General features: G+C 53.6%; 49 protein-coding genes and 3 pseudogenes (1 of these 52 running past the window's edge). 43 read left to right on the top strand and 9 right to left on the bottom strand.

Going from position 1 to position 57,671, the window contains the following annotated elements; translation table 11 throughout:
• The 13 genes and pseudogenes from KO492_RS00640 to KO492_RS18905 all read left to right on the top strand — a co-directional run.
• Positions 1-771, top strand: partial view of a LysR family transcriptional regulator gene (locus KO492_RS00640; protein ID WP_216043199.1) — the 3' portion only. Its footprint begins 165 nt before the window's first position; 771 of the gene's 936 nt are visible here — the last part of the coding sequence; the start codon falls outside the window, past its left edge; its stop codon occupies positions 769-771.
• A 101-nt stretch (positions 772-872) separates the two neighbouring features.
• Positions 873-1,373, top strand: coding sequence for a thiamine pyrophosphate-binding protein (locus KO492_RS00635; RefSeq protein WP_216043198.1), 501 nt, complete (start codon positions 873-875; stop codon positions 1,371-1,373).
• Positions 1,370-1,978 (top strand): thiamine pyrophosphate-dependent enzyme, encoded by a 609-nt coding sequence (locus tag KO492_RS00630; protein ID WP_216043197.1) that lies wholly within the window; start codon positions 1,370-1,372, stop codon positions 1,976-1,978. Before KO492_RS00635 ends, KO492_RS00630 begins: the two co-directional genes overlap by 4 nt.
• A gap of 7 nt (positions 1,979-1,985) precedes the next feature.
• On the top strand, positions 1,986-3,509 hold the full coding sequence (locus tag KO492_RS00625; RefSeq protein WP_216043196.1) for a GMC family oxidoreductase: 1,524 nt from the start codon (positions 1,986-1,988) through the stop codon (positions 3,507-3,509).
• A complete protein-coding gene (locus KO492_RS00620) occupies positions 3,506-4,876 on the top strand; it encodes an amidohydrolase family protein (RefSeq protein WP_216043195.1) in 1,371 nt (456 codons plus the stop codon). The genes KO492_RS00625 and KO492_RS00620 overlap by 4 nt, the downstream gene beginning before the upstream one ends.
• Before the next feature lie 11 nt (positions 4,877-4,887).
• A complete protein-coding gene (locus KO492_RS00615) occupies positions 4,888-5,727 on the top strand; it encodes an aromatic ring-hydroxylating oxygenase subunit alpha (RefSeq protein ID WP_216043194.1) in 840 nt (279 codons plus the stop codon).
• Positions 5,724-8,804 (top strand): molybdopterin cofactor-binding domain-containing protein, encoded by a 3,081-nt coding sequence (locus KO492_RS00610; protein WP_216043193.1) that lies wholly within the window; start codon positions 5,724-5,726, stop codon positions 8,802-8,804. Before KO492_RS00615 ends, KO492_RS00610 begins: the two co-directional genes overlap by 4 nt.
• Positions 8,801-9,265 (top strand): (2Fe-2S)-binding protein, encoded by a 465-nt coding sequence (locus KO492_RS00605; protein ID WP_216043192.1) that lies wholly within the window; start codon positions 8,801-8,803, stop codon positions 9,263-9,265. The genes KO492_RS00610 and KO492_RS00605 overlap by 4 nt, the downstream gene beginning before the upstream one ends.
• Positions 9,262-10,770 carry an aldehyde dehydrogenase family protein gene (locus KO492_RS00600; RefSeq protein WP_216043191.1) on the top strand — a complete coding sequence of 503 codons (1,509 nt, stop codon included), beginning with the start codon at positions 9,262-9,264 and terminating at the stop codon, positions 10,768-10,770. Before KO492_RS00605 ends, KO492_RS00600 begins: the two co-directional genes overlap by 4 nt.
• Positions 10,771-10,869: 99 nt before the next feature.
• The gene (locus KO492_RS00595) at positions 10,870-12,198 is read left to right on the top strand and encodes an amidohydrolase family protein (protein WP_216043190.1); all 1,329 of its coding nucleotides are present in this window, start codon (positions 10,870-10,872) and stop codon (positions 12,196-12,198) included.
• A gap of 145 nt (positions 12,199-12,343) precedes the next feature.
• A pseudogene (locus KO492_RS00590) lies at positions 12,344-12,637 on the top strand (integrase core domain-containing protein); the annotation flags it as partial.
• A 50-nt stretch (positions 12,638-12,687) separates the two neighbouring features.
• Positions 12,688-13,115 (top strand): annotated as a pseudogene (locus KO492_RS18575) (transposase); the annotation flags it as partial.
• Positions 13,098-13,279 (top strand): annotated as a pseudogene (locus KO492_RS18905) (IS3 family transposase); the annotation flags it as partial. The pseudogenes KO492_RS18575 and KO492_RS18905, both read left to right, overlap by 18 nt.
• A 187-nt stretch (positions 13,280-13,466) precedes the next feature.
• Here the strand turns inward: KO492_RS18905 and KO492_RS00575 are convergent.
• On the bottom strand, positions 13,467-14,378 hold the full coding sequence (locus KO492_RS00575) for a LysR family transcriptional regulator (protein ID WP_216043188.1): 912 nt from the start codon (positions 14,376-14,378) through the stop codon (positions 13,467-13,469).
• Between the two features lie 157 nt (positions 14,379-14,535).
• Here KO492_RS00575 and KO492_RS00570 point away from each other — a divergent pair, with 157 nt between their 5' ends.
• The 10 genes from KO492_RS00570 to KO492_RS00525 are packed head-to-tail and all read left to right on the top strand — an operon-like array spanning position 14,536 to position 24,537.
• The gene (locus KO492_RS00570; RefSeq protein ID WP_216043187.1) at positions 14,536-15,504 is read left to right on the top strand and encodes an isopenicillin N synthase family dioxygenase; all 969 of its coding nucleotides are present in this window, start codon (positions 14,536-14,538) and stop codon (positions 15,502-15,504) included.
• A complete protein-coding gene (locus KO492_RS00565; RefSeq protein WP_216043186.1) occupies positions 15,504-16,472 on the top strand; it encodes an ABC transporter substrate-binding protein in 969 nt (322 codons plus the stop codon). The genes KO492_RS00570 and KO492_RS00565 overlap by 1 nt, the downstream gene beginning before the upstream one ends.
• Before the next feature lie 20 nt (positions 16,473-16,492).
• Positions 16,493-17,485: an ABC transporter substrate-binding protein gene (locus tag KO492_RS00560; protein ID WP_216043185.1), complete on the top strand. Its 993-nt coding sequence runs from the start codon at positions 16,493-16,495 to the stop codon at positions 17,483-17,485.
• Positions 17,469-18,281, top strand: coding sequence for an ABC transporter ATP-binding protein (locus KO492_RS00555; protein ID WP_436835689.1), 813 nt, complete (start codon positions 17,469-17,471; stop codon positions 18,279-18,281). Before KO492_RS00560 ends, KO492_RS00555 begins: the two co-directional genes overlap by 17 nt.
• Entirely contained in the window at positions 18,278-19,873 is a 1,596-nt protein-coding gene (locus KO492_RS00550) for an ABC transporter permease (protein WP_252735159.1), read from the top strand. Before KO492_RS00555 ends, KO492_RS00550 begins: the two co-directional genes overlap by 4 nt.
• Positions 19,873-20,451 (top strand): aromatic-ring-hydroxylating dioxygenase subunit beta, encoded by a 579-nt coding sequence (locus KO492_RS00545; protein ID WP_216043184.1) that lies wholly within the window; start codon positions 19,873-19,875, stop codon positions 20,449-20,451. Before KO492_RS00550 ends, KO492_RS00545 begins: the two co-directional genes overlap by 1 nt.
• A 10-nt stretch (positions 20,452-20,461) precedes the next feature.
• Positions 20,462-21,868 carry an aromatic ring-hydroxylating oxygenase subunit alpha gene (locus KO492_RS00540; RefSeq protein ID WP_216043183.1) on the top strand — a complete coding sequence of 469 codons (1,407 nt, stop codon included), beginning with the start codon at positions 20,462-20,464 and terminating at the stop codon, positions 21,866-21,868.
• Entirely contained in the window at positions 21,865-22,290 is a 426-nt protein-coding gene (locus tag KO492_RS00535; RefSeq protein WP_216043182.1) for an ester cyclase, read from the top strand. The genes KO492_RS00540 and KO492_RS00535 overlap by 4 nt, the downstream gene beginning before the upstream one ends.
• 3 nt (positions 22,291-22,293) lie before the next feature.
• Positions 22,294-23,112 carry a phytanoyl-CoA dioxygenase family protein gene (locus tag KO492_RS00530; protein WP_216043181.1) on the top strand — a complete coding sequence of 273 codons (819 nt, stop codon included), beginning with the start codon at positions 22,294-22,296 and terminating at the stop codon, positions 23,110-23,112.
• A 12-nt stretch (positions 23,113-23,124) separates the two neighbouring features.
• The gene (locus KO492_RS00525; RefSeq protein ID WP_066605383.1) at positions 23,125-24,537 is read left to right on the top strand and encodes an FAD-binding oxidoreductase; all 1,413 of its coding nucleotides are present in this window, start codon (positions 23,125-23,127) and stop codon (positions 24,535-24,537) included.
• Between the two features lie 189 nt (positions 24,538-24,726).
• Here KO492_RS00525 and KO492_RS00520 read toward each other — a convergent pair whose 3' ends face one another.
• Positions 24,727-25,608 carry a LysR family transcriptional regulator gene (locus KO492_RS00520; protein ID WP_231730549.1) on the bottom strand — a complete coding sequence of 294 codons (882 nt, stop codon included), beginning with the start codon at positions 25,606-25,608 and terminating at the stop codon, positions 24,727-24,729.
• A gap of 110 nt (positions 25,609-25,718) precedes the next feature.
• On the opposite strand from KO492_RS00520, the gene KO492_RS00515 reads away from it, so the two are divergent.
• The 12 genes from KO492_RS00515 to KO492_RS00460 all read left to right on the top strand — a co-directional run bounded on the left by KO492_RS00515 (position 25,719) and on the right by KO492_RS00460 (position 39,627).
• The gene (locus KO492_RS00515; RefSeq protein ID WP_066605428.1) at positions 25,719-27,167 is read left to right on the top strand and encodes an aldehyde dehydrogenase family protein; all 1,449 of its coding nucleotides are present in this window, start codon (positions 25,719-25,721) and stop codon (positions 27,165-27,167) included.
• Positions 27,167-28,153 (top strand): membrane dipeptidase, encoded by a 987-nt coding sequence (locus KO492_RS00510; RefSeq protein ID WP_216043180.1) that lies wholly within the window; start codon positions 27,167-27,169, stop codon positions 28,151-28,153. Before KO492_RS00515 ends, KO492_RS00510 begins: the two co-directional genes overlap by 1 nt.
• 73 nt (positions 28,154-28,226) lie before the next feature.
• Positions 28,227-29,771: a BCCT family transporter gene (locus tag KO492_RS00505; RefSeq protein WP_066605385.1), complete on the top strand. Its 1,545-nt coding sequence runs from the start codon at positions 28,227-28,229 to the stop codon at positions 29,769-29,771.
• Positions 29,772-29,875: 104 nt separating this feature from the next.
• Entirely contained in the window at positions 29,876-31,567 is a 1,692-nt protein-coding gene (locus KO492_RS00500) for a hypothetical protein (protein ID WP_216043179.1), read from the top strand.
• Positions 31,564-32,214 carry a DUF3726 domain-containing protein gene (locus KO492_RS00495; RefSeq protein ID WP_216043178.1) on the top strand — a complete coding sequence of 217 codons (651 nt, stop codon included), beginning with the start codon at positions 31,564-31,566 and terminating at the stop codon, positions 32,212-32,214. Before KO492_RS00500 ends, KO492_RS00495 begins: the two co-directional genes overlap by 4 nt.
• Before the next feature lie 94 nt (positions 32,215-32,308).
• A complete protein-coding gene (locus tag KO492_RS00490) occupies positions 32,309-33,316 on the top strand; it encodes an Ldh family oxidoreductase (RefSeq protein WP_216043223.1) in 1,008 nt (335 codons plus the stop codon).
• A 574-nt stretch (positions 33,317-33,890) separates the two neighbouring features.
• Positions 33,891-34,556: an ABC transporter permease gene (locus KO492_RS00485; protein ID WP_066605389.1), complete on the top strand. Its 666-nt coding sequence runs from the start codon at positions 33,891-33,893 to the stop codon at positions 34,554-34,556.
• Positions 34,557-34,571: 15 nt separating this feature from the next.
• Entirely contained in the window at positions 34,572-35,711 is a 1,140-nt protein-coding gene (locus tag KO492_RS00480; RefSeq protein WP_066605390.1) for an ABC transporter ATP-binding protein, read from the top strand.
• A complete protein-coding gene (locus KO492_RS00475) occupies positions 35,708-36,463 on the top strand; it encodes an ABC transporter permease (protein ID WP_303495015.1) in 756 nt (251 codons plus the stop codon). The genes KO492_RS00480 and KO492_RS00475 overlap by 4 nt, the downstream gene beginning before the upstream one ends.
• A gap of 35 nt (positions 36,464-36,498) precedes the next feature.
• Complete coding sequence (locus KO492_RS00470; protein ID WP_066605392.1) at positions 36,499-37,386, top strand: glycine betaine ABC transporter substrate-binding protein; 888 nt, start codon at positions 36,499-36,501, stop codon at positions 37,384-37,386.
• Between the two features lie 51 nt (positions 37,387-37,437).
• Positions 37,438-38,286, top strand: coding sequence for a nitrilase-related carbon-nitrogen hydrolase (locus KO492_RS00465; protein WP_066605404.1), 849 nt, complete (start codon positions 37,438-37,440; stop codon positions 38,284-38,286).
• Between the two features lie 3 nt (positions 38,287-38,289).
• Positions 38,290-39,627: an MmgE/PrpD family protein gene (locus KO492_RS00460; RefSeq protein WP_216043177.1), complete on the top strand. Its 1,338-nt coding sequence runs from the start codon at positions 38,290-38,292 to the stop codon at positions 39,625-39,627.
• A gap of 71 nt (positions 39,628-39,698) precedes the next feature.
• On the opposite strand, the gene KO492_RS00455 is transcribed toward KO492_RS00460, so the two are convergent.
• Entirely contained in the window at positions 39,699-41,045 is a 1,347-nt protein-coding gene (locus tag KO492_RS00455) for an NAD(P)/FAD-dependent oxidoreductase (RefSeq protein WP_216043176.1), read from the bottom strand.
• A 272-nt stretch (positions 41,046-41,317) separates the two neighbouring features.
• Here KO492_RS00455 and KO492_RS00450 point away from each other — a divergent pair, with 272 nt between their 5' ends.
• The 3 genes from KO492_RS00450 (at position 41,318) to KO492_RS00440 (ending at position 44,757) form a co-directional block, all read left to right on the top strand.
• Positions 41,318-42,586: an aromatic ring-hydroxylating oxygenase subunit alpha gene (locus KO492_RS00450; RefSeq protein ID WP_252735158.1), complete on the top strand. Its 1,269-nt coding sequence runs from the start codon at positions 41,318-41,320 to the stop codon at positions 42,584-42,586.
• A complete protein-coding gene (locus tag KO492_RS00445) occupies positions 42,544-43,659 on the top strand; it encodes a flavin reductase family protein (RefSeq protein WP_216043175.1) in 1,116 nt (371 codons plus the stop codon). Before KO492_RS00450 ends, KO492_RS00445 begins: the two co-directional genes overlap by 43 nt.
• Positions 43,660-43,770: 111 nt before the next feature.
• Positions 43,771-44,757, top strand: a complete 987-nt coding sequence (locus tag KO492_RS00440; protein ID WP_216043174.1) for a GlxA family transcriptional regulator — start codon at positions 43,771-43,773, stop codon at positions 44,755-44,757.
• Positions 44,758-45,452: 695 nt separating this feature from the next.
• Here the strand turns inward: KO492_RS00440 and KO492_RS00435 are convergent.
• The 6 genes from KO492_RS00435 to dctP all read right to left on the bottom strand — a co-directional run bounded on the left by KO492_RS00435 (position 45,453) and on the right by dctP (position 52,464).
• Positions 45,453-45,887 (bottom strand): GlcG/HbpS family heme-binding protein, encoded by a 435-nt coding sequence (locus KO492_RS00435; RefSeq protein ID WP_216043173.1) that lies wholly within the window; start codon positions 45,885-45,887, stop codon positions 45,453-45,455.
• Positions 45,888-45,896: 9 nt separating this feature from the next.
• Positions 45,897-48,038, bottom strand: coding sequence for a malate synthase G (locus KO492_RS00430; protein WP_216043172.1), 2,142 nt, complete (start codon positions 48,036-48,038; stop codon positions 45,897-45,899).
• A gap of 69 nt (positions 48,039-48,107) precedes the next feature.
• Positions 48,108-49,358 (bottom strand): NAD(P)/FAD-dependent oxidoreductase, encoded by a 1,251-nt coding sequence (locus tag KO492_RS00425; RefSeq protein WP_252735157.1) that lies wholly within the window; start codon positions 49,356-49,358, stop codon positions 48,108-48,110.
• Between the two features lie 130 nt (positions 49,359-49,488).
• The gene (locus KO492_RS00420; RefSeq protein ID WP_216043170.1) at positions 49,489-50,796 is read right to left on the bottom strand and encodes a TRAP transporter large permease; all 1,308 of its coding nucleotides are present in this window, start codon (positions 50,794-50,796) and stop codon (positions 49,489-49,491) included.
• Positions 50,793-51,389, bottom strand: a complete 597-nt coding sequence (locus tag KO492_RS00415) for a TRAP transporter small permease (protein WP_216043169.1) — start codon at positions 51,387-51,389, stop codon at positions 50,793-50,795. The genes KO492_RS00420 and KO492_RS00415 overlap by 4 nt, the downstream gene beginning before the upstream one ends.
• Positions 51,390-51,456: 67 nt before the next feature.
• A complete protein-coding gene (gene dctP / locus KO492_RS00410; RefSeq protein ID WP_216043168.1) occupies positions 51,457-52,464 on the bottom strand; it encodes a TRAP transporter substrate-binding protein DctP in 1,008 nt (335 codons plus the stop codon).
• Positions 52,465-52,656: 192 nt separating this feature from the next.
• Here dctP and KO492_RS00405 point away from each other — a divergent pair, with 192 nt between their 5' ends.
• The 5 genes from KO492_RS00405 (at position 52,657) to KO492_RS00385 (ending at position 57,256) form a co-directional block, all read left to right on the top strand.
• The gene (locus KO492_RS00405; protein WP_216043167.1) at positions 52,657-54,060 is read left to right on the top strand and encodes a PLP-dependent aminotransferase family protein; all 1,404 of its coding nucleotides are present in this window, start codon (positions 52,657-52,659) and stop codon (positions 54,058-54,060) included.
• Between the two features lie 71 nt (positions 54,061-54,131).
• Positions 54,132-55,520 (top strand): ethanolamine ammonia-lyase subunit EutB, encoded by a 1,389-nt coding sequence (locus KO492_RS00400; protein WP_216043166.1) that lies wholly within the window; start codon positions 54,132-54,134, stop codon positions 55,518-55,520.
• Positions 55,520-56,239, top strand: a complete 720-nt coding sequence (eutC, locus tag KO492_RS00395; RefSeq protein ID WP_216043165.1) for an ethanolamine ammonia-lyase subunit EutC — start codon at positions 55,520-55,522, stop codon at positions 56,237-56,239. Before KO492_RS00400 ends, eutC begins: the two co-directional genes overlap by 1 nt.
• A gap of 404 nt (positions 56,240-56,643) precedes the next feature.
• Positions 56,644-56,919 carry a ribbon-helix-helix domain-containing protein gene (locus KO492_RS00390; RefSeq protein WP_216043164.1) on the top strand — a complete coding sequence of 92 codons (276 nt, stop codon included), beginning with the start codon at positions 56,644-56,646 and terminating at the stop codon, positions 56,917-56,919.
• Complete coding sequence (locus KO492_RS00385) at positions 56,906-57,256, top strand: type II toxin-antitoxin system RelE/ParE family toxin (protein WP_216043163.1); 351 nt, start codon at positions 56,906-56,908, stop codon at positions 57,254-57,256. The genes KO492_RS00390 and KO492_RS00385 overlap by 14 nt, the downstream gene beginning before the upstream one ends.
• Positions 57,257-57,671 lie beyond the last annotated feature (415 nt).

Raw genomic sequence — 57,671 nt, 5'->3', positions numbered from 1 at the left:
GACCGTACGAAGCAACGATTGCGACTTACCTCTGCTGGGGAATTGCTTGAACACCACATCAAGCAATCGACGGGGGAAATGAACCGTGCGGTGACGGAAATTGGCGACCTGCAGGGGCTGCGTCGCGGAACTGTCACTTTGGCCGTTATTGAAAGTGCGTCTCGGGGGATTCTGACAGATGTGCTTGCCGGTTTTTGGGTGCGCCATCCGGAAATCAGTGTCGATATCCAGGTTGTAGGCTCACAAGATGCGGTTGATTTGGTGCATCAGGGCGAGGCTGATCTCGCGCTAGCATTCGATGTGCGCGTGCCGCGTAATGCCCGTAGGCTGACGTCAATTTCTCTGCCGCTTGGAGTTTTGGTTTCCCCCGGAAGTCCGCTCACGAAGCTGCGCAGAAAGCTGAAAAGTTATGATCTTGCAGGCGAACGGGTCATCCTGTCGGATGGGTCTTTGACGCTAGGCAGTTCAGTAGAGCAAATGTTTTCTGGGGCTTTTGTTGAGTTTTCGCGCCGGACAAAAACCAACTCTATCGGTCTGATGATTGATCTCGCGACACGTGGTTTAGGTATTATTTTGCAGACCCAAATGGGGGTGCAGACCGAGATTTCGCGCGGGCAACTGACTTTTATTCCTTTGTCTGATCCTGGGTTAAGCTTAAGGCGATTGACACTTGTATCGCGCCCGAAAGGAGAAGTGTCCGAAGCGGCTCAGGCGCTGGCGGATGTTTTGACGTCCACTCTTGAAGCGATGCGAGAAGGCGCGCGGGATTAGTGTTGCGTATAGTTGAACAACTCGTTCTGTAATTGGCGCCTTTTAGGAACAGTTTTTTCCTGACAGGTTGATAGCAATAGAGCTATCAACCGGAGATAATAATGAAACAAAGTGCCGTCGATGCGGTGATCCGCGGACTGAAACGGGCTGGGGTGACGGTTGTGTGCTATCTCCCCGATAGCTTGTTCAAAGAACTTTACCCCGCACTTGATGCTGACCCGGATATCCGCACGATTCAGGTGACAAATGAGGGCGAAGGGGCTGCAATTTGCGGTGGCATATTTTTGTCCGGTCAACGCGCGGCATTGGTCATGGAAAATTCCGGCCTGCGGGCGTCTGTCGAACCTTTGGCGCGAATGGGTCTTGGTGCTGGCATTCCGGTTGTAATGCTTTTGAGCTACCGCGGCGATATGGGCGAAAACAATTGGTGGGCAGTGCCGCACGGGACCACAATGGAACCGGTTCTTAAAGCGTTGCGTATTCCCTATGTGGTCGAGCATGAAGAGGAGCGCATCGAACAATCGATCGTCGATGCATATGAACTGGCCTATGCCTCTTATTACCACACAGCTGTGGCTCTATCTGGGAGTATCGTGCGATGAAACGATTTGATTGTATGACCAAATTGGCGGCGCGTCTGTCTGATGAACTGGTGATTTTGTCGCTCGGCGCGTCCGTTGATGAATGGTACAATGCTGCGCCGCATATGCGCGAAGCGTCACTCTTTCAACAACAGCTTGGCTGTGTGACACCTGAAGCTTTCGGTTTGGCCGCAGGTCTGCCAGACCGTCAAATTGTATCGCTCGACACCGATGGCGGGCTTTTGTTTAACTTGGGTATTCTCGCAACATTAGGCAACGAGCAGCCGAAAAATCTGTTTGTCGTTGTTTGGGATAACGAGCAATATCAATCGATTGGTGGACCCAAGACGCACACCGCGTCGGGGCGTGTCGATCTTGCCGGAATTGCTCGCGCTTCAGGTGTCGATCAGGCGTATACCGCAACCACTGTAGAAGAGTTTGACGCACATTGTGAGGCGGGTCTGAAGGCGGATGTTCCTTATGTCGTCGTCGCCAAGGTTTCGGGCACTGTTCAGCCTGAAATCAAGCGTAAACATTCTGATGGGCGCGAAGACAAATATATCTTTGTACGCCATGTCGAGAAAACGGAAAGGATCACGATTATGGGCCCTTCCGAGCACAATTGAGCAGGACATGAAAACCAGCTTTGACTATATCATCATCGGGTCTGGTTCTGGGGGCTCTGCGGTTGCGCGGCGCCTTCATGATGCGGGCGCGGATGTTGCGGTGGTTGAAGCTGGACGGCCGAGCTTCGGTATTTCAGATATTGAAAATCCGTCAAAATGGTTCTCACTTCAAAGTGGTGCATGGGATTGGGGGCACCACTATACCCCGACCGACCGTATCCTTGGACGCGAGATTGCGATCCCGCGCGGCAAGGCCTTGGGGGGATCATCTGCTACGAATGCGATGATGTGGTATCGAGGCGTGCCTGCTGATTATGAACGTTGGAATGCGTGCGCGGCAGGTTGGAGCTGGCAAGACTGTTTGCCTGCGTTTAAGGCCAGTGAAAGCTGGTCCGAGGGAGCAAGCGATTTACGTGGTGGCGAAGGCCCGCTTAAAATCACCCGCCCAAACCCAGACCATCCGCTAACTCAAGCAATGCTTAAAGGCGGCGCGGCGATGGGATTGCCGCTGATTGATGATCCGAATGGTCCTGAACCCTTGGGCGTGGGGTTGGCAAATTGCAATATTGATGGCGCGGGCCGACGGCATACTTCGGCTGAGGGCTATCTGTTGCCGATTATTACTTCTGATCGTTTGACCGTGTTGACCGAAACCCTTGCGTTGCATCTCACGTTTGAGGGTGATCGTGCATCTGGTGTCGTGGTGAGTGGCCCCGACGGCGAGGCGCATCTCACAGCGCAGTGTGGCGTGATCTTAGCTGCAGGCGCCTTGGAAACGCCGTGCCTTTTGATGTTGTCCGGGATTGGACCAGAGACGGAATTGGCGCGTTTGGGACTGCCGATCAAAGTGAAAGCCGAGGCCATTGGGCAAAACCTTCAAGATCACCCATTGCTGCGCGCATTGAACTTTCGTGCCTCAGCGCCGCTTGGAGACATGGTGGGCAACGGCGGGGGGACCTTGACGATTTGGAAATCTGATGACGGGCTTCCTCAAGCTGACCTTTTGGCATTTCCTGTCCAAGGGCGCTCTGCGACGCCAGCGCTATGGGATGAGTATAACTTGGATGGGGATGACGTTTTTGCCATCGGACTTGGTGTGATGCGTTCGCATTCCAAAGGACAGATACGCCTAAACGCCGCGTCTCCCACCGCGCCGTTAGACATTCAACCCAATTTACTTGGCGACCCGCGTGATTTGGCGGCCCTGTTAAATGGCGTAGAATTTCTTATGGATATGGTCGCGTCACAGGGCTTTGCCCTCTTTTTCAAAGACTACGTCGCGCCACTGAGATCTGATGACTTTGAGACCTTTGTGCGACGGTCCTGTTCCACCTTTTTCCACTGTTGCGGAACAGCTCAAATGGGCTCTCATAATGATGCCCCCGTTTCCCCTCGGTTGGGCGTTAAAGGCGTCCGCGGTCTCTGGGTCGCGGACGCTTCTGTCATTCCCGAAATCCCTGCGTGCCACACCCACGCACCTGTCACGATGATCGGTGAACGTGCCGCAACATTTATATTGGAGGACGCATGAGCGACCTGATTTTGACCGCCGATGCCATCGTAACAATGAATACAACGCGCGAAACGCTGACAGACGCGGCGATTTTTGTGAAGGGCGATGAGATTGCCGCCATTGGCCCACAGGCTGAAGTGATCGCGGCCAACCCGAACGTGCCTGTCAAAAATCTGGGCAAAGCTGTGTTGATGCCAGGGTTGATCAATGCACATGCGCATTCTGGATTCCTGCGCGGCACAGCAGAACATTTGCCCGTCTGGGATTGGTTGGCGCAGCATATCAACCCCATGCACCGTGTCCTTTTACCCGAAGAAGCCGAAGCGGCAAGTTACCTTGCTTACGCCGAAAGCCTGTTGGGCGGCACGACGACCATCGTCGATATGTGGCGTTATATGGATGGGTCTGCGCGGGCTTGCGAGGTTCTTGGAAACCGTTTGATTGCAGTGCCTTATGTGGGGGAGCATCCCGATTACAACTACTTCGACACTCTTGATATGAACGAAGGGTTGATTGACCGCTGGAATGGCAAAGCACAGGGGCGTGTGAATGTTTGGGTCGGTTTAGAACATCTTTTCTACGCAGATGAGCCCGCCCAACAGCGCGCCATTGATATGTCGAAAAAATACAACGTACCGTTTCACACGCATTGCTCTGAAGCTGAAATTGAACTTGCGGAATACCAGTCACGGTATGGGAAAAAACCGATGGAGGTGTTCCGTGATCTTGGGTTCTTTGAGACCCCCTTGGCGATGTTCGCCCATGCTGTTTGGTTCTCGCAAGACGAGATCGAGATGGTTGCAGACTATAATGTCTCTGTGGCGCATAACCCCATATCGAATATGAAATTGGCCTCAGGAATCGCCCCCATCAAAGAGATGTTGGCCGCTGGTGTGCCTGTCGGGATCGGTACGGATGGCGAAAAGGAAAATAACAATTTCGACATGTTCGAAGAGATGAAAACAGCCTCTCTCAAAGGCAAACTGCGTGAACTGGATGCGGCTGCGATGGACAGTTGGTCTGTGTTGGAAATGGCGACCTGTTTGGGAGCCAAGGCGGTGGGGTTGGACACGATCACGGGCTCTCTCGAAGTGGGTAAAAAAGCCGATATTATAGCCGTAGATGGTCAATCGCTACGCATGACGCCGTTTTTCCCGGATGGGCGTTGGTTCAATTTGCAACACAACCTTGTCCATGCGGCCAAAGGCGGCGATGTCAAAATGACCATGGTAAATGGTGAGATCTGTGTCGACGAAGGGCGCCTTGTGTCTGGCGATATGACTGAAATTATTGATCGTGTTTCCCGTCTGGCTCCCGGGCATTTTCAGCGTCGCCAAACATGGTTGGATGCCAATGGTGGCGGGACGACGCAATGGACGGACTAAAGGATAAAAAGATGGCTGGCACCCAAGATCCCGTGGCGCTGAATGATTGGTATGCTGTTGCAACTGTGACCGATTTGGATCGCGCAGAAGACACCAGATTACTTGGCCACCCCATCACCGTTGGTCCGGGCCACAAGGTGGTTCACGATGGTCGGGACTTGCCGGTCCGTGAAAAGTTTGGCGTGCTTTGGACCACATTGGGCACACCGAACAAAGAAATTTTTGAGATTGCAGAAAGCCAAGAAAAAGGCCGCCGTTTTGTGCCATGTGGTTGGGTCAAAATGCGGGCCTCCGGGTTGCGGGTTGTGGAAAACTTTCTGGACATGGCGCATTTCCCATTTGTTCATGCGGATATTTTGGGCACCGAGCCACATACAGAAGTGCTTAGCTATAAATCTGAAATCCGCCATGACGTGGATGAGGTCTGGGCAACCAATTGCAAATTTTTCCAACCCCAGATGACGACCACCCGTCCGGATGGCGAGTTCGCACAGCTTACCTATCGGGTTCCGTCGCCGTTTGTTGTGATGCTTTACCGTGTGGTGCCGGACAGTGGTGGAGTTGAAGATGCCATCGCGCTGTTTATTCACCCGATAGACGAAGACGAAGTGCGTGCGATCCCTGTGATGTATCTTACGGATCAAGAGGCCAGTCATACCCAACTGTTGCGGTTTGAGCAGGTGATCTTTTTGCAAGACAGGATCATCGTCGAAAACCAGCGCCCACTGCTTTTACCGCTTGAAGCGCGCGCTGAAATCCCGACGCGTGCCGACAGTTCTTCGGTCGCTTATCGGCGGTGGTTGAAACAAAAAGGCTTAACCTTCGGCACGACAACGCCGGAGGCAGCATGAAAATCACGCGGCCTGATAGTTTAACAGAAGCAGCCAAGCTGATTTCGGCAGGGGGTGTTGCTGTTGCGGGGGGCTCTGGTTTTCAATTGGAGTTCTCTCAAGGTCAAACACCACCCGCACAATATGTACCGATCGGCCATTTGATCCCCAAAGGAATTCAAGGGTTCACAATCGGCGCAGGCACGCCTCTTGAAGACATTCGACACGCCAATATCCCGCTTTTGTCCAAAGCTTGCGCTGATGTGGCCGCGCCGAACATTCGGCGCTTGGCCACTTTGGGTGGCAATCTGGCGTGGGGCAAAGGGTGTCTTATTCCGGCGCTGATTGCTTTGGACGCTGTTGTTGAAACGACCGAGGGCGCCATGAGCGTCTTGGAGTATTTGTCAGCGCCTGTTGGCATTGTTTTGTCGCTCACTTTGAAGCCGCTTGAAGAGAATGCATCTAAAAGTACATGGCACAAAATCGGTTTGAGACAGGCTTTTACCGCATCAATTATCGCATCAGCTGGGATAATGTCGGTGCAGGATAGTAAAATATCAGACCTGCGGTTGGCTGTGGGCGGCGGTGTGACCCCGCCGCAAAGATTGCATGGTGCGGAGGCGTGGCTGTTGGGTCAAACGCCAGAAGATGTTGACCTGAATGATTTGCGACACCGCATAGAAACAGAAATTTCTGCCCCCGATTGTTCTTTTCGAACGGCAAACTACCGCAAACGTGTGGCGGCTGCGGGGCTTGCTGCGGGGCTGTTTGGTTTATCAGATGTCAAGCTGCATAAAACAACGCGCCGACCTACAAAGATGCCTCCACCCGAGTTGACGGAATTATCGCGCAGCACGGGGCAGGAGCGCTGGCAAACGCGCCCTGATATGCCCTCGAAAGTGCGTGGTAAACTGTCCTATCTTACGGATACACGCGATGCCCAGATGCTGGTTGGTCGCATTCTGCGCGCTGGGCGACCGCATGCGCGCATCTTGGCGATTGATACATCAAAAGCCGAGGCTTTGCCGGGCGTAAAGGCGGTGGTGACGCATCGTGATATCAAAGGGCTGAACGGGTTCGGTATCGTGTTTCAAGACCAGCCAGCCTTATGCGCTGATAAAGTGCGCTACACGGGTGATCCTATCGCGGCTGTCGCTGCTATCGATGGGCCAACGGCATCCAAAGCTTTGTCTCTTATCAAAGTTACCTATGAAGATTTACCTGTCGTCACAGAGGCACGTGCCGCTTTGGCGCCTGATACGTCCTTGGTCCATGAGACGGGCAATCTGGTAACTGAGGTGGCCCATGGTCGCGGCGATACGGGGCTTGAGTGGGATGAAGTATGGGCAAGCGCCGCACATATCGTCGAAGAGACCTATGTAACACCGCGTCAGATACATGGTTTTATGGAAACCGAAGGTGGCTGGGCGGCGCCTGACGGTGCGGGTTTGTTAATCTGTGCCGGCGGGCAGCATGGCGCGCGTGATCAAATGCAACTCGCACGTATTCTGGATATGCCAGCAGAAAATGTGCGCGTGATCACGTCACCCACGGGTGGGGCTTTTGGCGGCAAAGATGAATTGACGGTTCAGCCAGCGCTAGCGCTTTTGGCATTGAAATCGAGGCAAGCTGTGCGGTTGCATTTGTCACGGGCCGAAAGTGTACAGGCCGGAACCAAGCGCAATCCTATGTGGATAAAAATGAAAACCGGTTGCGATGCACAGGGAAAAGTCATTGTGCAAGACGTCGATGTGCTCTCCGAATGTGGAGCTTATGCATCCTTGTCACCCGGCGTTCTGGAAACGGCGATGGAGCATGTGGTTGGGCCGTACGCGATTCCGCATTACCGCGCGCGTGGACGGTTGGCTTATACCAATAACGGAACTTGTGGTGCGTTTCGGGGCTTTGGTGCCAATCAGATGACCTATGCCATTGAGTGCCAAATGGACCGTCTGGCAGCATTATGCGCACTCGATCCGGTTGAAATTCGCCGCCGTAATCTTCGCGCGCTGGGCAGTCCTGGTGTGCTTGGTCAAAAAGTGGCTCCGACAGAGCGGTTGCCCGAAATGCTTGCCGCGGCTTCAGCCTCGCGCATGTGGCAGCCATTTGCCATCAAAGAGGATGAATGGGCCGGTGTCGGGATGGCCTTGAATTATCAAGGCAACGGATTGGGGACAATTCCAGAAGACGAAGCTGATTTTGGACTAGCGCTTAAAGATGGAAAAATCCAAGCCTTGTGTGGGTTGGATGAAATGGGGCAGGGGCTTGTTGCCTCTTTACATGCCGCTGTTTCAGATAAACTGGGCTGTGACCGTGCCGATGTGTGCGCTGTGTTTGGCGATACAAAACGCGCGCCCGACAGCGGATCCACTACAGCGGCCCGTGGTGGTTATGTGGTTTGGCGTGGTGTCGAAGAAACGGCGCCAGAGTTTCAGACGGCTCTTTTGGCGCGCGCAGCGGAGATATTGAACTGTTCCAGCGACACACTGGCAATCGTGCCTGGCGGGATCACAAAAGTGGATTTGAATACGCGGGCACCTTGTTTGACATTCGCCGACTTGGGGGATGTCGCACCGGTTCAAGCACATTACCTTTATCCAAAGACGAACTATACCAAGGGCAATGCGCGCTTCATTTTTGCCTTTGGCGTAACTCTGGCACGCATTGCTGTGAACCGGATCACAGGCATGGTGCGTGTCGTTGATTTTGAAATGCATACGGCGGCGGGCCCCGTGATGGATATGGCATCTTATCTGGGTCAAATGGAGGGCGGTCTGGTGCAAGGGCTTGGCAGCACTTTGACGGAAGACATGCTCTTTCATGCGGGGCATCCTGTTACGCGGAATTTCGACAGCTACATGATGCCGAACGTCAAGGATGCACCTGAACGTATGCGGGTAACGGCACATGAAAGTCTAGATCCCGAAGACCCGTTTGGGCCCCGCGGTGCAGGGGAACTTGGAGTGGGTGCCGTGGCGCCCGCGATTGCCAATGCTGTTGCTGATGCGATTGGGTATTGGCCCGCGATAACGCCGGTTTCGCCCGAGACACTTCTTACGGTGATGGACAGCCTTACGATGATGGAGGGGCGGGCATGATACAGTTTAAGCTTAACGGCGCGCCTGCACAGATTGCCGCTGATGCAATGCTCTTGACGTACCTGCGCGAAGATATCGGAGCGACGGCTACGAAAAACGGCTGTGACATCGGACGCTGTGGCGCTTGTACGGTACTGCGCGACGGCGCGCCGATCAACGCGTGCCTTGTGATGGGATGGCAAATTGAAGGCGCCGAGATCACCACGATCACGGGACTTGAAACGCAACCTGCGGGCAGGGTGCTAATTGAAGCGATGGAGATCGAGAACGGGTTCCAATGCGGGTATTGCGCACCTGGTGTGATGATGAGTCTCACGGGGCTTTTGTCTGTCGAAAACCTTCCAGACGACGCGATGATCGAAGAGGCGCTTGAAGGCAATATTTGCCGCTGTACTGGATACCATTCCATTCTGCGTGGGGCGCGTTTGGCGCGAGATATGATTAAGGACACGAGACGATGACATTCACGGTAAAACCCTGCGCGCCTAAAACTGTCGGAGCTAAAGCAGTACTGTCCCGGCCTGTTCAACCGGTTTGGATCGGAGGTGAATGGCGCATTTTATCTGACACTTTTGACAGCCATGATCCCGCCACTGGGGAGCTGCTTACGCGCTTGTCTCGCGCGGGTCAGGCTGAAGCAGATCAAGCTGTTGAGGCCGCCAATCGTTCGCTGATAAGGGCCGATTGGGCGGGGATGTTGCCGGCCACGCGTCAGGCGATTTTGTGGAAAATCGCTGATTTGATTGAGGCGCATGCGGATGAATTGGCCGAGCTTGAATGTCTGGATCAAGGCAAAACATATGCTACAGCCCGATTGGGTGAACTAAATGGAGCGATTGCGCAGTTTCGCTATTACGCGGGCTATGCGACCAAATTATCGGGCCAGACCATCACGCCGTCCATCGGATACGCTCCAGCCGGCAAACAGGTCATGGCCTACACACGGCGCGAACCCGTCGGCGTGGTCGCGGCGATTGTGCCGTGGAATTCGCCTTTGTTGATGGCTGCGATGAAACTTGCCCCCGCACTTTGCACGGGCTGTACGGTGATTTTGAAACCCGCCGAAGAGACCTCTCTCACGGCGGTGCGTTTGTGCGAATTGATTGAACAAGCGGGTGCGCCCGCTGGTGTGGTGAACCTTTTGACTGGCTTTGGTCATGAGGTGGGAGAAGCCCTTGGAACTCACCCTGATGTGGCCAAGGTCGCTTTTACCGGATCGACGGAAGTCGGGCGTCGTTTGTTGGGATCAGCGCAGGGTAATTTGAAAAAACTAACGCTTGAGCTTGGTGGTAAATCTCCGGCCATTGTCATGAATGATGCCGACCTCGACCTGACTGTGTCGGGGGTTGCGCGGGGTATTTTTGCCAATTCGGGACAGGTCTGTGTGGCGGCTTCGCGCATCTATGTTCAACGGGGGGTTTATGATCATTTTGCACACAAGTTTGCCGAGACAGCGCAGTCTCTACGACTTGGGCACGGGCTTGATCCTGATAGCGAACTTGGTCCTTTGGTCAACGCAGGCCATGCCAAACATGTGGCTGACATTGTTGACGCTGGCCGCGCTTCTGGCGCTGAGGTTTTGACGGGGGGCAAGAGGGAGGCGGATCATCCGTCGTTCTACCACCCAACGGTTTTGACGAACGTGCGCCCTGATATGGCGGTGATGCGCGAAGAGATATTTGGTCCGGTGGCCACACTTACCCCGTTTGATGATGCAGATGAGGTGATCGCCATGGCGAATGACACGCAATACGGTTTGGCCGCCTCTGTGTGGACCGAGAACCTGTCGACGGCGCATCGTCTAGGCGCACAGGTGCGTGCGGGCACAGTTTGGGTTAACTGCCACAGTTACTTTTCGCCAGAGCTACCAAAAGGCGGCATGAAAGCGTCTGGCTGGGGGGTTGAGAATGGGGCCTTCGGGTTGGACAACTATCTGGAAAACAAGACGGTTTGCATGTTGGTTTAAGCCTCTTCTGAGCGCGCCTCTGAGATATGAAATGCCGGGCCCAATATGGAGTGGGGTCTTACCATAAAATCTCCATACTAATCTGAAAGGGCTAAGACATTGACCATCGATCTTGCAATTACCAATGGCACTGTGATGCCGATGGGCGGCGCCGAAGTCATCGAACGTGGCACGGTGACCATCAAGGGAACCAAGATTGCCGAGGTCGGTCCGGCAGATGCGATAGATATATCCGGTGCGAGCAAGGTGATTGACGCCAACAATTGTGTGATCATGTCAGGCTTTTGCAACAGTCACACCCATGTCGCGTCCAACATGTTGCTGCGTGGACTATTGGAAGATGTACGTTTGTTCGAATGGCTCAGCACCATGTGGACATTGAAGAAAAACTTCGATCCAGACACGCTTTATTGGGCCAGCATGAATGGCCTCGTGGAAATGGTGAAGTCTGGCATCACATCCTTCAACGAACATTTCGACGCCTATGCCGTGGAACCACAGATCGAAGCGCTCAAAGTGATCCCGCTGCGGGCGACTTTGGGGTACGGGTTTGCGGATCGTGGCATCTATAAATCGATCACCGATTGGTCGTGGAAAACGCTGCACGGCTACGGTGATCTTGTGACTCAGCATCATCATAGCAATGGCGGGCTTTTACAGATTGGCCTCTCGCCTCATGCGACCTATTCCTGTGGTTCTGAAATGTATCAACTGGTGCGCGAAGTGGCCGATGCGCATGGGGTGCCGATCCACACTCACCTTGCCGAAGGACCGCAAGAAAACGCCTATGTCCAGGAAACTTACGGCACGTCGCCAGTGCGTTGGTTACATTCTTTAGGCTTTTTGAAACCCGACGTGACGGCTGCGCATTGTACCCAGTTGGACGATGAAGACGCGCGTATTTTGGCCGAAACCGGCACTAAGATTGCCCATTGTCCCGTTTGCAATGCCAAGCTGTCCTCGGGCACGCTGCATTTGAAATGCGTACAACATCACGGCGTGACGGTGGGCTTGGCGACGGATGGTCCTGCCAGTCACAATTCGCTCGATATGTTCCAAGAGATGAAATTCGCCAGCATCATTCACAAAGACAAAACCGGTGACGCAGAGTTCTTGCCGACGCATCAAGTTTTGGAAATGGCAACGGCTGAAGGAGCAAAGGCGATGAATAGGCCCGAAACGGGTCAGTTGGCGCGTGGAATGGCGGCGGATGTGATCGTGGTTAATCTGGACACGGCGCACACGATGCCCGTCTATGACCCCGTCGCGACGCTGGTCTATTCCAGTCGCGCGGATGATGTGGTGCATACGATTGTTGCGGGGCGTGTTCTTATGGAAAACCGTGTGGTTGCAGGCATCGACGAAGCAGAGGTTCGTGCAAACTTTCGTGCCAAGGCCCACGCGCTTCGGACGCGAAGTCTCGGCTGAGGTTCGGGTGGGCGATGGATTTTGTTCATGATCAGTTGGCTACAGGTCGCAAGATCCGCATTCTCACGGCTATGACCACCTGCTTCGTTACACGAAGACTACGCAGGCGATCAAAGCCTCTCAATCAATGACATTCCGAAGGTGTTATGGCAGCGAATTTGTCTCTCGCGACATGGATTTGTGGGCATATCAACGAAACGTTACGCTCGACTTCTCTCGTCCCGGAAAGCCGACTGACAATGCCTACATCGAAGCGTTCAACGGCAAGTTCCGCCAGGAATGTCTTAACGCTCACTGGTTCATGGGGCTTGAAGATACCGCCGAAAAGTTGGAGGCTTGGCGTAGAGACTACAACGAAGAACGACCGCACAGTGCGATTGGGAATAACGTCCTTGCATCGCTGATGAAATTGCCAGACGCATCCAGCCCGTCTGTGTGATCAATATGCGGAAAATCTAGCCCTAACTGGGGACACTTTGGGTAGCACAGCAGGTTGCTGAACGACTGGGGATCAGCACCAAATCTCCGTACACTTGGAAGGCGCAATTTTCCAAGGCGCCCCAGACCAGATCAGAGGTTGCTGAACAAGCGGCAGAGACCAGGCGGCTGAAGCGTGAGTTGGCACGGGTTGCTGAGGAGCGGACAATCCTAAAAAAGGCAACCGCGTACATCGCGCGAGAGTCTCAGTGAGGTACGCGTTTATTAAGGCTCACCGTGCGGAGTTTTCTGTGCGGTCAATGTGTCGTGTGCTGATGGTCCACTTCAGCGGTTTCTATGCATGGCTTATAGAACCGTTAAGTCAGCGTGCGCAGGAAGATATGCGTCAGACCGAGCTGATCAAGCAGGCATGTACGGACAGCGGGAAGATCTATGGCTATCGGAAACTGGCCGATGATCTGCGCGATGCTGGCGAAACCAGACGCCAAGCAGAAGGAGCGATATTCCAGTATATCAATGGCTTCTATAACCCGCGCGTCGCCACTCATCGCTGGGCGGCATAAGCCCCTTGGCTTTCGAGCGAAAGGCCGCATCTCTGAGTTCAGAGACCGGAACGTACACGAGGCAAGACCAATGTCTTTGACGGTCTTCTCGCCGGGGCTCTTCGTTGCCTTTCTCATCCTCAACTCTTCAGTGGTTACGATGAGCTAGAAACACTCTATTAGCAAATATCGCTATTTGGACCCATAAGCCTGACATCAGACAGTTTGTCCCATTTGCGCATAAAATCGACACCTACTTTGAAAGACTTGTTTGTTGTTAGGGAGGCTCTAAACCCACGGTGTTTCGATCAGGGAAATGTGGGCGCGCAGGAATTCCTCGAACAGGGTCACGGGGGTTGCCAGCGCGCTGTTCTGCCGATGACCGAGGCGTAGTTCGTGGTTTTTCAATTCGCGCCCTAGCACGGGCACATAGGCGAGTTGACTGGCGCGCAGGTCTTCGTCCACATCAATCCGGCTGAGAAAGGTGATCGCTTCTCCTGCGCGGACCATGGATTTCAGCAGTTCGACAGAATTGGATTTATAGGTCGGTTGCAGGTCAATGCCTGCTGCGGAAAATGCGTCGCTGATCAGGTGGTTGATGGTCATGGTCTCGTCGGCGATAGCCAAGGGAAAGGCAGTGACTTCCATCAGGCGGAGATCGGAGCGCTTGGCAAGGCGGTGATTGGCGGCGACCACAACCCCGAGACGGGTGGGGAATATCGCGGTGGCAGGAATGGATTGCCCGCTTGGATAGGCGTAGGACAGGCCCAGATCGGCCACCCCCATAGCGAGATCGGCTTCGACGCCGGTTGTGGTCTGGGCGCGCACCGTGATCAGGATTTCAGGGTGATCCTCACGAAACTTCCGGATCAGTCGGGGCAAAATGCCCGAGGCCAGACCATGCATGGCCGAGATGCGCACCTGTGTCTCCCGTGTGCCGCGCAGTTCCTTGAGCCGGTGATGCATCCGTTCGTGGTCGCGCAGGGTCTCGCGAATATGGGCCACCACAATTTCTCCCGCTGCGGTCAGAGCCATGCCTTGTCGGTGGCGGTGAAACAAGGGCATCCCGAATTCTTCTTCGAGTTGGATGAGACGGCGGTTTATCGAAGACGCTGAAACATTAAGCACCTCTGCCGCTGATCTAATCGATCCGCTTCGCGCGATTTCATCAATCTGTTTCAGAAGACTGGAGTGCAGCACGATGACGCCCTTTGTTTTCCGGTGTTTCTGGCTGGTTTCGCAAAGAGCGTGCGCTTTTTGAGCGCGCCAAGCTAGCAAAAAGACGCTCGTCGCCGCCGGTTTTGTGCTCCTAGCTTTGGACAAGACCAAGTTTTGAGCAATAGCGGAGCACTACAAGATGAGTGAATTCAATCTGCCGATCGTCGACATTGCGCCTTTTCTGGGGGGAGACCCCGAGGCGAAAAAACGGGTCGCGCGTGAATTCGGAGATGCGTTTGAAAACACCGGTTTTGCCATCATCACCGGACATGGTGTTCCGCTTGAATTGGCAGAGACGCTTTACAAGACGATGACGGATTTTTTCGACCAGCCGATGGAGAAAAAGACCGTCTACACTCCGCCGGAACAGGCCAAGGGGCGGGGCTACCTTCCTATCGGGATCGAGAGCGTTGCGAAAACGCTGAGCGGAGAAACCCCGCCGGATCTGTGCGAGGCGCTGGTCTATGCTGCACCGCATCGCTCCGAGAGCGAGAGCAAGAACTTCTGGCCGGACTATCCCGCGCCTTTGGCGGGTCTCGTGAGGGAATGGACCGGAGAAATCAATGCGCTGAGCCGCCACCTCGCGCGTCTTTCGGCGCTGGCGTTGGACCTTCCCGAGGAGTTTTTCGAGGATGACTACAGTGATCCATCGTTGACCTTGCGTTTCGTGAACTATCCGGACCAACCCGTTCCGCCGAAACCCGGCCAGCTGCGCTACGGCGAACACCATGACTACGGGGCGTTGACGATCCTGCGTCAGGATTCCGCACCGGGCGGACTGGAAGTGCGCGATGACACAGGTGTCTGGCGCGAAGCTCCGGTGGTGCCTGACAGTTTCGTGATCAATGTCGGCGATTTGCTGGCGCGCTGGACGAACAACCGCTGGCGGTCGACCTTGCATCGCGTGTCCAATCCCCCGCGCGATCTGACCGGTTCGACCCGACGTTTGTCGATGGTGGCCTTTACGGGGCCGAACGAGCACACGGAAATCGCCTGCCTGCCGAGCTGCCAAAGCGCCGATAATCCGGCAATGTATCAGCCAGTGACATGCGGTGACTACATCATGTCGAAAATTAAAGCTTCACACGAACTTTCGGAGACCGAATAATGCGCTATTTTGCACGACCGCTCTTGCTGGTCTCTACGGTGCTGGCGACACCAGCGCTGGCCGCTGATCTCACGCCGCTGACCTATAACCTCAACTGGTTACCACAGGCGGAACATTGCGGCTTTTTCCAAGCCAAAGCCACAGGGCTTTACGAAGAGGCCGGGCTTGATGTGACGCTGGTCTCTGGCGGGCCGGAAACCAATGTGCCGATCCTTGTGGCCGGCGGTGCGGTCGATCTGGGGATGGGGTCGTCTTTCACCACCATGAACATGGCGGCAGAAGGCATTGATGGCGTCACCATAGCAGCGTTTTTGCAGAAATCTCCGCAAAGCCTCGTGGCGCATCCGGGCCAGGGAGTGGAGACGCTCGCTGACCTGATAGACCGCGAGATCATGGTGGCGAATTTCTCGCGCACTGAATTCTGGCAATTCCTCAAGGCAGAACATGGGTTCCGCGACGAGCAGTTACGTCCCTATGCCTATTCCTCGGCTCCGTTTCTGGCGGATAAACGCGCGGTTCAGCAGGGGTATGTGACCGAAGATGTCTTCTTGCTCGGCGCGGAAATGGATGAGCCGCCCGTGTCGATCCTTTTGGCGGACTATGGCTATCAGGATTACGCCTCGACGGTCTTCGGCATGTCCAAATGGCTGAACGAGAAGCGCGAAGCGGTCGAAGCTTTTCTTGGGGCTTCCGCAGAAGGCTGGCGCGCCTGCATTGACGGAGACTACGAACCGGCCAAGCAGGCGGTGATGGCAGCCAATCCTGACCATTCCGCGGCTCTGTTTGATTTCAAAATGTCCCAGATGATTGCGCTCGATATGGTGACGGGTGAAAGCGACCTGCCCATTGGCAGCATGGATGCGGCCCGTTGGAACAGTTTTGCCGAGACGATGAAAACGGCCGGTGTCTATGCGGAGACGCTCGACCCGACCAAAGCCTATGATTTGACGTTCCTCCCCAGCAAATGATCTCACAAGGAGACAAGCCAATGACGCACTTCGCACTCCCAAGACGCCGTTTTCTTCAAGGTGCCGCCGCCTTTGGCGGGCTGGCTCTTGCTGGCCCCCTGCGGGCCCAGGCCGCTGTGAATTTTCAACTTTCGTGGCTGCCTTCAGTCCAGTTCGGCGGCAGTTATATCGCCCTCGACAAAGGCTATTGGAGTGAAGAAGGGTTGGAGGTTGCTTTGCAATCCGGTGGCCCGAACGCACCTGTGGAGCCTCCGGTTGTCTCCGGCACGGCGTTGATGGGGATTTCTGCTGCCGACTATACGGCGGCGGCGGTCGAGCAGGGCGCGCCCTTCAAAATCATTGCCGTGGCGATGCAGAAGAACCCGTTTGCTATTGCCTCTCTCTCGGCTAATCCGGTGAACGAGCCGAAAGACCTTGAAGGAAAATCCATCGGTATGGCGACCTCGAACATGCCAGTGTTGCAAGCGTTGTGTGAAATCAACGGGGTGGACGTCGACAAGATCGAAGTGGTGCCGACCCAATATGACGCGGCCCCTCTGGTCAGCGGTCAGGTCGATTGTTTGCTCTGTTGGAAAACCGATCTTCCGGTGGCCATGACGGTTGCTGGTGTGGAGAACACCGTGATGCTTCTGGCTGATTTCGGATATGCGGTGCATTCGCAGACTTACATCGCCACAGAGGACGCGATCAAGAATGATCGCGCGACATTGCTTTCACTTCTCAAAGGCGAGGTGCGTGGCTGGCAGGACTATGAAAAGGACACCGATGCGGCAGCGGCGTTGACGGTCGAGATGTTCCCTGACAGCGGTCTTGATTTGGAGACCCAGAAAATTCAGGCCGCAGCACAGGTCGGGCTGATGTATTCCGAACTGACGGAAAGCAAAGGCTTCGGCTGGTTTACCGACGAGACGGTGGCGGCGAATATCGAGACGCTTGGCTTGCTCGGGCGGACTGTGTCAGCGGAGCTCTGGGACCGGTCGCTGCTTGAAGAGGTTCATGGAAATGCCCTCTGAGCTTCCTAAGCCGCCGGATGTCGTGTGCAATGGCCTACGAAAGGTCTTTGGACATGGCGCACAACAGGTCGAGGCGCTTGCCTCGACCGATGTGACCTTTGCCTCAGGCACGACGACCGCGCTTGTCGGCCCGTCGGGTTGTGGCAAGTCGACCCTGTTGCGCATGGTGGCTGGACTGGAAACCCCGACAGAGGGCTCTGTTCTCATTGCGGGGGAGAGCCCGCGTATGACCAGTAAGAAAGGGACTCTATCCGTCGCCTTTCAAGATCCGTCGCTTTTGCCGTGGCGCACTGTTCGGAGCAATGTGGCTTTGGCGCGCAAGCTGGCCGGACAGCCTGCAGACAAGATCGCCGTGGACGATCTGATTGCCCGCGTGGGTCTTGCCGGATTTGAAGACAAACGCCCCGCAGCCCTATCAGGCGGGATGCGTCAACGAGCGGCGATTGCACGGTGTCTGGCGACACGGCCCAATCTTTTGCTGCTGGATGAACCCTTCGGCGCGGTGGATGAATTGACGCGGCGCAGGCTCAATCTGGAATTGCCGAGACTTTGGGAAAAGCCGGGTGCAACAACCGTGCTTGTGACCCATTCGGTGAGCGAGGCGGTGCTGTTGTCGGATCGTATTCTGGTCCTTTCTGCACGGCCCGCCACGATTGTTGCGGATATCGATGTGGCTCTGGAGCGTCCACGCACCGCCCGCATGATCGACAGCGCAGCCTTTCGCCAGATCGAGCATGAGGTCTCCGAGATCCTGTTTGACAACAAAGGCGCGGGAAAGAGGGTTGCCGCAGAATGACCCAGACCCTTCGCGCCCCTCTCATGACTGTTGCGCCGCGAGCGACCATGGCGGTTCTCTCCCTGATCAGTGTGCTGGTGGGGTGGGAAATTCTGGCCCGCGCTTTGGCAAGCACATATCTTCTGGCGGGACCTGTCGATGTGACCCGCTATTTGATCGAGAACAGTGGATTGATGCTCCGCGCCCTATCCGTCACACTATACGAGGCGATGTGGGGCTTTGTCTGGGGCAATCTGGCCGGTATCGCTCTGGCGGCGCTGGTCGTTCTGGTGCCGCGTTTTGAAAATCTTGTGCAGTCCCTGGCGTTGGTTGTCTTCTGTCTGCCTTTGGTGGCGACGGGGCCGATTTTGCGGGTTCTCTATGGACCCGGACTTGGTCCGCAAGTGACTCTGGCTGCACTGGCCGTTTATTATACGACTTTTGTGCCGACGGTTGTCGGGCTGCGGGCAACGCCTTCCACATGGCTTGATCTGGTGGCAAGTTTCGGACACGGGCGCTGGAAAGAACTGACCGTTGTGCGTGCGATGGCCGCATTGCCCTATCTCGTGGTGGGTCTGCAGATTGCTGCCCCAGCCGCCTTTCTGGGCGCGATGGTGGGTGAGTTTACCGGTGCCGAACGGGGCATGGGCGTTCTGGCGATTCAGGCCATGCGCAGTCTGGATGTGCAAGCCACTTGGGCCTTGGCAACGGTGGCGTCGCTTGTGTCCATTCTGGCCTATCTGGCGGTGGGCGGGATTGGCAAATATCTCTGGCCTGATCGCCCGAGCATCATTATGGCCAGCCCTGCACAAAATAATGGATCAGGACGTTGGGCGAAATGGCTCAAAACCTGTGGGCTCGGGCTTGCGACATTGGTCGCTGTGCTGATCCTGTGGTGGGGGCTGTTCGAGTTTTTCGACGTCAACAGCTTTTTCGCCAAGCGCCCGATGGATGTCTGGTCCTATCTCGTGACCTCGCCCAAGGCTCTGGAACATCGCCTCGTTCTCTGGGAGGCGATGGGGGAAACCATGGCCTTTGCTGTGCCGGGCTATCTGGCGGGATTGCTCATGGGCGCGGTTCTGGCAGGAGTCTTTGTCCTGATGCCGAACCTTGCCGGTCTTGTCCTTCCGGTGTCGATCGCTTTGCGCTCAATCCCGATTGTGACCACTGCGCCTCTGATCGTGCTGTGCCTCGGTCGTGGTGCGGCGGGCACAATCACCATCGTGGCTGTGATGATCTTTTTCCCGACCTTGATTGCCTGCTTGCAGGGGCTCAGACAGGCGCCGGGGCAAATTCTGGATGTGTTCAACAGCTTTGCCACGTCGCCGCTGCGCACACTGTTCTTGGCGCGGGTGCCCGCCATGTTGCCCGCTTTTTTCGCTTCGGCCCGTATGGCCGTTCCCGCAGCCATCCTCGCCGTGACCGTGGCCGAATGGCTTTCGACCGGCACAGGGATCGGAAATCTCATGGCTTTGACAACCTCAACTTCGGATTACAACATGCTTTACTCTTCTATTGCAGCCGTCACTGGACTGTCTGCTCTGGCCTATGCGGCCGTGGGTGCGCTCGAACGGGTGGTTCTGACAATCTACGCTCCGGAACAGGTGCGCTGATGACTGTGACCGCTTTTTCCGAGAAAACCGCTGCTGTTCAACGGGTCCATGACCGCTATGACGCGATGGTGCGGCGATTGACCTACACCCGAACGGCTTCTCTGTCTGAACGCGAATTGAATGCAGAAATTGCACCAGTTCTGGCGGCTGAAGCCCGGCTTCTGGATGCACGGGCTTTCGATCAATGGCAGGCTCTGTTGTCGGACGAGATGCAATTCTGGGTGCCTGTTCATCCCGATGACCATCCAGCAAAGGATCAGGCTCTGATCTATGACGACCGGCGCAGGCTGTCTGAACGCGTGGCGCATTTTTTCGATCCGCAGGCTTGGGCTGTGGTGGCACCTGCCCCTTTGACGGTCCGCCAGATCGGTGCGGTCGAAGCATGGGATGCGGGCTCGGAGATTGTCGCTACGGCTCCGATCGAGTTGCTGCATGTGCGCCGTGGTGCGCCGGTCAAACTCGCGGGGCGCGAAATCCTGTCTCTGGAGCGCAACGGGGCAGGTTTCCTCATCACCTCCAAAACACTCATTCTGCCAGAGCTTGCGCTGTCAACGCCGCATCTTGGCTGGATTATATAAAGGACTTCCCATGACCACACCTCTTTCAAAGGCGCCCGATGATCCGACCCGTCCAGATGCCGTGATTGCACGTGGGCCGGATATGACAGACCGCATGAACCATCTGGTGCGGGATGAATTGCTTCATCGCTCGGTCTATACGGATCAGGAACTGTTCGATCTGGAGATGCAGCGGGTCTTTGGCGGCACATGGGTCTTTCTGGCGCATGAAAGCGAAATTCCCGAGGCCGGAGACTACGTCCGTCGGCAGATGGGTAAACGTCAGATCCTGATCGTGCGCACGGAACATGGTGAGATCAAAGGCCTGATTAACCGCTGCACCCACCGTGGTACGACGCTTGTGCCGGGCGAGGCGGGCTGTGCGAAACGCTTTGTCTGCCCATATCATGGCTGGGCCTTTGATCTGGACGGGCGGATTGCCAACCTCCCGGTGCCTGACAGTTATGACAAGCTCTACGAGCGCCCCTTTGATCTTGGTCAGGTCGCCATCGGAGAACGGGCAGGCTTTATCTTCGGCACCTTGGCCGCTGATCCGATCCCGGTGGATGACTGGCTGGGCGCGGCGGGGCCGTGGCTTGATCTGCATGTGGCACGCTATTCTAAGGGCAAGATGAAAGTGCAGCGGCGCAAGGTGGTGCAGGAGTTTGCAGGAAACTGGAAAATGTCTTGGGACAACGCAGCAGACGGTATCCACGCGACATTTGCCCATGCCTCCTACAACACATTGGGGAAATCGGCAGATACGGATACGGTTCTGGCCCGCAATCCTGCGGCCACGCCGATGGTGTCCAAAACGCTGGGACATGGCCATTGTGTGGTCGATCAGCGTCCGGGTATTCCCGATGGGCCGTGGTCCACGATGCGCCCCTTGCCGACGCGTGACGATCTGGAAGAGAGCCTGCGCGAAAAAGGCCATGAAGCGCAGGAGATGTTCGATCTCATGACGGGGGATATGATCAACCTGTCGATCTTCCCGAATCTGATTTTCGTTGGCAACCAGATCATGGTGCCCGAACCAGTGGCACCGGACCGGACCAAGGTGAATTTTTACCTCTCTATGGCTCCCGAAGCCGAAGAGGAAGTCGATCTCATGCGCCTGCGTGTGGATGAAGACTTCCTGTCCTTTGGCACGCCGGATGACTTCGAGATGTTCGAGCGCGTTCAGGAAGGGCTGCGTGTCGATGAGGAGGAGTGGATCGACATTTCCCGCGGTGCAGGGGCCGGCGACGTAGTGGACGAAGACGGGCTGGTCACAGGCACTGTCGCGTCCGAAGCGCCCATGCGCGCCTATCTGGCCGAGTGGAAACGCCTCATGTCCAAACCTATCCCGACCAAAGTCCGTCGGGCGCGGCTGGAGGACAGCCGGTTCATGCAAATCATCAAGAAACGTCAAATGAAAAAGGAAAAACCATCATGACGCTCTCTCTCGAAGAAACAAACAAAGAGATTGTTCGTACCTATCATGAAACCCTGTGGGGCAAGGGGGACAAATCCGCGATCGAAACCTATTGGTCGCCCGAGGCCGAAGTGCATATGACCGATTTCGATGGCACGGCCATTGATGTGGTGCGTGAAGACGTGGACCGCTATTTCGGGGCCTTTACCGATCAGAAAACGACCATTCACCATCTTGTCGCTGAAGGCGATCAGGTTGTCCTGAACTGGTCCACAACCGGCAAGCATATCGGAGCTTACGGCGATGTCGCGGCCACGGGCAAAGACATCACCATGGCGGGTATGGACCTGTTGCGTCTCAAAGACGGTAAGATCCTGGAATGCTGGTCCATGTGGGACGGTCTGTCGGTCTATGATCAGCTTGGCGTATTGAAGATCGGATAAGTCATGGCTGTCACAGAACGCGCCTCCTCAAAAATAGATATTGCCGCAGCATTGGGGGATGATGGTTATGCATTTGTTCCAAATGTGTTGGATGGCGCGGCTTGCGACGCGTTGAATGTGGCGATCGAAACCTGTCGGGCCATGCCGGGCCCGACATTTCGCACCCTGTCGCCCGAGGGCGCGCCGTTGGTTCAATCGGAATTGTTTCGCTGGCCAGATAATGCCGCTATCCATGATCTGACCCACAAAGGCGTTTTACCGCGTTTGGCAGCTCAGGCATTTGGCACCAAAGACGTGATTTTGATGGAAGACCAATGGTTCTATTCCGAACGCGGTGCAGGGACGATTTCGCCTTGGCATCAGGATCACCCCTATCACCCGTTGGAACCGTGGTTTTTGACCATCTGGATCGCACTCGACACACCGCCGGGGCCAGTGGGTCTCAAGGTCGCGGCAGGAAGCCATAGCGAAGTCATGTATGGTCCGGTGGAGTTTTCCGCGGGGAATGCCACTTTGGCAGGGCAAAAACAGGTGTTGCAACCTGTGCCTGATATTGAGGCCGATCCTGATACATGGCGCGTCATCACACCGCCAGCAAAGCGTGGCGATGCGATCCTGATGGACAGTCGCACTTTGCACGCGGCGGGTGGCCAATGCGCAGATACATTCCGTCGCATTTCGATCCGCTACGCTCATCCTGATACAGTGTTTTCGCCACGCAACTGGCCCGTGGCACAATTTTGGGACCATCACCCGATTGCGACCCGGACTGGCGCATCCCTCATCAGAGACGCATTCCCTCTCATCACCTCCAACACTTGAACTGAGATTCATATGACGCATTCGAATATTGCCGCTGCGTGCCAAGCGCTCTCCCATCTCGACCTCGATACCAACCCGAATGTTTTGCGTCAGAAAAGCCGCGATTTCTTTTGGTATTCACCGGTTCTGAAAGCTCGGCTCGATGAGGTCTGTGGTGATTTTGTCGTTTCTCCGCGCAATGAGGCAGAGGTGATCGAGGTGCTCAGGACGTGTTACGCCCATGACGTAGCTGTGACGGTGCGCGGGGCTGGGACCGGCAATTACGGGCAGGCGATGCCCTTGGCGGGGGGCTGTGTGATGCATATGCAGAACATGGCGCAGATTAAGGAAATCTCTACGGGCCGTGTCGTGGTGGAGCCGGGTTGCCTGCTCAAAGACATTGATCTGGCGTGTCGCGAAGAGAGCGGGCAGGAATTGCGGATGATTTCCTCAACATGGTCCACCGCCACCATCGGCGGCTATATCGCAGGCGGCTCGGGCGGGATCGGATCGGTGCATTGGGGGTCTTTGCGGGACTTCGGAAATATTCTTCGCATCCGTGTGATCACGATGGAAAAAGAGCCGCGTGTCATGGATATTACCGGTGCGGATATGGCGCGGGTGAGCCATGCCTATGGAACCAACGGGATCATCACCGAAATTGAAATGCCGTTGGCGCCTGCCTATGAGTGGTGCGATGTATTTCTGGCTTTCGATACGTTCGAAGATGCCATGGCCTGTGCCGATGATGTTGCCCATGAAGACGGTATCCTTCTGAAACTGGCCTCTGTGTTCGAGGCACCCACGGCACATGCCTATTTTAAACGGGTGCAGCCCTATGTCTCGGCAGGCACCCATTTGGTCGGCCTTATGGTCGCTCCGCAGAGCATGGACGGGTTTCTGGCCTTTCTGGAAGCCAACGCGCCGTCCGCACGTTTGATTTATCGCTCTGACCAGTCCGATTGGGCGCGCAGCCCCGGCCATGTGTTTGAGTATAGCTGGAACCATACCACCCTGCGGGCGTTGAAGGTGGACCCGTCGATCACCTACCTGCAAATCCGATTTGCTGGTGACGAAAAACGCGCACAGGTCGAGACCATGCGCAGGAAATTCGAAGGTGAGGTCATCACGCATCTCGAAGTCACCCGTGAGCATGGGCGCCCGATTTTCACAGGACTTTCTATGGTGAAGTTTACTTCTGAAGCTCGGCTCGACGAGATCGTCGCTGCTCATGAAGAGATCGGCGCGATGATCTTCAACCCACACCGCTACACGCTGGAAGAGGGCGGGCGCCAATCCACAGATGAGCGCCAGTTGAAATTCAAAGCTGAAGCCGACCCCAAAGGGCTCCTTAATCCGGGCAAGATGATTTCATGGCATGATCCCGATTGGACCTATGACGAAATGTACAGCTTTCCTGACATGCAACAGCGGAGAAGCTCATAGAAAAACATCTGAAATTCAGGGTTCTGGCGTTAATTTCGTGAGGCAGTGCATTTCCGGATCGGACATAGCGGCGACTTCGGGGACAAAATTAACCTGTCTGCCTGTGTATCAGTCTGTGTTTCTGCATCCTCCGGCTCTCTGCATGGGAAGTTGGATTGCCAACCAAGTTCAAGGTCAGTGTGATTTTGCTCAAGCCTGAAGCGATGCGACCGTTTCAAGGATTTGCTGTTCCATCAAGCGGGCTGCAGGAGAGAGCGTCGCGTCTGCTTTTCGCAAGAGGTGTAACTCTCGGCGGGCTGATTCGTCGGCGAGAGGTCGAAATGCCAACTCGCCCGGTCGAAACGCCATAAGTGTCATTCTGGGAAGTAGGGTTACGCCAATATTGGCCCGCACCATCCCAAGAATGGAGACTACATTATGGGCCTTTAGGCGAGCTGCTGTGTGAAGCTGACGTGAAGCCGGGGCTTCGATATGCTCTGACAGACTGTTCGCAATAATGCTTTCTTCTGCCAAGGCCTCCCATTCAATCGGGTCGGCAGATCGGGCGAGGCGATGGTCGGGGGCGCATATGACTCCAAAAGCATCTGACATGAGCACTTGACTGTGCAAGCCCGAGATATGTTTTGTGAGCGTTGCGATCCCGAGATCAATCCTGTTGCGGGACAGCTCATGTACGATGGATTGGGAGTCAATGTCTCGCAGTTCTATGTCCACTTGGTTGAAAGAATTGAAATATCGCGAAAAAACCTGAGGCATGATGGTCCCCGCAACAGAGGGAACAGTGGCTATACGAACAGATCCGAAGACTGCATTCGCATAGCCTTCAATGGCGCGTACCGTTGTATTGAAATGCTGTAACTCACGCTCGGCCTGATCCAAGACAAAAATGCCAAACGGGGTTAGTCGGTTCTTGCGGTCTGTTTCGAATAATGGTTCGCCGAGATGCTCCTCCATTTGCTTGAGCATCATGGAGACCGCTGACGGTGTTCGTCCAAGCTCAGCCGCGGCATCGCTCAGGTTCCCGTTTCGTGCCACCGCAACAAAGCCGCGTAGCATCTCGATTTTTAGCATAGGGAACTCCATTTCAGAAAAATTGAAATATATTTAAGAAGTTTAAATTTGCCTGAATGAAACGACTATGTCCATAAGGAGTAAATCAGATGTTTTGCGAGGCGAAAACCATGACCGAGATTCACAAAAACCTCATCGCCGGAGAGTGGCAGATAGGCGAAAGCGAAATAGAAAATCGCAACCCGTCTGATCTGTCCGATCTCATTGGACTTTTTGCACAGGCCAGCAGCGAACAACTTGATGCGACTTTGGCGCAGGCGCGGATCGCACAGGTTGAATGGGCGGCTTATGGAATGGAGCGCAAGCAAGCTGTGCTCATGGCTATTGGCAATGAGCTTATGGCCCGAGCTGAAGAGCTTGGTACATTGTTGTCGCGCGAAGAGGGTAAGCCTTTGGCGGAGGGCAAAGGTGAAGTCTATCGCGCGGGGCAATTTTTCACATACTACGCTGGGGAATGCCTGCGCCAATTGGGTGAAAATGCCGACTCCGTTCGTGCGGGGGTTGAAATCGATGTGCGCCGTGAACCCGTCGGGACGGTAGCGATCATCAGCCCATGGAATTTCCCCACTGCAACAGCATCATGGAAAATTGCGCCGGCGCTGTGCTACGGCAATGCTGTGGTGTGGAAACCCGCAAACATCACGCCAGCTTCGGCGGTAGCGCTTGCGGAGATTATCAACCGTCAGGATATCCCCAAAGGCCTGTTCAGCCTCGTAATGGGAGCCGGCCGCAGCGTGGGGCAACGTCTGGTCGAAAGCGCTGAAATTGATGCAGTTTCCTTCACAGGTTCTGTACCTGTCGGGAAAAGTATTGCAGCGGCCGCCATTCAGAACCTGACCAAAGTTCAAATGGAAATGGGCTCCAAGAATGCGTTGGCCGTTATGGATGACGCCGATCTTGACCTTGCGGTGACTTTAGCTCTTGGCGGTGCTTTTGGCGGCACAGGGCAGAAATGCACAGCCTCTTCCCGCCTTGTTGTCCATGAAGGTATTCACGACGCTTTTGTGGAAAAGCTGGTCGCTGGTGCACAAGCCATGAAAGTCGGGCACGCGCTTGAAGCGGGCACGCAAATGGGTCCCGTCGTCAGCGAACAACAACTGGATGAAAATCTTTCCTATGTCGCGCTCGGGCAGTCGGAAGGTGCTGAACTGGCCTGTGGTGGGCAACGGCTGAATATGCCGACAGAAGGCTATTACATGTCGCCGGGTGTGTTCTTGAATACCTCCAATGATATGCGCATCAACCGCGAGGAAATGTTCGCTCCGCTCACTTCGGTCATCAAGGTTGGCAGCTATGACGAAGCTCTGGCCGTCGTGAATGACACAAATTTCGGCCTAACTTCCGGTATTGTGACCAAATCTTTGGCTCGTGCGACGCATTTCCGTCGCAACGCGCGCACAGGTGTTGTGACCATTAACCTGCCGACTGCGGGTACGGACTATCACGTGCCCTTCGGTGGCCGCGGCGACAGCTCTTATGGTTCACGCGAGCAAGGTAAAGCGGCTGCGGAATTCTACACGACGGTCAAAACCGCCTACATCAGCGCAGGGCCAGTCTGATGCGGATCGATGGACTTCAATATGCCAACTGGTCTGAAAAAATATTTCGCCAGCTGCGCGAAGGTGATGTGGATGCCATTCACGTCACCATCGCATACCACGAAAACTTCCGTGAAACCGTGCTCAATTTTGAGAAATGGAACCGTTGGTTCGAACAATATCCAGACCTGATTGTCAAAGGTCTGACCGCTGCCGATATCGACCTTGCTCGCGCGACTGGGCGCACGGCAGTGTTTTTCGGCTTTCAGAACCCGAGCCCGATCGAGGACGATATCGGTCTGGTAGAAATTGTACATACGCTTGGCGCACGCTTCATGCAGCTCACCTATAACAATCAGTCCCTTTTGGCGACCGGATGTTATGAAGCCGAAGATGGTGGCCTCACCCGCATGGGTAAACAAGTTATCCGCGAAATGAATCGAGTGGGCCTTGTGGTTGATATGAGCCACTCTGGAGACCGATCAACGATTGAGGCTGCAGAGTATTCTGAACGCCCTATCGCCATCACTCACGCCAATCCTTATGAGTGGGCACCAGCGCTGCGCAACAAACGCGATAATGTGATCCGCGCAGTTACGCAAAACGGCGGTATGTTGGGGTTTTCCACCTATCCGCACCACCTGAAAGACAAATCTGACTGTAGCCTGACAGAGTTCTGCGAGATGATCGCGCGTAGCGCTGAACGTTATGGCGCTGAATATTTGGGTATCGGTACGGATCTTTGCCAAGATCAACCTGATAGCGTTGTCGAATGGATGCGTGTCGGTCGTTGGACCAAAGAAATCGACTATGGCGAAGGTTCAAAGTCCGCACCGGGCTTTCCACCTATGCCCTATTGGTTCGCCGACAACCGTGATTTTGCGAATATTGAACAGGGCCTGCGTGCCACCGGCCTAAGTGAGGCCGAGGTGCAGGGTATCATGGGCGGCAACTGGTATCGTTTTTTCAAAGACAACTTCGGTCCTGCTCCAGGTTCGGCAACATAACTTGAACACTGAATCCAAAACAAGAACGGACGCACAAAAAACCGCGTCCACCTCCCCCCAACAGGAGACCCAAATGACTGAAACATCGCAAACCAACACAACTCAGGGAAAGCGAATAAATATCCCTGTGTTTGTAATTTCCGGCGGTTTTATCGCCCTTTTCTGCCTGGCTGCTCTAATTAATCTCGACGCCCTTTCCAGGGCGGTCGATTGGAGCTTTAACATCGCAGCGACCTATTTTGGTCTCTATTGGCAATTTCTGCTGCTGGCGACCTTTCTGATCGGCTTGTTGCTCTGCGTTCTGCCTGGCGGGCGCGCTATCATGGGTAATATTGCAAAACCAGAATTCACCACGTTCCAGTGGGGCTCGATGATTATGTGCACGCTTCTGGCGGGAGGTGGTGTGTTTTGGGCAGCAGGTGAGCCGATTGCGCATTTTCTCTCGTCGCCGCCGCTCTTTGGGGCCGAATCCGGGACGCCCGAAGCCGTGACCCCTGCTATTGCTCAGAGTTTTATGCATTGGGGCTTTCTGGCTTGGGCCATTCTCGGCTCTCTGACCACGATCATGCTGATGCATTACCATTATGAAAAAGGCCTGCCACTCGCGCCGCGTACGCTGTTGTATCCGGTCTTTGGCGACAAAGCCATTCACGGCCCTATCGGCATCATTGCGGATGCTGCCTCCATCATCGCTGTTGTGGCGGGGACCGTGGGGCCGATCGGCTTTCTCGGACTACAGGTGAGCTATGGGCTTGCGGAGCTTTTCGGTATCCCGAATGTCTTTGCCACACAATTCGCCGTCATCGGGGGCCTTGTGGCAATCTATACGATCTCGGCCATGACCGGCCTTTCTCGCGGTATTCAATTCCTGTCCAAGCTTAACGTCATTCTGGCTTCAGTGCTGCTTGTCTTTGTGCTTCTTGCCGGGCCGACAGGTTTTATCTTCAGCACGTTCTTCACAGGGTTTACGAGCTACATTGCCCATTTCTTTGATATGGCGCTTTATCGCGGGGATGCTGGTGTCTTTGGTGCGCCGGGCTGGCTCGGCTGGTGGACGGTCTTCTTTTGGGGATGGTTCATGGGATATGGCCCGCTAATGGCAATGTTCATCGCACGTGTATCGCGAGGACGTTCTATACGCTCGATCATTATCATGCTTTCGATCATTGCACCGATTGTAACTAACTTCTGGTTCACAATTGTGGGTGGAACGGGCATTGCGATGGAATTGGCCGAGCCGGGCGTTGTTTCATCAGCGTTTGAAGGCTTCAATCTTCCGGCAGCGCTTTTGGCAATCACTTCGAACCTGCCGATGGGCTTTCTTGTGTCCTTGTTGTTCCTGATCCTAACCACGATTTTCGTGGCAACGACAGGCGACTCGATGAGCTATATGATCGCTTCGGTCATGAGCCGCGATGAAACGCCTTCCGTGCCGGTTCGGGTGTTTTGGGGCATTGCGATGGGGGTGATGGCGATTATCCTGATCTCTGTGGGCTCTGGCGGCGTGTCCAAGCTGCAAAGCTTTATCGTTGTGACAGCCGTTCCTGTGTCTCTCCTTTTGCTTCCTTCCTTGTGGGATGCCCTGCGCATCACGCTTGCCAAAGGGAAAAAGGACTAAGTTTTTCCGGGCGCGTTTAGCGCCCGGGCTTCCTATTCGGCTTGTTGCGCCACCCCCAAAACATGGAAATTCACTACGCTTCCACACTGCAAAGGTCTGACCAAATGATGAATGTTCCTCTGCGTGATCCCGATACTGTTATGCGCCTTGTTCGCCTCGGTTCACTTCACCAGTCACGCCTGTCCTTCATGCGCATTTTAACTCGTCGTATGGCCCGTGAAAAATGGCGTTTTGCACAGACGGAATTTCATATAAATGACCGAGGTGAGGGCCATGCAGTCTATACCGCCTACGCACCGGACCATGCCTATTCTCTGATTGCCTTTGCCCATAATCTGCCAAATGAAAAACGGTCGGATCGGGTTATCGCAGAAGCGTGGGACGCAACATTCACACTCTTTGATGGCATTCCGACGCCCAAAGATATCGCTCGATTGGCGCAAAATATTCCACTTCAAGAGGCCGGGCGTGTGACCAGTACAGAGCTTTCTGTATCGCGCGCCAACAGATCTGTCCGGCTTTGGGATCATGTGGTGAGTGCTTTGGCCGCGGGTCATCAGCCTTCGCAGGACCAAATTGACAGGGTTGGCTATTTGATGCGGACAACTGCGGTTTACGGTTCAGGCAAACTCGGTGCAGCAGACCGTGAAATGATTGCGGACCGGCCGGAATTCGCTGTTCCGTTTCAAGTTGAGATGCTGTCGGTCTATCTGACACGCTGGTTTGTCAGGGATCTCGTACAGCACATGGCGGATTGCCAAGCGGCAGAAGCAGGCAACACTGCCGCGAATCTTGACAGTGCGATCGCCCGCTCTATCGGGATAGGCAACTCAACAGGGCTTGGTATGGCGCCCTTTCTCTTGAATCACCCCGTATTGTTCAACAATTGGATTGCAGCGCGGGAAGCCGCTCTCAGCCGTGTGCGTTCGGTCGAAAATGCAACGCCCGAAGCTATTGCCCTGTTCCGTGCACTTTTTGCACGCAACCTGCAGTTATTGGGGAATTGGCGATCCGAGCACCCTGTTCAGGTGACCAAGCTCGAAGCGCTACGTGACGACACTACTCGTTTGCAAAACTATTTATCGGAAATGGATTTAGCGGCCCCATATGCTTGGGATGCCCTATATCGCTGGGCCGAGGCTCACCTGAGCACGGAAGGACAGGAATGGATCGTATCTTTGCTCTTGGAACCCTACGGGGAGATTGTCGACTCTCTGGCTGAGACTATGGCTGCTGACAATACCGCAACTTTCCGAATTGCAGGTAAGATGAGCCTTGGAGAATTGCGTTCTCTTTTGGAAAATATTTATGGCTGGGCCATTGAGACCGACTGGGCTGAGCCGGCGAACAAGGCGCGTGCCTGGTATGTGTCTGAAGAAAAACTGGAACCAAGACTTGGAGAGCGATTCAAAGAACCTATTGAAGCGTTTGAACAACCCCTTGCGCCCGGTCGAGATGCTGCAGAGCTTTATGCTTGCCTTGCGCATTGGCCGAGCGATGCCACAGTGGCTAATTTTCTGCTGCGTCATCCGGAACATCGCCATTCGGTGCGCCGCAGTCAGATTGTCGGACGCGCTCCCTATGCAGAAATCCGCGACAATACGATTTCCGACCAGATTATGCCGATCGACATGCTGCGCTGTAAACTCGCCTTTTTTGGAGCGACCAAGTTCGATCCGCGTTCTGATCGCTGGGTGAGAATCTGCCTCTATGGCAATGCACCTATGCCACCTGAACTTACGCAGGAAAACTGTGATTATTGGGTCTATCCTGATTTAGACGAGGTGAGCGCATGAGCCATTCTTTGAACGAAATCGAAGCCATGAGTAAACGCGCTGCGCGTGGGTCCGGGCTTTCCTGGGGGCTTGCTGAGGAGGCGGCAAAAGGCACGCGCTGGCTGTCGGCTTTCAATTTGCCCGGAGCCGCACTTCTTGCCCAGCTTTTGGAAATGAATGATCGTTTGCCTTTGGTGGATGTATCGCCGGTCTCCTTGCGTGCAACCTCCTGGCGCGCACCTTCAGGGCGCTTGAGCCCTTTGATCGCGGGCGCATCGCTTAGCGATTGTGCGGTACAACTTATGGAACGCGGCTCGATCACAATGGAGCATCTGTGTGTGCCGCTTCTCGCTGTTCCTTTCATGGGGGGAGCTGCTTTGCGACTTCAAAATCCTGTAGCCGTTGCTTGGGACGGGCTAAAACTAACCACAGACGGGCATCATCTCTCCTTGGAAGGAGACACCGAGAAATTGACGATCAACCTTGCCGAGCGCGTGACGTTCTATGCGCCTGCCGAGATGATCGGGCACCGTAAACCCGTTATTCGTGCCAATGTCAGCCCCGAAGACTGGGACCGCCTCGCCATATTCGCGCATCGCACATTCGCGCCAGCGACAGAGGAAAGCCGTCTGAGGGGGGCAGGAGCAGGACTGAATGACAACGATTAATACTGTTCTCTTCACGCCTTACGTCAAAGATTATGGACCGTTTTACATAGCGGAGCCAGCAAATACCAACATATCCACTCCGAAAGATACCACAATGGCCACTACAGAAATCCTTTCGCTTACTGAAATTGAAGACCTTGCATATCGGGCGCTCGTCAATGCGGGCACTTCAGAAGCAAATGCGCGCCCTCTGGCCGTAGCAACCGCGATAACAGAAGCCGATGGCATTTCTTCTCATGGTCTGGCTTATATTCCCATCTACGCAGAACATGTGAAATGTGGGAAGGTAGATGGGCAGGCTCAGCCGGAGCTGCGACAGCCGAAGCCTGCGGTTATCACAGTAGATGCGGGCACAGGTTTTGCACATTCTGCCATTGAAGTGGGTTTCGAAGCCCTTGTGCCACTTGCTCGCGAGATGGGCGTGGCCGTTTTGGCAATCAATAATTCCTACAACTGCGGGGTTCTGGGCGTACACACTCGCCGCCTGGCAGAAGCTGGGCTGTTGGGCATCGGGTTTACCAATGCGCCGGCCTCGATTGCGCCCTCTGGCGGCAAAACACCGGTTGTCGGAACCAATCCGTTTTCCATTGCCGCTCCTGATCCTGATGGCAACGCTGCTGTGTTGATTGACCAATCGGCCAGCACCATCGCGAAAAGCGAAGTGATGAAACATGCTCGCGAAGGCAAATCTGTACCGGAAGGTTGGGTGTTAGACGCAGACGGGCAACCCACAACTGATCCTCATGCTGGTCTTAAAGGTTCGATGGTTCCTTCGGGCGGATATAAAGGGGTAGGGATCGCGTTGATGGTTGAGTTGATGGCGGCTGCTATGACTGGGGCAACCCTTGGCACATCCGCAAGCCCGTTCTCCGGAACTGCGGGAGGCCCTCCACGTACAGGACAGTTCTTCATTGCTATTGATCCTGTATCAACTTCAGGTGACGAGTTCCAAGGCCGCTTGCGGGACTTGATTTCTTCCATCCGCACACAAGATGGTGCTCGTTTGCCCGGGGATGGACGCCAGAGCAACCGCGAAAAAGCTTCAAAAGATGGTGTTGCGGTCGATACCTTGCTTTTAAAGAAGGTTCGGGCGCTGCTCTAAAGATGACAGTGTATTCGGTGTATGAGTGGCTGTTGGTTGCGTGGGTTGCAACTTAATTTTTGTCACTCTCGCCCACTGTCTCCTCTGACATGTGACGAGGCCCCTGACGCACCGGTGGCGGTCTCTGTGCTCGAGGTTGAAATAATCTTGGGGAAATGGCCGCCGGTTGCGCTGTGCACATGATTTATCAACGGACAGTCTTCATCATCATATTCGAACGGTGGAGAACAGACCGCTATCGTGACAAGCATACAGACGTCGCTGAGTGGTTAGAAAACAACATAGCTAAGCGTCTGCCGAGTTCACGTTGCCAGGCTGACCTGCATAGGAACGTTAGATGTCATTGGTGGAAATTGCGCGAAAACCACTCACTTTCCTAAATTACTTTGAATTGCCCAAATATTGATCGTAAAATATATAATACAACTAATTGTTTTTAAACATAAAATTTCCATTGTCGTTTATTTGACAGTTTGTGTCGCTTTTGCGAAAGCGCCCCGACCAGTGTGTAACAATCAATTGTGACACAACAGAGCGCAACTACATCGCGCCACGCCATCAGGGGAGCTTTTATATGGAGACGTTGGTTTTCATCAGTCAAAACCTCGATCTTATTTTCGAGAGAACTGTCCAACACATGTCGATTGTTTGTGTGGCAATCGGGCTGGCCATTGTGACCGGGGTCCCTGTTGGCATCCTGATCACGCTCAACCAAAAAGCAGCGGATATCGTGCTCTATATTGCTGCGATCATCATCACGATTCCGTCAATCGCGCTTTTTGGTCTGATGATACCGGTGCTCTCGCTGATTGGTCAAGGCGTGGGATATATGCCCGCCGTGATTGCCGTGTTGCTCTACTCGCAACTGCCGATTATTCGCAATACTTACACGGCGATCACAAATGTGGATCCGGCGTTGCGCGAAGCTGCGCGGGGATTGGGCATGACCCCCATACAACGCCTACGTCGTGTTGAAATCCCTTTGGCGATCCCTGTTGTCATGGCCGGCGTGCGGATCGCGGTTGTCATGAATATAGGTATTACGGCAATCGCTACATACATCGGGGCAGGTGGTCTGGGCGCCTTTATTTCGCGCGGCATTTCTCAATCCGACCCTCGGCAGCTCATCACCGGCGCTTTAATGGTGTCTCTTTTGGCCATCGTCAGCGATTACTTCCTTCTTTGGCTGCAAAAACGCCTTACACCTGCCTCTTCCTCCGCACCTGCGGGTGGCCATTAAATATCTGGATACGCTATGATCAAACTGGAAAAACTCTCCAAAATTTTTGAAACACCAAATGGCGGGACCGTCATGGCGGCCGACAAAGTGTCGCTTGAAGTGGCCAAAGGTGAAATTTGTGTTCTGCTTGGCCCCTCTGGGTGCGGCAAGACAACGACACTTAAAATGATCAACGGGTTGATCCCGAAAACCAGTGGTAAAATACATGTTGCGGGGCGGGATACGGACACGATTGATCCGGTCGAATTGCGTCGATCCATCGGCTATGTGATCCAACAAATAGGTCTTTTCCCTAACATGACAATCGAGGACAATATTTGCATTGTTCCTGATCTGCTGGGTTGGGAACGGAGCAAAGCGCGTAAGCGCGCCGCCGAGCTTCTTGATCTGGTGAACCTTGATCCCAGTATTTTTCTCAAACGTTTCCCAAAAGAACTATCTGGTGGCCAACAACAACGTGTAGGCGTGATCCGTGCATTGGCGGCGGACCCGCCCGTATTGCTTATGGATGAACCCTTTGGTGCGATTGACCCCATCAACCGGGCGGTCATCCAGGACGAGTTTTTGAGAATGCAAACGGAACTGCGCAAAACTATCGCTTTTGTCAGCCACGACATCGACGAAGCGATTAAAATGGCCGATAAGATTGCGATTTTTAGAGACGGTAAACTCGAACAATTCGACAGCCCTGACGACCTTTTGGCGCGTCCGGCCAACGATTTTATCGCAAGCTTTTTGGGCTCTGACCGCACGCTCAAACGCCTCAGCCTGTTAAAAGTGTCTGATGTCATGCTCAGTGGCCGTATCCGTGTGAGCGCCCAAGATGACGTCGCCACGGCTCGCGATATGATGAAGGAGGCCGGCCATAAGAATATTGTCATGGTGGGGCCGCGTGGGCGTGCGCGCGGTTATTTGCATCTCAACGATGTTGTGGAGGCCTCCGGCACGGTCGAAGAACATTATCAGGCTTTGCCGACCACGGTGAATGTTGATGCCGATTTGCGCACGGCGGTGTCGCGAATGTTCCGTCATGACATGACATGGATGGCCTGTGTCGATGATGACGGTTTTTTCAAGGGTTTCATCACCCAACGCGCCATCTCTCATCAATTGGGCGCAACCTATCGCGACACCCCGACGGAGGGTTTGACGTGAGCAGGAGTATTCGGGGCGCCGACGTATCTGAAACTATGAAAACACGCGCTGCATTGGTCCTTGGTATTGCTCTCGGTGCTGCTCTTACAGTGGCGGCACAGGGATATTTTGGCGAGATTTGGCGGACTTATTCCGAGGATATCATCTATCTCACGAAACAACATGTCGTGCTGGTATTGATCTCTTCGGGTCTGGCTATTCTTGTCGGTGTGCCTGCGGGCATTTTACTCAGCCGTGACTTTATGCGGCGCTATTCTGAAACCCTGTTGCAGGTCTTCAATATCGGAACGACGATCCCGACGCTGGCGATCCTTGCGTTATCGATCACACTATTGGGTATCGGGTTTAAGCCCGCCATTTTTGGCCTTTGGGTGGCGACCTTGTTGCCCATCGTTCGCAATGTGTTTCAGGGGTTGCGCGACGTGCCTGCCCACCTCAAAGAAGCTGCACAGGGCATGGGCATGACGCCTCTACACATACTGCGCAGTGTGGAACTCCCAAATGCACTTTACGTTATGTTCGCCGGAATTCGGACTGCTGTTGCTGTCAATGTCGGGACAGCGCCTCTGGCCTTTTTAATCGGCGGGGGCGGGCTTGGTGAACTGATTTTCACCGGTATCGACCTCAATGACATGCAGATGCTGCTTGCCGGTGTCATCCCCGTCGGGCTGCTTTCGATGTTGGCAGACTATGCGCTCGCAAAAGGGCAATTCTGGCTCATCCCTCGCGGGGTCAACCCGCTCAGACCTTAAAAACAATGACAAACTTATCCAACGGAGACGCACTCATGATGAAGAAACTTTCAACTGCCGCAGCCAGCGCGCTGTTCGCTGCCACGACCTTTTTCGCCAGCGCTACACAGGCGGACGTCATCAAAGTTGGAGGTAAAAACTTTACCGAACAGCTTTTGATCACCCAAATCACGACAGACCTACTTGAAGCAAACGGGTATGATGTCGACAAGCTTGAAGGCATGGGGACCTCTGTTGTGCGCGCTGCCCTTGAGAACGGCCAAGTCGATATCTACTGGGAATACACCGGCACCTCACTCGTGACCTTCAATAAAATCGAAACAAAGATGAATGCCGAAGAAACCTATGCGACGGTCAAAGACCTTGACGCCAAACTCGGCATCACATGGCTTGATCCGTCCCGCGCCAATAGCACCTATGCTTTGGCTGTGCGTAGGTCAGATGATAAGGGCTTAAGCTCGTTCTCAGATATGGCTGCGGCATATAACGCAGGGGAAAAGCTCAAACTGGGTGTAAATGCAGAATTCCCCAAACGCCCGGACGGATTGCCCGGACTGGAAGAGACCTATGGTTTTGACATGAAGCGGTCAAACCTTGCGTCGATGCAAACCGGCTTGATCTATGACGCGCTGAAAACCGAAAACTTGGACATCGGTTTGGTTTTTGCCCTCGATGGCCGTATCGAAGCATTTGATTTCAAAGTGCTCGAGGATGACAAAGGGTTCTTCCCGAGCTACGCGCTAACCCCGAACATCCGTACCGAACTTCTCGAGGCCGACCCCAAAATTGGTGAGCTTTTGAATTCTGTCTCGGCGATCATGACTGATGATATCATGCGTGGGCTTAACGCGATGGTCGATGTAGATAAGAAGACTATCGAAGAAGTTTCGCAAACCTTCTTGAAAAACCAAGGTTTGATTTAAAATCAATCGCCGCTTCCCGAAGGGGGAGCGGCACGTTTACAGGATACGATGATGCGCCACCGCGATGTCCTACACTGCGCCTGTGCGCAGCTTGAACATACCCCGGACAGTCCCGACACATTGTTCAATAAACATGTGGCCTTTCTGGAAGAGGCCCAGGACGGCCAGATCGATCTGACGGTGTTTCCCGAAACCTCTTTGACGGGCTATCCCGCAGATGGAGATGCCGTACGCAATTCGGCAATCTGGGCTGACGATCCGCGGCTTCTTGCCTTGGCGCAAAAATGTCGTCACGGCTATGCGGTGGTCGGGTTTGTCGAACATGGCCGCGGGGGCCAATTTTACAATTCCATCGCGTGGTTGCACAAAGGTGAGGTGCTCAAGATCTACCGCAAGATCAACCTGCCGACATATGGCCGCCTCGACGAGGGCAAATATTTCACTGCCGGCAAACGCACTATGACGCTGGATATTGACCGTCACTGGATCTGTGGCGGCATGATCTGTGCCGACAGTTGGGATCCAGGCCAGCTTTATCTGTCGGCCATGCGAGAGAGTACGGTTTTGGCTCTACCGATCGCTTCGACAAAAGAAGGAGTTGGTGGCGGGTTCTCGAACGAGGCGGGCTGGGATCTGGTCGGTCGCCATACAGCGATGATTTATGGCCTACCCATTCTGATGTGCAATTGGACCGGACCGCACCTTGATATGCATTTTTGGGGTGGCTCGAGGATTTTAGGCCCTGACGGGACGCGCTACGCCCATGCCGGAGACGACGAAGCGCTTTTGACCACTGAGATTGCTTATGCGGATGTGATCCACGCACGGCAAACAATGCCGACCGTGCGTACTCTGATGCCTCAGCTTTTGCAGCGTGAACTGCCCGGTCTATTGGAATGAGAAATGCCAAATTCCAACGATATAAATAAATTTTTGAATGAAATTCGCTGGGCGGATGTGCCGGACAGAGTTCAGGCCCGCGTCCGTTTTTTGCTTTTGGATTTGCTGGGGACAGCTTTGGCTGGAACGGGAACAGAGTTGCATGCGGCTGTTTTGCAGTATGCAACTCGCAATCTTGATGGTGATCATGCGCGGGTCTTGTTTTCGGGCGTCACGCTATCGCCAGAAGGGGCGGCGCTTGTTGGTGCGATGACCATCGACTCTGTGGACGCACATGATGGTCACAGATTGACCAAAGGCCATGTAGGTTGCGGACTTTTACCGGCACTCTTGGCCATTCTGGATGATCGTCAAGTTGCTTTGAGTGGTGAAGATTTTCTGACATATTTGGCGGCTGGATATGAGATCGGTACGCGGGCCGGCATCGCTTTACATCGCACCGCATCCGACTATCACACAAGTGGGGCGTGGATTGCCGTCTGTGTCGCGGCGTTTTGTGGGAAGCTGATGGACTTGCCCCCTGACGTCTATGCCCACGCATTGGGCATTGCCGAATATCATGGGCCGCGCAGCCAGATGATGCGGGTGATCGACCACCCAACCATGCTTAAGGATGGTTCCGGTTGGGGTGCTATGGCTGGGATTTCTGCTGCTGCCCTCGCAGAAGCGGGGTTCACGGGTGCTCCTGCCATAACGGTTTTGGGCTCGGATGTGGCTGATATATGGGCCACACTGGGCGCGGAATGGGAAGTTATGAATCAATATATAAAAGGGTTCCCCGTCTGCCGTTGGGCACAACCTTCTGTACAGGCGGCGCTTGATCTAACTCGCGTTCGCCCATTGCGCCCGGAGGACATTGTCTCAGTTGAAATCGAAACCTTTCACGAGGGCACGCGTCTGTTCAAAGGTATCCCCTCAACCACCGAAGAGGCGCAATATGCCATCGGGTTTCCCGTGGCCGCGGCTCTTTTGCGGGGGCGCGTGGGAGTAGCTGAGGTTTCCAAAGCCGCCTTTTGTGACCCCGATTTGCGTGCTGTGTGTGAAGGTCTTTCGTTTAAAGAAAACGACGCGTTTAACGACCTTTTCCCAGCAGAGCGTTGGGCGAGATTGTCCGTGCACCTGTCCTCAGGCGAGGTGCTGACCACACCTGCAACACAGGCGAAAGGCGATCCCGAGACGCCCTACTCGGAGGCCGAGCTCACCGCAAAATTCTACGATCTGGCAGGGGAGGCAGCCTCCCGCCCGCGGCTTGAAGCGATCCACGCAGCTGTTATGGGGCTGGATGGCTCTGGTGCTTCGCTCATCCGGTTGCAAGATCAGATTTTCCCAAAAGCAAAATGAACGCGATTTGAACACACTGCAATTGCAAAAGGGGGGCCGAAGGCCCCCCAATCTCTGTCTGCGTCTCTCCATTAACTCCAAGGATAGGGGCTGTTGGACACAGGGTGCAACTTACCTTCGGCGTAGCGGGAAAACCGGAAGGGGGACAAAAGCGTTGAGGTTTCAGCGGTAATTTCCTGCGCCACAAGTTCACCTACACCAATCATTTTATAGCCGTGGTTGCTGTCCGCGATGACATAGCAGTTTTCGCGAAATACATCGAAAACCGGGAAGCTGTCCGGGGTGAAACAGCCGACGCCCCCTGAGGGTTCATTGAGGTATTTTGGCATGGTGCCCGAGAAACGCGCGTTACAATGCGCCAGTGCGGAAACCCACATATGGGCGAATTCCGGCGAGGCGATGAATTCCGGTGACGAAGGGCCGTAAGGGTCAAGGGTGACATCATTGGCGGGTTTGTCGACCCGATAGGGCATTGCTCCCCCTTGAATGCCGCCAAAATTGAAGTCGGGTTTGTAATAAATTCCCCACATATCTTCGGTGATCACAGAGCCATCAACATCAGACAAAAGCGGCGCGTCGGTGTCGACGTGGATCACCGGAGGCATCTTTCCGTCATTGGTTTTAAAGCTTTCGGGATCGACGCGCAAAACGCCTTCTTCGAGCTGCCAGTATTTCCACATCGGCACGCTATCATGTATCTTGCCATCGGCGCCTTTGATCGAGATTGCATCCGGCAGATCCGCCATCGACCAGAAATCACGCACCCAAGGACCTGCGGCGATCACAAGATAATCACAGGCGATGTGGCCTTTGTCCGTGTCTACACCAATGATCGCGGCGCTCGCGCCATTGGCACTCTTGAGACCGGTGACGGTAACGCCACTCATGATGCGCACGCCTTCTTCTTCGGCCATTTTCGCCAAAGCATAGATTGCCGCAGCATTATGGGCATAACCGCCTTTTTTCTCATGTAGAATGGAGGTAATGTTTTTAGCCTGCCAGTCGTCGAAAAGGCCTTTCATATAGGTGTCGCACTCGGCTTCGCCTTCAATGAAGTCAGACTCATAGCCGATGGCTTGCTGTTCTTTGTGAATCTGCGCCACGTCTTCATGCATGCTTTCGGACGAGATTTGCATGTAGCCCACCGGGTTGTATTGGAATTCCTTTGCGTGGGCTTCCCAATGGCCGACGGAATGGGCCATCAGCTCGCGCATGGCGGGTTGAAAATAGTTGTTGCGCACAACGCCACAGGCGATGCCTGAGGCCCCTGCTGCGATGCCGCTTTTATCGATTACGACGATATCTTCGCCCGTGCCCTTGCCCGAGGCTTTGAGTTTCTTGGCCAGATGTAAAGCCGTAGATAGGCCGTGGATACCTGCTCCGATGATGAGATATGGTGTGCTCTTTGGGAAAGACATTTGGTTCTCCGTTTGTAATGCGACTCCCGTCGCTTTCTTTCCTAAGAATTGCGCGCAATTGCAGGGCATCAGACTAAGACCCACGACAATTTCTTTTGAAATAGCGCCATATGTTGAGCTTTACGTGTTTTAAAAGAAACGCACATAAAATGCTTAATATATTGGCAATTTGAGAATTTGGATGGTTCAGATTGGCCATTTTGCTTAGAGTATTGACGCATATTCGAAAGCAAGTGGCGTGGCTGACCCGTAGACTTATCGAAAGAGATATCATGATCGATACGGGAGCTCGGATCACTATGGATGCCACCAAGAATGCCCTGCGCAGCGCGTTGGACGACTGTCAGGACGGCTATTCCTTGCCACAAGCATTTTACAATGATGACGCTATATTCATGGCCGATTTACAGGCTATCTTTCAAAAAGAATGGATTTTTGTTGGGCCGGAATGTGAACTCCCGAATGCGGGCGACTACGTCACGCTGACTATCTATGACACGCCGATCATTGTGCTTCGCGATCATGATGGCGTCATTCGCGCCTTTCACAACTCATGTCGCCATCGCGGATCGCGTTTGTGCGATAAAACGCGTGGTCATACGGGGCGTCTGGTCTGCCCCTATCATCAATGGACCTATGAGCTCAGCGGGGCATTGGTCTCTACGCGCTATATGGGTGATGCTTTCGATCAAGATAAATTCCCGTTGAAGTCTGTGCATGTCACATCGGTTGAGGGGCTTGTGTATATTTGCCTCGCCGAGACTGCGCCGGACATCGACACATTCCGCGCGGCCGTGACACCCTACATCAAACCGCATGCTCCACAGCGAACCAAGATTGTTCATGAATCAGTGATTGTCGAAGAGGCCAACTGGAAACTGGTGATTGAGAATAACCGTGAATGTTATCATTGCGCAGGCAATCATCCGGAATTATTGGTGTCTTTGGTGGAAATGGCCTTGCCAAATGACGCGCGATTTGGCGACGAGTTTCGTATCATGGAGGAGAAAGGCAAGCTCTGGGATAGCCTCGGATTGCCCCATGCGCCTGTCGATGGCGGCACAGAGTTCCGCTGTATCCGTTTGCCGTTCCGTGATGGGGCCTATTCGATGACGATGGATGGAAAGCCCGCGTCAAAAAAGCTTTTGGGCGACCTCATCGAACCTGATCTGGGCTCTGTGCGCGCCTTTCGCATTCCGAACAACTGGCATCATTTCCTCTCTGAAATGACCATTCATTTCCGCGTTTTGCCACTCGGTCCGAACAAAACCGAGGTGCGTACCACATGGTGTGTTCACGAGGATGCGGTCGAGGGCTGGGATTATGATATCGAGCATCTGTCTCGTGTCTGGATCGAAACCAATGATCAGGATAAACGCCTCGCAGAAGAAAACCAACGCGGTACGAAATCTTTGGGTTATGAGCCGGGCCCATATTCGGAAATATCCGAATTCATGATCCTAAATTTCCTCGATTGGTATCGCGGTGCTATGGAGAATTGGTTGAGGGAGACCGGCCGTCAATTGCAGGCGGCGGAATAAAGATGGCTATGGATATGATTGTCCCCGCGTTTCCCAAAGCAGGCGTTCCGCGTCACCCGGTCGAGCGGCTAACAGTTAAGCTCAAGGCGAAGCGTCGTGAGACGCCGGACACGATGAGTTTTGTGTTCGAGGTCATGGAAGGCGTGCTGCGTCACTATCCGGGGCAGGCGGTCTCGCTTGACTTGCCCGTGCCGCAAGGTACGGTGACACGCACCTTTACGGTTGCCTCAGCGCCGAACCTGAACAATTGGTTTGAACTCACGATAAAAGCTGCGCCGGACGGTTATGCTACGCGGTGGATGCAAGAGGTTTTGGCAGTAGGGGACGAGATCACTGGACGAGGGGCTTTTGGCACGTTCTCGATCATGTATTATCCGAACACGCCGCTGTTGTTGATCGGCGGCGGAAGCGGGTTCACTCCGATGATGTCGACACTGCGGTGGCTATCTGAACGCGGCGAAACGACGGATGTAGTGGTCATTCAGGTCGCGCGCAGCAAGAAGGACCTGTTGTTTCGCGAGGAACTGGACCAGATCGTTACTCAAATGTCGACGATCAAACTGTTTAACGTTTTGAGCGCGCCCCGAAAAGGCGAGGCTTGGTCCGGTTATCGTGGGCGCCCTGATCGCGCGATGATCCGCGCCATGGTGCCGGATGCGTACCGGCGTCAAACTCTGTGTTGTGGTCCAATAGGATTTATGGATCACATGGGCAAGGTTTTGCGCGCCGAAGGGTTAGACCGCGCGCGTTTCCTCACCGAAAGCTTTGGTCAAAAGATGGCTGTGCCTCAAGATGTCGTTCAGCCGATCAACGGAGATGGCATCACGGTTTCTATCGGCGCGCAAACCTTTGATGTCGCGCCGGATGTTCCTTTGTCGACGTCTTTGGCAGCTGCGGGAAAACGCATTCCGACCGGTTGTGGAGAGGGCCAGTGTGGCACTTGTCGCGTTCGGCTTCTTGAAGGGGAGATCGAGATGGACCACCAAGGCGGGCTATCGCAACAAGAAGAGCATCAAGGCTATATTCTTGCTTGTTGCACACGGCCCAAAACCGCGATTAAGATCGCGATATGACCTGTTACATCGGTGAGTATATCTATATGCTTGATACTTGCCGATGCCCCATAGAAATAAGGTTCGCATAACATCAATCCAGCACAACTGGAGCGCGGATTTTGGAAACGCATGACCGACATCACATCACGCACAACGGGATCTGGACGGGTGGGGCGAGATACTCCGATCCGGTTTGAGTTTGCGCTGTTGAACAATGTTTCCATGCTCTCCGTGATCTCTGCGATAGAGCCCTTGCGCGTTGCCAATCGAATGGCTGGGTATGAGTGTTATAGCTGGGATATTGTCAGTGAGAATGGCACCGAAATTCATGCCTCAAACGGGCTGCAATTCGCCAGTTCGGGCCGCATGGGCGAAGGTCGTGTGCCTGATTATACCTTTGTTTGCGCAGGGCTGAGCCTCGAAGCAATCCACCCGACACGACTGTCGGCTTTTTTAAACCGCCGTGCTGCGGCTGGCGTGTGTGTGGGGGCAATTTCTATGGGATCAATCTTTTTGGCGCGCGCCGGATTGTTGCAAAATACGCGATGCACGATCCATTGGGAAGGCTTGCCCGCTTTCAAAGAAGAGTTCCCAGATATTCACGTGTCACATGCTATCTATGAAGTCGACAATGGCATCATGACCTGTGCGGGCGGCATGTCTTCTTTTGATATGATCATGAGTGTCATTGCGCGCGATCATGACGCATCACTTGTCACGTCAATCATAAATCAGTTACAATTGGATCGGGTACGCTCTGAGGTGACTTTGCAATCGAGCGGTTCGATGAAATTGCCGGACACCGCACCAAAGCATCTACGTCACGCCGTAATTTTGCTTGAAGAAAATATGGAATACCCGCTGTCACCAACAGACCTTGCCGAAGCCGTGGGCACCAGTCGCCGCACGCTTGAACGGATGTTTCTTAAGCACACGGGGATGACGCCATCTAAGTTCAGTAAAGTCCAGCGACTGGAGCGTTCAAAAGACCTGTTGCAGCACAGCGGACTTTCGATACTCGACATCGCCTTGGCGACGGGATTCAGATCTGGCTCTTATTTCTCTTATTGTTTTTCGGAATATTTTGGGCTCCCTCCGTCGCAAATTCGGAGGTAAACATCGATCCGCCTCGAAAGCGGGGCAGATCCAAGTCGACAAGTTCGCGTGCGTCATGGGGGGGTGATCAGACTGTGCCACCAACAAACCTTGCGCAGAAGGGCGGCGATGATCGCAATATCTCACTTTACTTTGTGTTGCCCCGGCATGCATCAGACATTTGAACACGATAGGCTGTGTATCTCGCGCGGTCATTGACGTCACCGAGACCATTCCGCTTCAACTTCACTTTCGTGGCGACCGGACCGGAGCGGCGACCAGAGCGTTTGTTACGCTGCTGAGAAATAGAAAAAAGACATTCAGCAAGATATGGAATTGAGGGATTGTCTTACATCAGATTGATTTAATGTTGTCCGAGACAGATAGCGACCGTCAGGTCACATGTTTTCAATGGTTTGTGGCGGCAGTATGAGGGATGCTCTGAACATTCTGTTCTCGATAGGTATGTTAAGATTACACTTTTCGCAGATACCCATGTCGCAAATAGATTCATAGTGATCTGGCCTCTGTTTACACGCCTCCTAAGCGTTTCTTAAAGGTCTTATGGGCCAACCTGCCCATTCTCAAAATCCCCATTGTTCCGTAGATATTGCCCAAAATATAAGGACATAGACAGATGCGTTTAGTGCTTCGGAGACGAGACGCAAAAGTTTTTAACGAGGTGCAGAGAGGGCAGGTCAGGTTAAAGACGTTTGTTAGACTTCAGCCGATATATGCGCATAAAATGCATCAATCCCGGCTTGTGCACAGGCTTGGTCTTGTGCCGGAGTTCCCGAGCTTACGCCGATGCCTCCAACGACCTGGCTGTCAACAATAACCGGAAGTCCTCCTCCAACAACCATAAGTCTGCCGCCGATTGCAGACGCAATTCCATATGCGGGAGCGCCTGGCTGGCTTGCAGAGCCATACTCATGAGTAGGCTTTTTGGCCGCGGAAGCTGTGAAGCTCTTGTCAATTGCTATCGTAGAAGACGACACTTTGCCGCCGTCCATACGTTCGAAGGCGATGAGGTTTCCGCCCTCGTCAGTGATGGCGATACACATAGGGACGCCGATTGTATTGGCATGGGCTCGGGCACCGGCAATTAAGATATTGGCGTCATTAATGTCGAGACGTTGAATTGTCAGCATGGTTTTTCCTTATGCAGATTTTGCAGCACGACGTGCTGCGTGAAGAAGTGGCTCGGTATACCCGGAGGGTTGAGCGGCACCTTTGAAAACAAGGTCACAAGCAGTGTTGAATGCGATGCCATCAAAAGCCGGCGCCATCGGGCGATAATTGGTGTCCTGGGCATTTTGCGCATCAACCTTGGGCGCCATACGCTTGAATGAGGCCATGATTTGTTCGCGTGAACAGAGGCCATGCATCAACCAGTTTGCAAGATGTTGGGCAGAAATCCGCAGCGTTGCCCGATCTTCCATAAGGGCAACATCGTGGATGTCGGGCACTTTAGAACAGCCGATGCCTTGATCCACCCAGCGCACCACATATCCAAGAATGGACTGACAAGAGTTGTCCAGTTCTTGCTGAATGGTATTTTCTGAGAGATTGCGTCCGCCCAGCAAAGGCGGCGTCAGTAGCGCAGACAATGATGCTCTATCGCGTGTTTTCAAAGTGTTTTGCAGTTCGGCGACATTGACCTGATGATAATGGGTCGCATGCAAGGTTGCAGCGGTTGGAGAGGGTACCCAAGCGGTCGTCGCACCCGACTTCGGATGAGAAATTTTGACCGTTAGCATTTCTGCCATTTCATCCGGCTTGGCCCACATTCCTTTCCCGATCTGCCCTTTGCCAGACATTCCAGCTGCAAGACCTGCGTCGACATTTCCATTTTCATAAGCAGGGAACCAGGAAGCGCTCTGCATCTCGCTTTTTGGCAATACCGGTCCGGCCCGCATGGAGGTGTGGATTTCATCGCCTGTACGATCCAAAAAGCCAGTATTGATAAACACGCAGCGATTTTTTACAGCATGAATACAGGCCAGAAGATTTGCGGAAGTGCGACGTTCTTCATCCATTACGCCGAGTTTGACTGTATTTTCAGGTAGACCCAGCATGTTTTCGACACGACCATAAAGCGTATCTGCAAATGCAGCCTCCTCCGGGCCGTGCATCTTGGGCTTCACTACATAGATTGAGGCTGTACGGGAGTTCTTGGCTTCAGGTTTTGCCAAATCATGCATCGCAGCGGCGACTGTCACGGCAGCGTCGAGCATGCCTTCCGGCGTTTCTTTTCCATCCATAAGAACCGCGTCTGTGGTCATGAGATGACCAACATTGCGCACAAGAAGAAGTGCACGCCCCGGATGGACAATTGTTTCGCCATTCGGCGTTGTATATTTGATATCGGGATTAAGTTTGCGCGTGTATGTTTGACCGCCTTTTTCAAAAGTCTCGGTCAAATCGCCTTTCATCAAACCGAGCCAATTGGCATAGGCGACACATTTGTCTTCAGCGTCGACAGCTGCGACAGAATCCTCACAATCCTGAATTGCAGTTAGCGCACTCTCAAGGCGTATATCGGCAATATGTGCTGGATCGTTTTTGCCAATCGAAGACTGGCCATCGATGACAACCTCGATCAACAATCCATTGACGCGCAGCATGACGTTGTCACTGTCTGTCGTGCCGGCAAACTGCTCAACCTTTGCAAGATTCGTAACGACATCATTGACCGTAATGGAAAGGGCACGCCCTGTGTCCGTCTCGATTGTAGAGATCGCGGTAACATCGGACCATGACCCATTTTCCAGTGGCGCAACAGCATCCAGATGTGCACGCGCTTTGGCGATGACTTTTGCTCCGCGCTCTTCATCATAGCCTGTTCCTTTTGCTTTACCCTCAATTGCGTTTGTGCCGTAAAGCGCATCGTATAACGATCCCCATCGCGCATTTGCCGCATTAAGAGCAAAACGAGCGTTCATGACAGGCACAACAAGCTGCGGCCCAGCCAAAGTAGCAATTTCGGGGTCAACATTCTGGGTGCTGATTTCAAAGGGGGCGGGGTCCGGCTGAAGGTAGCCGATGTCGCGCAAGAAAGCTTCGTAACTGGCGAGATTAAAGGGAGCGGCGCGGTTTGCATCGTGCCAGGCATCAATTTTTTCCTGCAAGTCAGCGCGCTTTTGCAGAAGCTCGGCATTTATGGGCATCAGATCAGTCAGAAGTGCTGCATAGCCGGACCAGAACCTGTCCGGAGTGATCTCCAAGAGCACCTGTTCTTCGATCAGTTTAGCCAGTGGGGCCGCGACGGATAGGCCGTGGCGTGAAACATATTCAGTCACAGAAAAATCCTCTGTTGTTCTTAAGTTTGGTAGGTTTTGTTGATGTGCGTGAAAGCAGGAGATTTACGTTCAGAGAAACCCGAAACGCTTTCCTGATAGGCCCGAGGCGTCCGGATCTGGAGCTTGGCCAGTCACCATGTCCGTAACCATTCGTCCGGTTAAACCGCCGAGGGTTAGGCCAATATGTTGGTGGCCAAAAGCATGAATGATGCGTTCAGATTTTTGGGATGGACCAATCACGGGCAAAGCGTCGGGCATTGTCGGACGAAAGCCCAACCATTCTTCGCTCGGGCCATCAAGTTGCCCAAACATTTCCTCCGCCCTGCGCCGCAAATAGGTTATCCGGTTCGGGTTTGACGGAGCGCTTAATGCGTCAAGTTCGACCGTGCCGGCGAAGCGAAGACCCAACTCCATCGGCGTTGCATAAAAACCGGCTTCTGCCCACCCAACTGGACGCGAAAGTTTGTTGCGATGATTTGCAAACGTAACATGATAGCCTCGCTCCACTCCAAGAGGGAGACTTTCAACTCCGGCCCCTTTGATTGACTTTCCATGTGCGCCTGTTGCGACAACAAAATGCCCCGACGTCAATGTATCTTCATCATGCAAGTGGACCGTCACCCCCTCGGCCGCGGCTTCAACTGATGAGACAGCTTTCTCTATAACTGTGCCGCCATTTCGCATGAAATGGTTTTGCATCCGCTCCACAAGCTTTTGTGGGTGCAAAATATACCGAGTTCCCTGAAACCGAAGGCCTCGGTGCATTGGCATTTTCAGATTAGGCTCAAGGGAACGGATTTCATCCGGCCCGATCTCCTGCATGGCAACGCCTTGTCGTCTGCGCAATTCAATCCCCTGCCGCGCATCTTTGAAACCGTCTTTAGTGGCCCAAACATAAAGGCAATCTTCTTCAACAATGAGATCCTCTGCCCCAATCTCTTCAATCAAAGGATCAAGTCCAGCGTCTGCTTCTCGCAGCAACGCGCCCAATTGCGTACCGATTGCTTCGACGCGGCTTGATCGGCAGTTCATTAAAAAAGATAGCATCCAGCGCCAGTTCTTAATGGCGTACCAATAGTTCACTGTAAGTGGGCTATTTTTTGAAAACAGCAGACTGGGTAAAGATGTTACGACGGAGGGGCTATTGATCGGCACGCAAGCATAAGTTGCCATAGTGCAGGCGGGTCCGAAGGTCGCACCTGACCCAGCAGCGTTTGCATCACAAATTGCCACCTGAAGTCCTCTGCGCTGTGCCCACAAAGCTGTGGACATGCCCACAATACCCGATCCTGCGATCGCCACATCGTATTGATTGGCCAATTTTCTCTTCCTCCAAAGCCTAAGGGCTATTTCCATCGGTCGTTTCTCAGGAAGGCGCACGTTCCGCCGCTTTCCTGAATTTGATAACTATTTTTTGTTTTCGAAGGTTCTTAATGCTGAAGTCGCCATATCAGTTCAGACCAAGAACCAAGCTCGGTAGCCACATCGAGAGAGCCGGAATGAAGGTCGTTAGAAGCACCACCGGAAGATAGGCAAAGAACACGAAAACCAAGGCGGGCTTCAGCATGCCAGAAAGGCTTGTTTTGCCGATTAACGCTGCGAAGTACAGAAGCGGAGCTGTCGGTGGTGTGATCAATCCCATTCCAAGATTGGTTGCAATGATTGCGGAAAAATGGATGGGGTCCACACCGGCTTGTTTCATCACGGGCAAGAGAAGCGGTGCTGCGAGCAGAATGCCTGATACATCTTCCATGAACATGCCTATGATCATCAGGAACAGGTTCGCGAGCAAGAGTAGGACAATGGGGTTTTCACTAACGCTCAGGAAGGATTCCAGAATTTCCTGAGGTACATTTTCAAGTGTCCAAATCCGACCCAGCATAGAGGCAAAGAAGATCATGATCATCAACACGCCGCTGGTTTGACCCGCACGCCATAAAACCTGCCCCAATCCGCTCCAGGTCATCTCACGATAAACATAGATGGCAACAGGGATTGCATAAACCACTGCAACGGCAGCCGCTTCGGTTGGTGTCGTAATGCCACCATAGATGAAACCCAGAATAATCAGGGGCATCATGAGGCCCGCGGCGGCCTTCTTTGTCCGAATGAACGTTTCTCCCACGATTGCACGCATAGGAGCAGGTTCAGGCTGCTTCAACGGCATTCTGCGTGTCAAAATTAAGTTCCAGAAACCCAGTAAAGTCAGGAGTATCAGGCCAGGAACGATTGGCGCTAAAAAGCAAGCGAGGATTGAGGTACCAGTTACCCAGCCATACAGGATCATCGATGCGCTGGGGGGGATAAGTAGGGCCAGAACCGATGAGGCTGCCACAAGCGCTGCGGCATAACCGCGGTCAAAACCACGCTCAACCATGCGAGGGATCATCACAGTGCCGATTGCCGCAACAGCAGAACTTGCCATGCCGGAAATGGCACCGAAAACTGCTGTGGTAACAATTAGGACAAGCCCGAGCCCTCCGCGCAAACGGCCAATTATGGAGTCGGCAAGATCGACCAGTCGCGTCGCAATCCCGCCAGCTCCCATGATGCCACCAGCCAAAATATAAAGTGGAATAGCGATGAGAACAATTGAGTTGAGTTTGTTGAAGCCGGCTCCAACAAGAAAGCTCGTAGACCCGAAATCACCAAACATCATTAAGAGCAAAGCTGCCCCTGCAAAACAAAATGGGACAGGGACGCCAATGATTAAAAGCAGCGTCAAAAGGCCTGCATCCATTAAAATAAGTGGGTTCATGACAGGGCCTTTCCTGTGAGAAGAGCTTGAATACGCATGCCACACTCGATGAGAAAGTAGAGTGTCATAAGCGCCATGCAGAATGGAATAACCGCGACAACCCACGACATAGGAATGCCTGTCTCGAGCGATACAGTTCCGCGACGGATAACAAATTCGAGGTAGTCCCACGTCCAAACCGTCATCCACGCTGATAGCAATACTGTCAGGAGTGAGGCAAAGACCTCAACCGCCAGCTGCGGGCGACCTTTTGGAAGAATGAGTTCTACAAGGCTCGCAGAAATATGGCCGCGTTCCCATGCGCCATGGGATATTCCGAAAAAATATAGAAAAACTGCTGAAAAGGTAGCGAGTTCCTCAATCCCGAACAGGGACATACTAAAGAAATACCGAGTGATCACCTGAGTAAAAACCAGCCCTGTAAGAGCAATGCCACAAAGGATCATGATGGCTCGTTGCAGCTTGATTGTCGCGTTCCAGACGGAAAGTGGAAAGCCTTTCAAAAAACGAGGGGTATTCACACCATCGGGATGGAAGCTTCCAGCTGCCGAAACCTCTTCGGCAATAAGAGTGTCTGCGTCTTGTTGTTCCATTTGAAGCCAGTCCTAAACCGGAGATAAATATTCCGGCCGACCGAAAGAGGCCGGCCGGATGTGGGGATCAGTTGAGGTTGAGAGCGCTACGAAGCGCCTCGTAGGTCTCGTCCCCCAACTCATCTTTGATCTCAGGCCAAACCTGGCTGCGCACTCTGTCTGCGATCGCTTCCAGCTGTTCTTTGTCATAAGTTACGACAGTGACACCCATATCGCGCATTTTCTGCAGTGACGCCTCGTCTGCAGCCTCGACTGCGATGAACTGTTCATTGGAAACCTGTTCCGCGGCTTCACGAATGGCGTCTTGGAATTCAGGGCTCAGATTGTTGAAGCTGTCTGAATTCATAAAGATGAAATCGGATTCAAAGTGATCGTTATATTGAATCCAAGTTTTTGTAATGTCGGCAAAGTTTTCGAGTGTAATCGTGGCGGTTACACCAATCTGACCATCAACGACGCCGGTCTGCATTGCAGTGTAGAGCTCAGAAAAAGGCACTGCTGCGGTGTGGTAGCCCAAATTCTCGAGCAGCACTTTGTGTGTGGTTCCACCGGGCCAGACTCGTACTTTCAGGTCATGTTTCGCATCCAGATCATACGGATCGTTAACCTCGGTCGGGAAACCCGCTCCACCCATGCCTGAGCCGTAAACTGCAAGGGGAGTCAAACCTTGTTCACCGATAACCTCTTTGACAATTTCGAAAACGCTACCGCCCGGCGCGAGTGCGACGCGTGCCGTGTCATAATCTGAATATGCGTAGGGGAACCATGTGATAGCCAGTCGCTTGTCAGACGAAGTTGCAAGAGGCTGCATCGCAATATCGACTGCGCCTTCGATGACCTGTTCATAGACTTCAGTCCAATCACCAAGCTGGCTACCAGGGTAGACTTTAACGGTCAGCTCGCCATCGGTCTTTTCAGAGACCAGATCAGCAAAATGTTGCGCTGCGATAGCGCCATCCGATCCGGGCTGTTTTAACGTCGACAAACGTAGGGTTTCTGCTGAGGCCATAGCGGCAAAGCCAGCCGACAAAACGGCGGCGCAACAGAGTGTTTGCAAGTAATTTTTTTTGTTCATTTGAACCTCTCCTGTGCGGTTTTTGATCGTTGAATCGCCTCACCAGCTATTTTCGTATGCTTTTTTGAGTCAAACATTTGCGCAAAAATGTTCGAATGTGTGCCATACAATTTGCATTACAAAATGGGTTGATTTTAATATGTATTCAGTGTCAACGTAAGTCTTGTGGATGGATAAAATCTGGGTAACATCTTGGAAAAAAATGATAAAATAAAATGTGCATTCGAGAATGTAGACATCAAGAGTGGGACGGGGCCCGTTTACCAAAAGCTATGCAATGCCATTGTTTTACTCATAGAGTCTAAAAAATTAGCAGAAGGCGATCGACTTCCTCCACACAGAGATATCGCACAATTTGTCGGCGTAAATGTTTCGACGGTGACGCGTGCCATTAAATTGCTTCAACAACGTGGGCATGTTGAAAGCCGTGTGGGTAGCGGTAGCTTTATACGCCCCCCTCGACCACGTTCACCACGTTCTGGTGTCGTTGAGACCGAAGGTGTTTGCGATTTATCGGTCAACCGACCCGCCACGGATGCCTATTTGCATATACTGGAGCGCATATTGCCTACGCTGCCGCTCCATAGTCATTTCCGCATGATACAAGATTACCACCTCCCGGAAGGGGATGAACGCGTGCGCCGCGCTTTTGCTCATTGGTTGGCGCCTGCTCTCGGTCATGAGGATCCAAACCGTTTAGTTGTCGTGAACGGATGCCAGCATGGCATGTCCTGCATTGTCGAAACGATTGCTCAGCCTGGAGACGTGATCCTGACAGATCAGATCACGTTCCACGGATTTATCTCGCTTTGCGCAGCAAAGGCTATTCGACTTAAATCTGTCGAAACTGATCAGGCAGGCATGGTGCCGGAAGCCTTTCGGGAGGCATGTATCCACAATCGCCCCAAAGCCGTGTTTTTGATGCCCAACAACCATAATCCTACGACAGTAACATTAAGCGCACGGCGCCGGAAAGCTCTGGCCGACATAGCTCGGGAACACGGTGTCTACATCATTGAGGATGATGTATGTGGACCGCTCATGGACAATCCCCCGCCGACGATTGCCTCTACGCATCCTGATATCACTTTTTATGTGACCAGCCTTTCGAAGTGCATCGCTGCAGGAACGCGTCTCGGTGTCGTGTCCGCGCCCCCGTCACAAGTGGCTGCGCTTGCTGGAATGTTGCGTTTGAATTGCTGGAGCACAAATTCACTCATGAACTTCATCGCAGCCACGATGATTGAACAGGGGAGTATGGACGAAATCATCGCAACTGAACGTGCGGAACTGCGTTCGCGAAATAAAATTTTGAATGAATTTCTTCCTCTGTCACAGACCCCCCGTGAGCCAACATCGCCATTTGCTTGGATTGAGCTTCCTGAGCCTTGGCGTTGCTCTACTTTTGTAAAGAGCGCCGAACAAGCCGGTGTATGCGTGCTGACAGGAGAGGCCTTTAGCTTTTCACAAACTCCACTTCATGCTGTTCGCATAAACATCAATGCAGCACGTTCCGGAGAAGACCTTCGGAAAGCTTTGGTTATTCTGCAAACCCTCGCGCAGACCGGTTACCGCAAGGCACTGATGGGCGTGTAGACCAGGTTCTCCTGGGATGTTTCAACCTTCAAACAAGGGAAGATTTCTTTCCTTTCCAATGGACAAAAGCAATGAGCTATTCAACAACAGTCGGACAAACCCGCTATCATTTTAAGACCTTAAAAGAACTGTTGGCGAAGGCCTCTCCAGAACGCTCTGGGGATGAATTGGCAGGAATTGCAGCAGATGGTCCTGTTGAGCGATTGGCGGCTCAAATTGTCCTTGCGGATCTTCCTTTGCGCGCGTTTTTGCAAGAAGACATTTTGGGAATTGATGGCGATGAGATTACGGATCTTATCTTTTCGCGCCACGACCCTTTAGCATTTGCTACGATCGCTCACCTTACCGTCGGGGAGTTTCGTGAATGGCTGCTTGCTCCGACGACAACAACCGAGGTGCTGACCAGATTGCGCCCGGGACTAACGCCCGAAATGGTTGCGGCAGTTTCCAAAATCATGCGGCTTCAGGATTTGATTGCTGTGGCCGCAAAATGCAGGATCGTCACCAAACTCCATAATACTCTTGGGCTTGAAGGGCGGATGGCAACGCGAAATCAACCCAATAGTCCAACCGATGACAGTCGCGGTATTTTAGCCTCGGCGATTGATGGTCTGATGATGGGCGCTGGAGACGCGATGATCGGAGTGAACCCCGCCACGGATACTGTGGAAGACTACATTCGTGTCGTCTCCCTTCTCGACAAGCTTTGTCAAACCCTTGAAATTCCCACTCAGCACTGCTGCCTCGGGCATGTTACTGTGGCGATAAAGGCAATGGAGCAAAATGCTCCTATTGACCTTGTCTTTCAGTCCATCGCGGGGTCGCAAAAGGCCAATGAAGGGTTTGGGATAAATCTTTCGACCCTGCGAGAAGCACATGAGGCGGCTCTCGCGCTCAACCGTGGGACTGTTGGAAACAACGTAATGTATTTCGAGACGGGGCAGGGGGCAGCCCTCTCGGCAAACGCACATTTCGGTATGGATCAACAAACAATTGAAACCCGTGCATATGCGGTCGCACGAGAATTTCAGCCCCTTTTGGTGAATACTGTAGTCGGTTTTATCGGGCCTGAGTATCTTTTCAATGGCAAGCAAATCATTCGGGCAGGGCTCGAAGATCACTTCTGCGGTAAATTGTTTGGCCTCCCGATGGGTGTGGATGTTTGTTACACGAACCATGCCGATGCAGATCAACAGGATATGGATAACCTTCTGGTTTCATTGTCAGCTGCGGGCGTGACCTTTGTGATTTGTGTGCCGGGATCGGATGACATCATGTTGAATTATCAAAGTCTCTCCTCGCATGACGCCATTTTTGTGCGCGAGACTTTGGGTCGTCCACCGGCCCCTGAGTTTGCGGCATGGATGGTGAAGAACGGGATTACTGATCCACAAGGCCAGATGCGTGACGATCTTCTTTTAAACAAACACACCCTTATGGCATTGACGGAGGCGGCATAATGTCCACCGACATCACCCTGCAAACACTCGAAGAAAAATTGCGTGAAATGACGACTGCGCGTGTTGGCATTGGTCGCTCTGGCGGAGGATGGACTACGAAAGCAACTTTATCTTTTGCCTTGGATCATGCGCGCGCACGCGAGGCCGTTTGGTCGGGGATGAACTTGCCTGCCTTGCAAAGTGCTTTTGCTAAATGGCCGCTAAGCACTGTAAGCAGCGCCGCTCATGATCGCGCAACTTATGTAAGGCGTCCTGATTTAGGGCGGGTTCTCGCGCCGGGGGAAGATCTCTCCAGCCTTCCAAAAGGAAAAATTGTCATCGTCGTTGCAGATGGACTGTCTGCGACGGCTGTAAACAAGAACGCAGTATCCGTCGTTTCGGGGCTGCAAGACCTTCTTTCCGAACCAGCGCCTATTGTTCTTGTCGAACGCGGACGCGTAGCCATAGGAGATGACATTGGTGCTGCAACTGAGGCTCGTGCTGTAGTCATGCTAATCGGTGAACGACCTGGGCTATCTTCAGCTGACAGTCTTGGGGCATATATTACCTGGGAACCCAAGCCGGGGCTTCCGGACAGCCGTCGCAACTGCATCTCAAATATCAGGGAAGGCGGGCTATCACCTGCATATGCGGCCGAGCGAATTGTGCTTTTGCTAAAACAAATGGAACAGATGCGCATTTCAGGGGTCGCACTCGATTCGAATGCACTGACCGCATGAAGGAAACCGGATGAAAGTCGTGCCGAGCCGGCCCGTGCGAACCAGGCATGGCTGAAGATAGAGTGGCACCAGATAGTGGCGAAAAAACCGCAAAATCTTTAAAAAATATGAGAATCTGCGTCAGTGCGAGCCCCTTATGTGCTATGTAAACAACTTGAAAAAAGCGGCTCCGAGGACACGTCCCTACGGTAAATGTTGACGCTGCTGAGAGCCGCCTCTCGAAGTCGGCTTCTTCTTCAGCACTTGTTGCTTGTCCGCGAAATAATAGGGAGATCAGCTCCCGACGAAATCTTAGCGATCGCGCAGTAATGGGTGCAAAGTCAGTGCGGTGACCAACTTGGATGGGTATCTTGCCTTGAATGCAGTGCTACTAAGTGCTACCTTGCTGCCAAAGGAGGACTGGCATGACTGTGAAATCATCGATCTCTTTGTCGGACCCGCAAGACAGGTTTGCTCGTGGCCTCGTTGAATCTGGGAAATATGCCAGCCTGAGTTCCGTCCTTCAGCATGGACTTGATTTGCTTCGGCAAAAGACCGAAGCTGAGGACTTGGAGGTGGCTGCGTTGCGGCAACTTGTCGATCGGCGCCTGTCGGGGACAAGGGTTTCGTCGGCAGACATGGATACCCGTATCGAACAGATGATTGCGCGGAAATTGCAGTCAGATAATGTGGGATCTTGAGTTCACCGCAGAAGCGGAATGGGACTTCGAGCTTATTTTTGACCATCTTGCGAGCTCGTATGTCGAGTTGGGCGATGAGACAGATGCCGCACTCATACGTGCAGCCAGTCGGATCCGCGGAATAAGAACTTCGGTGAATGTGTTGACGCAATCGCCCCACATGGGAACGTTGCGATCTGATATTCATGCGGGCCTGCGCTTCGTGCGCATGGAAAAGACCGCCATCTGGTTCTTGCTGGATGAAGAACGAACCTGCGTTGTCGTAGTTGCTCTGTTCTTCGGAGCGCAGGATCACATCCGTCACATGCTGGCACGAATGCTCGCCGGGAAAACCTGAAAGAACGCGCGTCATGCGTTGATAGATGCCTTCAAGGAAGGTTAGAGCATCAGGAATTTCTCTGAGATCAACATTTACCGTAGGGGCGTGCTCCGAGGAGCCGCCTGAGTGCGTGTGAAAAGTCACAGATCTATTTTGGCACTTTGGGGAAGCCCAGCTTTGATGATGCCTCGCACAGTGTCAACATGTTGTGCGATGCGCGGACTTGTTTGTGGAAAAGGCATCAGGTGTTTACGACGCACTACCGCCACGAAAGATATTGTTCCGTCTTTGCTTTCCGCGTCAGACCTTGAATTCATCAAATATGTCGCCAATTTCCTTTCCCGCAGCAGCAAGTGCTGCTTGTTTTACCCTGTCTCCGGTGTATTTCTTACGCGCTTGTTGCGATGTGAATAGCCCCTTATGTATCGGAAGT

It is taken from the genome of Celeribacter halophilus (assembly GCF_018860305.1).
GTDB classification, from domain to species: domain Bacteria; phylum Pseudomonadota; class Alphaproteobacteria; order Rhodobacterales; family Rhodobacteraceae; genus Celeribacter; species Celeribacter halophilus_A.
This window is presented reverse-complemented; position numbering and strand designations above follow the sequence as displayed.

What these genes read in the sequence shown, in the direction of transcription:
- KO492_RS00530 (WP_216043181.1), top strand. Translation starts at nt 22,294, where the DNA reads ATGGCTGTCACAGAACGCGCCTCCTCAAAAATAGATATTGCCGCAGCA.
- KO492_RS00450 (WP_252735158.1), top strand. Translation starts at nt 41,318, where the DNA reads ATGATCGATACGGGAGCTCGGATCACTATGGATGCCACCAAGAATGCC.
- KO492_RS00490 (WP_216043223.1), top strand. Translation starts at nt 32,309, where the DNA reads ATGGCCACTACAGAAATCCTTTCGCTTACTGAAATTGAAGACCTTGCA.
- KO492_RS00570 (WP_216043187.1), top strand. Translation starts at nt 14,536, where the DNA reads ATGAGTGAATTCAATCTGCCGATCGTCGACATTGCGCCTTTTCTGGGG.
- KO492_RS00625 (WP_216043196.1), top strand. Translation starts at nt 1,986, where the DNA reads ATGAAAACCAGCTTTGACTATATCATCATCGGGTCTGGTTCTGGGGGC.
- KO492_RS00635 (WP_216043198.1), top strand. Translation starts at nt 873, where the DNA reads ATGAAACAAAGTGCCGTCGATGCGGTGATCCGCGGACTGAAACGGGCT.
- KO492_RS00510 (WP_216043180.1), top strand. Translation starts at nt 27,167, where the DNA reads ATGCGGATCGATGGACTTCAATATGCCAACTGGTCTGAAAAAATATTT.
- KO492_RS00505 (WP_066605385.1), top strand. Translation starts at nt 28,227, where the DNA reads ATGACTGAAACATCGCAAACCAACACAACTCAGGGAAAGCGAATAAAT.
- KO492_RS00540 (WP_216043183.1), top strand. Translation starts at nt 20,462, where the DNA reads ATGACCACACCTCTTTCAAAGGCGCCCGATGATCCGACCCGTCCAGAT.
- KO492_RS00435 (WP_216043173.1), bottom strand. Translation starts at nt 45,887, where the DNA reads ATGCTGACAATTCAACGTCTCGACATTAATGACGCCAATATCTTAATT.
- KO492_RS00610 (WP_216043193.1), top strand. Translation starts at nt 5,724, where the DNA reads ATGAAAATCACGCGGCCTGATAGTTTAACAGAAGCAGCCAAGCTGATT.
- KO492_RS00400 (WP_216043166.1), top strand. Translation starts at nt 54,132, where the DNA reads ATGAGCTATTCAACAACAGTCGGACAAACCCGCTATCATTTTAAGACC.
- KO492_RS00385 (WP_216043163.1), top strand. Translation starts at nt 56,906, where the DNA reads ATGTGGGATCTTGAGTTCACCGCAGAAGCGGAATGGGACTTCGAGCTT.
- KO492_RS00565 (WP_216043186.1), top strand. Translation starts at nt 15,504, where the DNA reads ATGCGCTATTTTGCACGACCGCTCTTGCTGGTCTCTACGGTGCTGGCG.
- KO492_RS00495 (WP_216043178.1), top strand. Translation starts at nt 31,564, where the DNA reads ATGAGCCATTCTTTGAACGAAATCGAAGCCATGAGTAAACGCGCTGCG.
- KO492_RS00550 (WP_252735159.1), top strand. Translation starts at nt 18,278, where the DNA reads ATGACCCAGACCCTTCGCGCCCCTCTCATGACTGTTGCGCCGCGAGCG.
- KO492_RS00440 (WP_216043174.1), top strand. Translation starts at nt 43,771, where the DNA reads ATGACCGACATCACATCACGCACAACGGGATCTGGACGGGTGGGGCGA.
- dctP (WP_216043168.1), bottom strand. Translation starts at nt 52,464, where the DNA reads ATGAACAAAAAAAATTACTTGCAAACACTCTGTTGCGCCGCCGTTTTG.
- KO492_RS00615 (WP_216043194.1), top strand. Translation starts at nt 4,888, where the DNA reads ATGGCTGGCACCCAAGATCCCGTGGCGCTGAATGATTGGTATGCTGTT.
- KO492_RS00500 (WP_216043179.1), top strand. Translation starts at nt 29,876, where the DNA reads ATGATGAATGTTCCTCTGCGTGATCCCGATACTGTTATGCGCCTTGTT.
- KO492_RS00465 (WP_066605404.1), top strand. Translation starts at nt 37,438, where the DNA reads ATGCGCCACCGCGATGTCCTACACTGCGCCTGTGCGCAGCTTGAACAT.
- KO492_RS00535 (WP_216043182.1), top strand. Translation starts at nt 21,865, where the DNA reads ATGACGCTCTCTCTCGAAGAAACAAACAAAGAGATTGTTCGTACCTAT.
- KO492_RS00470 (WP_066605392.1), top strand. Translation starts at nt 36,499, where the DNA reads ATGATGAAGAAACTTTCAACTGCCGCAGCCAGCGCGCTGTTCGCTGCC.
- KO492_RS00415 (WP_216043169.1), bottom strand. Translation starts at nt 51,389, where the DNA reads ATGGAACAACAAGACGCAGACACTCTTATTGCCGAAGAGGTTTCGGCA.
- KO492_RS00520 (WP_231730549.1), bottom strand. Translation starts at nt 25,608, where the DNA reads ATGCTAAAAATCGAGATGCTACGCGGCTTTGTTGCGGTGGCACGAAAC.
- KO492_RS00630 (WP_216043197.1), top strand. Translation starts at nt 1,370, where the DNA reads ATGAAACGATTTGATTGTATGACCAAATTGGCGGCGCGTCTGTCTGAT.
- KO492_RS00390 (WP_216043164.1), top strand. Translation starts at nt 56,644, where the DNA reads ATGACTGTGAAATCATCGATCTCTTTGTCGGACCCGCAAGACAGGTTT.
- KO492_RS00605 (WP_216043192.1), top strand. Translation starts at nt 8,801, where the DNA reads ATGATACAGTTTAAGCTTAACGGCGCGCCTGCACAGATTGCCGCTGAT.
- KO492_RS00545 (WP_216043184.1), top strand. Translation starts at nt 19,873, where the DNA reads ATGACTGTGACCGCTTTTTCCGAGAAAACCGCTGCTGTTCAACGGGTC.
- KO492_RS00515 (WP_066605428.1), top strand. Translation starts at nt 25,719, where the DNA reads ATGACCGAGATTCACAAAAACCTCATCGCCGGAGAGTGGCAGATAGGC.
- KO492_RS00480 (WP_066605390.1), top strand. Translation starts at nt 34,572, where the DNA reads ATGATCAAACTGGAAAAACTCTCCAAAATTTTTGAAACACCAAATGGC.
- KO492_RS00560 (WP_216043185.1), top strand. Translation starts at nt 16,493, where the DNA reads ATGACGCACTTCGCACTCCCAAGACGCCGTTTTCTTCAAGGTGCCGCC.
- KO492_RS00555 (WP_436835689.1), top strand. Translation starts at nt 17,469, where the DNA reads ATGGAAATGCCCTCTGAGCTTCCTAAGCCGCCGGATGTCGTGTGCAAT.
- KO492_RS00420 (WP_216043170.1), bottom strand. Translation starts at nt 50,796, where the DNA reads ATGAACCCACTTATTTTAATGGATGCAGGCCTTTTGACGCTGCTTTTA.
- KO492_RS00620 (WP_216043195.1), top strand. Translation starts at nt 3,506, where the DNA reads ATGAGCGACCTGATTTTGACCGCCGATGCCATCGTAACAATGAATACA.
- KO492_RS00525 (WP_066605383.1), top strand. Translation starts at nt 23,125, where the DNA reads ATGACGCATTCGAATATTGCCGCTGCGTGCCAAGCGCTCTCCCATCTC.
- KO492_RS00455 (WP_216043176.1), bottom strand. Translation starts at nt 41,045, where the DNA reads ATGTCTTTCCCAAAGAGCACACCATATCTCATCATCGGAGCAGGTATC.
- eutC (WP_216043165.1), top strand. Translation starts at nt 55,520, where the DNA reads ATGTCCACCGACATCACCCTGCAAACACTCGAAGAAAAATTGCGTGAA.
- KO492_RS00485 (WP_066605389.1), top strand. Translation starts at nt 33,891, where the DNA reads ATGGAGACGTTGGTTTTCATCAGTCAAAACCTCGATCTTATTTTCGAG.
- KO492_RS00600 (WP_216043191.1), top strand. Translation starts at nt 9,262, where the DNA reads ATGACATTCACGGTAAAACCCTGCGCGCCTAAAACTGTCGGAGCTAAA.
- KO492_RS00460 (WP_216043177.1), top strand. Translation starts at nt 38,290, where the DNA reads ATGCCAAATTCCAACGATATAAATAAATTTTTGAATGAAATTCGCTGG.